Origin of the sequence: Desulfosporosinus fructosivorans (assembly GCF_004766045.1) — a bacterium.
Lineage (GTDB): Bacteria > Bacillota > Desulfitobacteriia > Desulfitobacteriales > Desulfitobacteriaceae > Desulfosporosinus > Desulfosporosinus fructosivorans.
In genome coordinates this window covers 1-41,992 of sequence record NZ_SPQQ01000022.1, presented here as the reverse complement: position 1 = coordinate 41,992, position 41,992 = coordinate 1, and the positions used below count along the sequence as shown (strand labels likewise).

Sequence of the window (41,992 nt, the reverse complement as noted above, 5' to 3'; positions counted from 1 at the left end):
CGAACACGGAAGTTAAGACCTCCAGGGCCGATGATACTTGGGGCGCAAGCCCCTGGGAAAGTAGGTCATCGCCAGGTAAACAAAGCAAAAGCCATCCTCAAGGATGGCTTTTGCTTTTCTAAGTTCACTAAAAACTAAATCTTGAAGCGTTACAAACTAGATGATCCCAACTGATCGGAGTGTTTCTCTTTTTCATGCTTACTAGCGTCATATGAGAAGAGGAACCTTTGGTTACAATAGGAACAATGCACAAACTTACCATCTTTACCCGGTACTGGCATTATAAACCACCTCCTTGGTCTCGAGTATTTCCAGTTAATTAGGTATTTATACTTTTTAAATGACAAAGGGTGTGTGTTCTTCTTTAACTCCCTCATAGACTATATATGAGGTGATTAAGATGTGGAGAAGATGGATTAGAAATCTGAGTATAGAACTACATTGGATGAGGCGTAATATAATGCGTCGTTGGCGATTGGATACTCCGACTGTAGTTATGGGCATAATAACTATAATTTCAGGCTGCTTACTGTTTATTGTAATTGGAAACGGAATATCACAAATCTTTCGCTCATTTGTTCCATGGGTATCTGGATCACGTGTCGGAGAAGTTTATTGGCAGTCAATTGGATTTGGAATTAAAACAAGCTTTATCTTTCTTTGTTTTAGTTGCTCGCTCATAGTCTACATTTTACTTAAATTATCTAGACGACACTGACGATAACCGTGTTTCTAGTTCTAATTCGATAGATATTAAATATATGTAAATTATGGACAATCTGTATGTGAGAACAATTCAATTCTTGCATAGGTGTAATTCTTGTGTTAAAATTTGTTGGTTGAAGGAGGTTGGATCCGTGGATTTTTTAACTGGTATTACGGGTGCGCAACTATTTAATTTATTTATGCTTCCAATTCAATTTATTATTATCTTCCTTACCTTTTATTATTTTGTACTTTCGATATTTGGTCTGTATCGGAAACAAGAGATAAAGGTACTTGAGCCAGAGAAAAGTTTTGCTATTGTTGTTGCTGCGCATAATGAAGAAACTGTCATTGGACCATTACTAGAGAATCTTTTATTACTAGAATATCCAAAGAAACTTTTCGATATTTTTGTTGTTGCTGATAACTGTACCGACAAAACTGCTTTAATTGCCCGAAATGCTGGAGCCATCGTCCATCGGCGATTTAATACTGAAAAGCGAGGCAAAGGTTATGCCCTAGAGTGGATGTTCCAACGTCTCTTTAAAATGGAACGTCAATACGATGCGATAGCAATTTTTGACGCAGATAACCTTGTGAAAGAGAACTTTCTTTTTGAAATGAATAGTAAGCTTTGCCAAGGCCACAAGATAGTTCAGTGTTACTTAGATTCTAAGAACCCCTTTGATACGTGGGTGACAAATACTTTTTCTATTGCATTCTGGGTAACGAATCGTTTACTGCAGCTTGCAAGGTACAACACAGGCCGTCTCTCGAACCTTCTGGGTGGAACAGGTATGTGTATTTCAACAGACGTTTTAAAAGAATTTGGTTGGGGAGCTACTTCCTTGACTGAAGACCTTGAGTTCAGCATGAAAGCCTTATCTCATGGAATTAAAACGACATGGGCTCATGATGCAGTGGTATATGATGAAAAACCCTTGACGTTTATGCAATCTTGGTATCAACGAAAACGCTGGGCACAGGGACAAGTTGACGTAGCGGGACGTTATTTCTTCCCTCTCATTATTAAGGGAATACGGGAACGAAAAATAATGTATTTTGATGCTGCTATCCATCTTTTTCAACCTGCTCTAGTAATGATCGCCACTTTCTTTATGTTGACAAACTTTATAGGTGTATTACAAAATAGTTACACACCTATATTTACGCTAGTGATGCCATGGACAGGTTGGCAGATATTATCCACAATTCAATACATTTACCCTGTTGCTGCCCTAGCACTCGATCGCCTGCCTTGGAGGGCCTATCTTGGGCTCATACTATATCCCATCTTTATTTATAGTTGGATTCCAATTGTCTTCTTAGGATTTATTAATCGCAAGGATAAGCAATGGTCACATACTAAGCACACCCGCTCAATTTGTATTGAAGATGTGGTAAAGCAAAAAAAAGTATCCACAAACTAAACTAATGAGATGCTTTTAACTTAGGTTGAACGATTGACTTAACCCTTTCTGAACATATTATTGAACAGAGATTGCTCAGGATACTTATGATTATTAGATAAATATTCATAGTAAAAAAAAACCTTTGACACAGTGCGTATTTTTGTGTATACTGATAATCGTCAGTCCTCGGGTGATTAGCTCAGCTGGTAGAGCGCCTGCCTTACAAGCAGGATGTCGGCGGTTCGAACCCGTCATCGCCCACCAAGCTGAAACCAGAGGCTGAGCGTAAGACATAGATGCTGAAGGAAAAGTTGCTCATAGGTCAAAGTACCTAGTCATCTTACCTTGGACATCGAGCACATGGCCCCATAGCTTAGCGGCTTAAAGCGCCTGCCTGTCACGCAGGAGATCGTCGGTTCGAATCCGATTGGGGTCGCCATATTATTTGCCTCGGTAGCTCAGTCGGTAGAGCAGAGGACTGAAAATCCTCGTGTCGGCGGTTCGATTCCGTCCTGAGGCACCATGCGGGTGTAACTCAGTGGTAGAGTGTCACCTTGCCAAGGTGAAAGTCGCGAGTCCGAATCTCGTCACCCGCTCCACTATCATTTCCCTGGCGGCATAGCCAAGTGGTAAGGCAGAGGTCTGCAAAACCTCTATTCCTCAGTTCAAATCTGAGTGCCGCCTCCAAACAATTCATGCCGATGTGGCGGAACTGGCAGACGCACGGGACTTAAAATCCCGCGGGCTTAACAGCCCGTACCGGTTCAATTCCGGTCATCGGCACCATATGGGTTTGTAGCTCAGCTGGTTAGAGTACCGCGTTGACATCGCGGGGGTCGGAGGTTCGAGTCCTCTCAAACCCACCATCTGGAAACATAAAAGCTTCTCTTCGGAGGAGCTTTTTTTATACCCAGAAACCCTGGGTACAGGCGGGTTACAGGGCACTTTGTTAGACATACTGATTATTGAGGTATTTGCACAAAAATCGTAAGCTTGCTCGAAGGAGCCCCAAGAAACCCTAAGTTACGATAAGAAGTCTGCCAAACGTCTGCCAGCAATGGTCTGCATAATGCTTACGTAGTTCATTGAGTCACTTCTTGTCTGCACAGACATGATATCGAAAGATGGTCTGTAGAGGCGCTCAAGAGCTCCCTGAGCCTTTATAGAGGACTTACGTTAAAAAAGGTACCCAGCTGACAAAATAGACTCTTAAGATAGCCGTACTATATCCCACTGGGAAGAAATGACTCTCTGCGTCCTCCACAGGGGTCTTATGTAAAAGAATGCCTGTATAACTGAAGAGAGCTCCTTAAGGCAGTATGAGATTGCTGATAATAGAGGATTAGTGATAATGCTTATTTGCGGGGTTCTTGGAGAGTCAATTTTATTGATATTTTTCGGATTGTCTAATATACTTATTATGTTATTTTTTTGAGATGTGCCTAAGAGGAATGATCACGGCTAGGAGATCATTGAAAGATAAAGTGACACGAATGTCAAATGATTATGTTTTATTGAAAGGGGTGCTTTTTATGCATTCACTTAGGCAAGACAAGGCACCTATTTATGAAGCCCTTGAAAAGTACAAATCTATGCGTGTGGTACCGTTTGACGTGCCAGGACATAAGCAAGGCAGAGGGAACCCCCAGCTCACAGAATTTTTAGGCCAGAAATGCCTTTCGGTGGATGTTAATTCTATGAAGCCACTCGATAATCTTATTCACCCCGTCTCCGTAATCAAAGAGGCAGAGGAACTTGCCGCAGAGGCCTTCGGTGCAGAACACGCGTTTTTCATGGTTAACGGCACCACAGCAGCTGTTCAAGCCATGATTATGAGTGTGTGTAAACAGGGCGATAAAATCATCATGCCTCGCAATGTCCACAGAAGTGCTATTAACGCCCTAATTATCAGTGGAGCAATTCCTGTTTATGTTAATCCTGGCGTAAATAAACTCTTGGGCATACCCTTAGGCATGTCCGTAGCTGATGTGGAAAAAGCCATAGAGGAAAATCCAGAGGCCAAAGCAATTTTTGTTAATAATCCTACGTATTATGGTATTTGTTCCGACCTAAGGTCCATTACTGAGCTAGCCCATCGTCATAATATGGCTGTCCTTGCGGACGAGGCACATGGTACGCACTTCTACTTTGGAGACAATATGCCTGTCAGTGCGATGGCAGCAGGAGCAGATATGTCGGCAGTCAGCATGCATAAAACAGGCGGTTCACTGACCCAAAGTTCATTCTTGTTGAAAAATGGTCGTCTCAGCACAGGTCACGTGCGGCAAACTATTAACCTGACCCAAACTACAAGCGGCTCCTATTTATTATTGTCATCTTTAGACATCTCCAGACGTAACCTAGCCATAGATGGTAAAGCCATCTTCAAGAAAGTTTCTTCTCTTGCCAATTATGCCCGGGAAGAGATTAACAAAATCGGGGGATACTATGCTTTTTCCAAAGAACTTATCAACGGAGATTCGGTGTTTGATTTTGACCATACCAAACTTTCTGTCTATACTAGAGAAATAGGGTTGGCAGGAATAGAGGTTTATGACATTCTTCGTGATGATTATGGAATTCAGATCGAGTTAGGTGATATAGGCAATATCCTGGCAATTATCTCCGTTGGGGATCGAGAACTGGCCTTGGAACGGCTTGTCTCGTCTCTGTCTGAAATAAAAAGGCTTTATATGAAGGATAAAGCAGGGATGCTTGATCATGAATATATTAATCCCGATGTGGTGATGGCGCCTCAGAAAGCCTTCTACTCCGATCAACACTCTGTTGCTATTGCAGAAAGCACTGGATATATATGTGGAGAATTTGTCATGTCTTACCCACCCGGTATTCCTATTTTGGCACCGGGAGAGCGGATAACTGAGGAAATCATTGATTATATTACTTATTCTAAGGCCAAGGGCTGTTTATTGACTGGAACGGAGGATATCTCCGTTGAGAACATTAAAATAGTGGAGGAATAAACAATGGAATTATGGTATACAGAACAACACACTGCCAATGTCCGTTTTTCTATCAAAGTTGATAAGCCACTTTATACGGGGCAGAGCGAATTTCAAAGAATTGACGTTTTTAACTCTCATGAATTCGGCAATTTCTTTACGCTAGACGGCTTAATGATGGTCACTGAAAAGGACGAATTTATTTACCATGACATGATTGTTCATGTACCGATGGCAACCAACCCGAAAATTAAGAATGTCTTAGTTATCGGTGCAGGAGACGGTGGAACAGTAAGGGAACTGACTCGTTACAGCACCCTTGAACATATTGACATGGTAGAAATAGATAAAATGGTTGTGGATGTATGCCGAGAATATTTGCCACAGACCGCCTGCAAGCTAGATGACCCGAGAGTAAAAATTTATTTTGAGGACGGATTGAAATTTGTCCGCTCCAAAGAAAATGTCTATGATCTGATTATTGTCGATTCCACTGACCCCTTCGGACCAGGAGAGGGGCTATTTACAAGGGAGTTTTACGGTAATTGCTTTAAGGCACTGAAAGAAGACGGAATCCTCGTTAATCAGCATGAAAGTCCCTATTATGGGGAGTATGCCAAATCTATGCAAAGAGCACATAAGAGAATTCGAGAATTCTTCCCAGTATGCAGGGTGTATCAGGCGCACATTCCTACCTATCCGTCCGGTCACTGGCTGTTTGGTTTCGCGTCAAAAAAATTCGATCCTCTGACTGACATAGATGAACAAGCTTGGAACAGTCTAGGCTTGAAAACAAAGTATTACAACACTGAAATTCATAAAGGGTGCTTTGCTCTGCCTAGCTACGTCAAGGACCTCTTATTAAATGCAGAGGATTAATTCTTAATTTTACTTAGAAGGCAAAGTTATCAAATCAATAGACTACTGACAAAAATCCCCCGAAAGGGGGATTTTTTACGTTCAGCAAGAAGGTCTGCCCAGTGTACAGTTAACACTTTGAGGAATTAACATTCACCTATATTGAAGAAGGTAATCCAATTATGCAGGTATCATTTATTGAGAAGAATCCATTTATAGGAATGGAAAGCCAAATTTATGGAAATATTAAGGGGTGTCCGTTTCTTTTTGGAAATAATATTGAAAGAAACTAAGCTTAGAGATTGACCTAACCGAAATATGACTCAACCTAGCTCATATACTCTAGTATGGAGGGATGCCAGTGGAACATTCCGTACAATTATCAACGCAAGAATACCATGATAGTATCTGTGAATGCTTACGCGAACTGCGTGACCAAGAGCAACTTCCTTTGCAAATTGTTGAACTACGTCAGGGAAATCGCTGGCTTATTGAGTGCAAATTTCATGATCCTTTGTCTGAGGAGACAAAAGATGGGAATGTGATTCAAAAAATCCACCGTTATTACTTAGCTAATGCCTTGGCAGAGACAATTTTGTTGCATTGGGAGAAAGTGCATGTACGTGAGATAATCAAAAAGAAACAACATTTAGAAGAAGAAAATTGGCAAATGGTGATTAACCAGGCTTTGGAATATCTAAATAAAGGGCTAGGGCAAGTTCAAGAGTATAGCGTAAATCGCAAGACAAGCCTTGTTACCCAGATACTAGGGTGCTTAGATCATAGTGATGTTTTTGACATAGAGGGTTTTTTGCGCTTTCGGGCCCACGAGTATAAAAACGATGTAAATAGAGCTGTGGAGTATGCCCTTGAGGAATATGTGATTGAAAAAGAATATCTGGACTTTATCTTGCTCTTAAAACAGTTTGTGGATAGTCAAAAACCATGCTTAGAGTGGTTACATGTTGGAATGACTCCCCAGGGAAAATTCCATCTGTATAACAATGAAGGAGTCAAGGTGACTCATCAATTTCTAGAGGATTACCAACTCGACAACGTTCACGAGTTAGGGTATGAAGATTTATTGGTCAGTGCTTTGATCGCTGTTGCTCCCCGCCAAATTACGTTACATATTCGTTATGAGGGTTACAAAGATACGTTAAATACCATTCGAAGTGTCTTTGGGGATAGAGTGAGCGATTGTCAAGGGTGCCCTTTATGTGAAAAATTTTGACAAGCGAATAATTATTGATATAATAAAACTAACCAGATCCTACTGAATACTTTGTAAGTAAGAAATGCTTATCATAAGCTAGACTAAAATGTAAAAATGTAAAAATCGTTGAAAGGGAGAGTATCCTGAACTGTCGCGCAAGAGATGAGATGCCATGGCTGAAAGCATTTTTCACGAACGTACAGGAGAAAACCACCCTTGAGTGCTGGGCTGAAAATTTGTAAGCTTAGCCGTACCCCGCGTTAAGGGATATCGAGTGAAAGGTAATGCATATGACCTTTTAATTGGGTGGAACCACGGGAGTGAACTCTCGTCCCTAGTAGGGACGGGAGTTTTTATTTATTAATAGGTAAGGAGTGATTTTTATGATTCAGGTCACCTTAAAAGACGGTTCAATTCGCGAGGTTGAGCCAGGAACGACAATAGCAGGACTTGCAGCGAGTATCTCTCGGGGCTTGGCGAAGGTAGCGGTTGCAGGGAAAGTCAATGATAAGATGAAGGATTTATGCTATCCTCTCACAGAAAATACGGCTGTAGAGATCGTAACGATAGATAGCGAGGAAGGGTTAGACGTATTAAGACACTCTACCGCACACTTAATGGCTCAAGCTGTAGGCAATCTATTTCCAGGGACGAAATTCGGAATTGGTCCGTCAATTGCTAAAGGTTATTATTATGACTTTGACTCCGAACATGTCTTTACTCCAGAGGACTTGACGAGCATAGAGAAAGAAATGAACCGCCTTGTGAAGGAAAAGCATTCTTTCGAGCGGAGAGAAGTCTCACGGGCAGAGGCCCTTACTCATTTCAATGAATTGGGTGAAAAATATAAGGTAGAACTTATCGAAGGTCTTCCAGAAGACGTCACAATTTCGATGTACACTCAAGGAAATTTTACAGACCTTTGTTCCGGACCACATCTCCCTTCGACCGCTAATATTAAAGCCTTCAAGCTCATGAGTTTAGCGGGTGCCTACTGGCGGGGGAGCGAGAAAAATAAAATGCTCCAGCGTATCTACGGAACAGTATTTGCAAAACCCGCGGATTTGCAAGATCACCTGTTTAAGCTGGAAGAAGCTAAGCGACGTGACCATCGTAAACTCGGCTTAGAACTTGATCTCTTTAGCTTACACGAGGAGGGACCTGGGTTTCCTTTCTTTCATCCTAAAGGCATGATCTTACGTAATGCCCTTGAGGATTTCTGGAGACAGGAACACCGCAGACGCGGATATCAGGAGATCAAAACCCCGATAATCCTCAATCGTTCGATGTGGGAACAATCTGGGCATTGGGATCACTACAAAGAAAACATGTATTTCACGGAGATTGATGACCAAGATTATTGTGTGAAACCCATGAACTGTCCGGGTGGGATGATCATGTATAAGACTAAAATGCGTAGTTACCGTGACCTGCCACTTCGAGTGGGTGAACTTGGACTTGTGCACCGCCATGAACTTTCGGGTGCGCTCCATGGGTTACTACGTGTTCGGAACTTTACTCAAGATGATGCGCACATCTTCATGCTCCCATCTCAAATTAAGGAAGAACTCATTGGGGTTATTGAACTAGTTGATTACTTCTATAAAGTATTTGGCTTTGAGTATAATGTTGAATTGTCAACGCGCCCTGAAGGGTCCATGGGATCCGACGAGGATTGGGAAACGGCAACAAGGGCACTTGAAGAAGCCTTAGAGGAAAAGGGTATCAATTATAAAATTAATCCGGGTGATGGAGCGTTCTATGGTCCTAAGATTGATTTCCATGTCAAGGATTGCCTCGATCGGACTTGGCAGTGTGGAACGATTCAACTTGATTTCCAAATGCCTGAGAAATTTGACTTAAATTATATTGGGGAAGACGGTCAAAAACATCGTCCAGTTATGATTCATCGAGTCGTGTATGGAAGTATCGAACGGTTCATTGCACTTCTGACAGAACACTATGCAGGGGCTTTTCCTGTTTGGCTGGCCCCGATTCAAGTCCGTATCCTGCCGATTAGTGAAAAACATCATGAATATGCTCAAAGCCTCGTCTCCCGTCTCAATGAACTCGATGTCCGAGCAGAATCAGATGAACGCAAAGAAAAGATTGGCTATAAGATTAGAGAGTCTCAAACAGAGAAGATCCCCTTTACCTTAGTTGTTGGGGATCAGGAAGCTGAATCAGACATGGTAGCAGTCCGACGGTACGGTCAAGGGGATGCTGGAGAAAAGATGACTGTTGAGGCATTTATTGAACTTCTCCAGGGAGAGATTAAAAGTAAAGTAATTCATAAAGTTGATACCAAAGAAGCCTAAGAGGAATATCCTGAATGAATAGGCTCAAGAACATTGGATACTGTGTCAAGATGAGGTATTGACAAAGGTCACTTATTGATATAAGATGTTTGATGTCAAGCAGAAGCCATCCGCTTCTCACCTTACGGCGTTTGTCGATAAGGTATCTTCTGGTCCTGAGCTTAGTGTGTGCTCGCGATTGTTTAGAAGACGGGTGGTAATTCATCCGTCTTTTTTGTGTTGAGCGGATATTTTAAGTGGAGGTGGTTTCTTATTAGCAAGGACTTAAGACTAAATGACGAAATCCGGGTTCGGGATGTTCGTCTCGTCGGTGAAGAGGGAGAACAACTTGGAATCATGGCGACTCGAGATGCCTTGAACATTGCAGTGGAGAAATCCTTAGATCTCGTAGAGATCGCACCGACGGCAAAACCGCCGGTCTGCAAACTAATGGACTATGGTAAGTACAAGTACGAGCAAGCCAAGCGAGACAAAGAGGCTCGTAAAAAGCAAAAGAATACAGAAATTAAAGAAGTTAAACTGCGTCCAAATATTGAGGATCATGACTTCGAAACTAAAGCCCGCAATGCCCAACGCTTTTTACTCGATGGAGATAAAGTTAAGGTGACGATTATGTTCCGCGGACGGGAAGTTACCCACCCAGAGCTTGGAAAGGCTTTATGCGTGAGACTCGCAGAATTTTGCAAAGCAGAGTGTACTGTCGAAAGAGAAGCCAAGCTTGAGGGACGAAACATGATCATGATCTTAGCTACGCTTAAACACGATTAATACCATAAGGGGGATTACGTAAATGCCTAAAATGAAAACTCACAGAGGCGCAGCAAAGCGCTTTAAGAAAACAGGAACTGGCAAAATCATCCGTATGCACGGATACACAAGCCATATGTTGGAGAAGAAGTCACCGAAAAGCAAACGTCACTTGCGCTCATCAACTGTGATGGACAAGTCTGATGTGAAACGCATTAAGAGTTTAATTGCTTATCTATAATATTATTTGATCTAATAAGGAGGTCTTCGTCATGGCCCGTGTCAAAAAAGGCGTAACCAAACATGCACGCCACAAAAAGATATTAAAATTAGCTAAAGGATACCGTGGGGCGAAAAGTAAACTCTACCGTCCAGCTAATGAGCAAGTCCTAAAATCCTTAGCTTATTCTTATGCTCATAGAAAAGATAACAAAGGTAACTTCCGTAAACTCTGGATCGCCAGAATCAATGCAGCTGCTCGTATGAACGGTATGTCCTACAGCCGCATGATGAACGGTTTGAAGAAAGCTGGAGTTACTGTCAATCGAAAGATGCTGGCAGAACTCGCGATCAGCGATGCTGCGGCGTTTACAGAAATCGTAAATGTTGCCAAAGTACAAGTCAACGGATAAAACAAAGAGGGTGCATTTGCACCCTCTTTTTGGCATTTAGTCAGAAGGTATGAATTGGCTGGTACCAGTCAGTTCATACTTTCTGGACATAGTAAACTAGGGCTATCGGCGGTGCCTGATGGGTCCCTTCTCGCCATCCTTGGCTACAAGGACACTCTGTCATCCATGGCCAGTGCTTGGTGCTAGCCTTAGCTTCCTTTACATTAGGTAGGGGTAATTTATGAATTGCCCGTACAATTTTTCTATACTTGCCCCTGGAGGTGGTATTGAATGATTGAGTCCTTGCAGAATGAGCAAGTAAAATATGTGGTTTCTTTGCAGCGGCGTAAAGCCCGCGAGGAAGCCCGATTGTTTGTGGTTGAAGGCTGGAGATTTGTGGAGGAGGCAGTGTGCAGAAATGCTCCTATCAAGAAGGTTTTTGTTTGCCTAGAACGTGAGACGATAGAGTGGCATCCCCTTCAGCAAAAGCTACGTGAACGAGGCATCCCTTTTGAGGAAGTGGATGAGCGCGTTCTTCGTAAAATGAGTGCAACGGAAGAACCGCAGGGAATTTTGGCGGTTGTACGCCAAACAACCTATACCTGGAAAGATCTACATATTGATCAGAATTCTGTCTTGCTCATTGTGGATGGCATACAAGATCCTGGGAATTTAGGAACTATTTTGCGTACTGCCTTGGCTTCAGGCGTACGGTATGTTTGTTTGACACCGGGAACTGTTGATTTATATAATCCGAAAGTGTTGAGAAGTACGATGGGGGCTATTTTCTCCCTAGTCCTCCTGCCTGGACATCAGCCAAAGGATATTTTGGACTTTTGCCGGGACCAGGGATTGAGTGTTTTCATGGGCGATATCCAGGGCAGCTCGGTTTATCATACCCGGCTACCAGATGGCCCCCTTGCACTTGTCGTAGGAAATGAAGGAAATGGACCATCTCCGGCTTTTCGAAATGTAAATGTCCAGTGTGTAACGATTCCTATGTCCCACGAAGTTGAGTCACTTAATGTGGCGATAGCTACAGGTATATTGCTCTATGAAATCGTTCGCCAAAGGGATTTGTTGTAAAACATAGAAGAGCTATGCTATAATTTTCTCTGAACAAGTGATGATGTGAATTGACAACTAACGCGATGATCAGGTTAAAAGAGTGTTTTCTTTTCAGGGAGGTATGGCCAAAGACTGTGAGCCAGCTAAGAAGATACCCACCTCTTATGGAGGTTAAATTTCGCCTAGGAGTGGTCTGCTGATTAGGTAGGCCCGGTTTCCACCGTTAAAGGGAGCTTAAGTGTGGCATATTAGCCAAACTAGGGTGGTACCGCGAGAGTAGACTCTCGTCCCTTTGAACAAGGGGCGGGCGTCTTTTTTTATAGGTAAGTCTATCTGGTACGGGAATTCATTTAATTGCCGTACGGCTGTGATGTATATCGGAAAGGGTGGTTAACTTGAAGGATGAAATACGACGTGTTGGAGAAGAAGCATTAAGAGAACTGAAGGAGCTAGATGGGTTAGAAGCGCTCCAAGAGCTTAAAGTGAAAGTTCTCGGAAAAAAAGGAACGTTCACAGCATTGTTGCGCCAAATGGGGGGCTTAAGTCCCGAGGAGCGCCCCATCATGGGGCAAATTGTCAATGAGGTACGTAGCCGTCTGGAACAAGCTTGGGAAGAACGCGGTGTTGAGTTAGACAGAATGGCCCTAGAGAAGCGGTTGGCAACCGAACGCATTGACATCACGTTGCCAGGACTTCGTGTTCCGCGTGGACATATTCACCCTCTTACACAAATCGTTGAAGAGATTGAAGATATCTTTTTGGGAATGGGATTTCAAATTGCCGAAGGACCAGAAATTGAGACGGATTATTATAACTTTGAAGCTCTTAATCTCCCAAAGGATCATCCAGCTCGCGAAATGCAAGATTCCTTCTATATTACAGAAGAGATTCTGCTGCGCACGCACACTTCTCCTGTCCAGATTCGAACGATGGAGAAACTCTGTCCAGCACTCCCCGTGAAAATTATTGCTCCGGGGACAGTTTATCGTAATGATGACGATGCAACTCATTCTCCGATGTTTCACCAGGTAGAGGGACTTGTTGTGGACCGTGGGATTCGTTTGTCAGATCTCAAGGGGATTCTGTTAAATTTTTCGCGTCAAATGTTTGGTGAATCTAGAGAAATCCGTCTAAGGCCGAGCTTTTTTCCGTTTACTGAGCCCAGCGCAGAAGTGGACATTTCCTGTATGCTTTGTGGAGGAGCAGGCTGTCGTCTTTGCAAAGGGACTGGATGGATAGAAGTGTTAGGGTCGGGAATGGTTCATCCCAAGGTCATAGAAATGGGTGGATACAATCCGAAAGAGCTCACAGGATTTGCCTTCGGTATGGGAGTCGAGCGAATCGCCATGCTAAAATACGGAATTGAAGATATGAGACTCTTGTTCGATAATGATTTGCGCTTTTTACAGCAGTTTTAAGGGGGGAAGGTCATGAAAGTCAGTTTAGAATGGTTGCGCGAACTCGTTGATGTCGATCAGAGCGCAGAAGAGTTAGCGGAAACGCTAACCCGTGGCGGGATTGAAGTTGAGGATGTTGCGAATCTGAATAAAGGATTCGAAAAAGTAGTGATTGGTGGGTTAGTTAGTTTAACTAAACATCCGGACGCAGATCGACTCTTGGTTTGTGCTGTGAATGTCGGTCTAGAGGAGATTGTTATTGTCACTGGCGCACAGAATTTATTGGTTGGAGACCGGGTTCCTGTTGCCATGGTAGGAGCGACCCTTCCCAATGATCTTACAATTCGAAAGTCCAAACTTAGAGGGGTTGTTTCTCTAGGTATGCTGTGTTCGCGTGAAGAACTTCTTCTTGATGCGACGGTAGGTTTGGAGCGCAGTGCGGACGGGATCCTAATTTTATTACCCGATGCCCCAATCGGAGAGAACTTCGGCAAATATTTAGGACGTGAAGACAGTGTTTTAGACTTGGAACTCTATCCGAATCGGCCAGATTGTTTGGCAATGGTAAATGTTGCGCGTGAAGTCGCGTCTCTAACCCGGAAAAAGCCTCATTTACCAAAATGGGCGGAACCAAATCAAGTGATGACCCTGCCAACGGCTTCGGATTTGCGGATTATCATCGAAGAAGGGGAGTTATGTTGGCGCTATGCCGGCTTAGTAGTTGAGGATGTTCAGATCGCTCCTTCTCCGGAGTGGATGCAGCGACGGCTTAAAGCTGCTGGAGTTCGCCCCATTAGTAATATTGTGGATATTACTAACTACTGTATGTTGGAAATGGGACAACCTTTACATGCCTTTGACCGGGATAAGATCAGTGGGGATGTTCACGTTCGCGCTGGCTATCCTAATGAAATCATTGTATCTCTAGATGGAGTTGAACGTTTTCTACAAGCGGATACACTAGTTATCGCAGACGATCACCAAGCATTGGCCGTCGCTGGGGTAATGGGTGGGTTAAATAGCGAAGTGACGCAGGATACGAAGAGGTTACTAATTGAATCTGCCCATTTTTCGGCGGTCAGTATTCGCCGAACAAGTCGTCGTTTAGGACTCCGATCGGAGGCTTCGAATCGCTATGAAAAGGGAATTAACCCCTATGGTTGCGTAGCTACCCTAGGGCGAGTAAGGGATCTAATCCTAGAATTAGGGGTAGGTCGCCCGGTAGCCCTGATAGATGAAGTGAAGCACCTTCCGCCTACCCGCCGAGTGAGTCTTTCAGTCCAACATACTACAACCGTGCTTGGCGTCGACCTCAAAACGGCGGAGATTCGCCAGGTCCTAGAGGATTTAAATTTCGAGTATCAGGAACAAGGTGATATATTCGACGTTGAGATTCCATCCTATCGTTCAGATATCGAAATCGAACAAGATCTTATGGAAGAAGTTGCCCGTCTGATCGGGTATGACAGAATTCCAACAACTCTACCTCAAGGGGATCAGACCCAAGGAAGTAGAACAGCGGAACAGGAGTTTCGCCGTCGACTGCGTAGGGCATTAGCCCAATCTGGAATGGATGAGGTAATTACCTATTCGTTCACTCGCGCGGAGGCAGATGCGCAGTGGGGGAGCGCAAAGCATTCAATCCCCCTATTCAATCCCTTACGAGATGAACTTGGTGTGATGCGTACCACTCTAGTTCCTGGGCTCCTAGATGTGGCTGCTCGGAATCTTGCACGACGAAACACGGATGTGAGCATTTTCGAGATCGGGAATACTTATTGGGGAGAGGAGCGCCCTTTGCAGAATCTTCCTCGAGAAGAATTGAGAGTGTCTGGACTTGCTGTAGGAAAGAGTGGAAGGCATTGGCTAAACCAATCGGTTAACTATGATTTCTATTACCTTAAGGGAATTTTAGAAGGGCTAGCTCAGGAATTTGGGCTTGAATTGGAATACCGTATCGCCAAGAATCAGTCCTTACTACACCCAGGGCGTTCCGCTGACGTTTATCTCCAGAACCAGTGCATTGGATTCCTGGGGGAGATGCATCCTTCTCTGGAAAAAGAGTGGGAGCTAGAACGGGTGGTATTATTCGAATTAGAGTTTAACCCATTGTTTGCCCGGATGCGCCAAACCGTTCGTGCCCACTCCATCCCACGTTTCCCTGCCATACAAAGGGATTTGGCAGTCGTCGTGGCCGTGGAGACTCAAGCGGATGCAGTTATGTCTAAGATGAAAAAGCTTGGTGGACAATTACTACAACAAGTTGAAATATTCGATGTCTATACGGGTAAACCCATACCAGACGATCGTAAAAGTCTAGCGTTCATGCTGCGTTATCAGTCCTTAGAAAGGACGTTAACCGATGAGGAAGTAAATATTCTGAATTCACGCATTTTAGAAGGGATTCAGCAGGAATTCGCCGCGGAATGGCGAAAATAGTAGGTGTAATAGTGAATTGTGCCGAATTTAGCTCCTGTCTGTAGAAATGGGAGACTTCTTCTGAAACTTTGGGTCAAAATCAGAATGGTATGAAGAGAGCGAGGGGGAAATTGTGTCACATGAACAAGTCAAAATCACCGTTGAGATTTTTGGAGAGAAGCATGTGGTCCGCGGTGATGGGACAGCACTGTATATCCAAGGGTTGGCGCACGAAATTGATAAGAAGATGCGTCTAATCGCTCAACGGCTACCTCGCTTGAGTGTTCACCAGATGGCTATTTTAACAGCCCTAAATTTAGCAGATGAACTGGCAAAATTACGAGAAGAACAAGAAACATTAATGCAGTTACTTGGAGAAAAAACAGAGTAGCATGGAGTGCCGAAAAATGAGATTTACGATTGGGAAAAATTTAAATACTGTTCGAAAAAATCGACGGCTAAGTTTAGACAAGGTTGCTGAATTAACAAGCGTTAGTAAAGCAATGCTAGGACAGATCGAACGTGGGGAGTCTATTCCCACAGTAAACGTCCTTTGGAAAATCGCAACAGGGCTAAAAGTGTCGTTTTCATCGTTATTAGCGAATGGGGAAGAAGACAAAGAGACCCTTTTAATACGCCACTCAGAGACGAACCCAATCATTGAAGAAAATGGGCAAATGAGAATATATCCACAGTTCATTTTTGATAGTAATAGGGGCTTTGAAGTGTTCACCATAGAGCTTGAAGCAGGGTGTAGCCATAGATCCCCTCCACATGACGAGGGGGTTGAAGAATATATTAGCCTCATTGAAGGAGCCCTTGAAATCTGCATTGATGAAAATATCTATGTGTTAAATAAAGGGGACGCTATTCGTTATCTGGCCAATAAAGAACACATCTATCGCAATATCTCTGATCAGCGCACCAGTTTCCATCATTTAATTTACTATTTTTCTTAAAGAGAATAGGGCTATGGATTGTAATGAAGCACACACGACGAGCAACTGGCATAGTCGTGTGTGCTTTTTGCGGATCCACTTCCTTTTTCAGGAGCATTAAGCTGACGATTTGGATGACATAAATTTCATTTAGAGCGGATTAAGACTATTTGGCACCTAAAGTTGGAGGAAGTTGAAATCCATAGTTCTAACCGCAACAGCTTGACGCCATTAATTAATTCCATCATTCATACGTCGACTAGGATGAGCAGGTGAAAAAATAGTTTCAAAAACTATTGAGCGTTATAGCGCACACGTGATATACTTTACAGAATGTGTGCGTTATAGCGCTCAATAGTAGACATGTAGGAAGGAAGGCCTAAAATGGATAGCTTTATATTATTATTGAAAAGAATAAGGAGTGATTCGTCGATCTCCGCCATTGTCGCCGGTTTAATTGCAGTTACTGTTGGGTTTGCAGGACCAGTATTGCTGATTTTTCAAGCGGCCAAGGTCATAAACTTAAGTAATGCAAACTTATCATCCTGGATATGGGCCATTTCTATCGCTAGTGGACTGACGTCAATTATTCTAAGTATTCGATTCAAGGCCCCTGTGATAACGGCCTGGTCAACACCGGGGGCGGTCATGTTAATCTCGGGGTGGAGCGCTTATGCCTATTCAGACTCGATTGGGGCCTTTATCTTTGCGGGGATACTTATTACTGTCCTTGGATTCACCGGTCTTTTTTCTTCCTTTATGAAACGAATTCCTTACGCAATCATCACAGCGATGCTGGCGGGAATACTACTAAAGTTTGGTGTGGATGTCTTTGTTTCCTCAAAACAGCTGCCTATGTTAGCGCTCCCGATGATCTTGAGTTATCTGGTGTCCAAGCGCTGGTTCCCACGCTATGCAGTGGTTACAAGTTTGTTTCTGGGTCTCTTGATTTCTTACAGTCTAAACATAGTTAACTTTGAAGGGGTTAGCGTTTTTCTCGTTGACCCAATCTTTACTAAGCCTACATTTTCATTGAGTTCGTTAATAGGTTTAGGCATACCCCTTTGTATTGTCACTATGGCTTCACAAAATGCTACGGGCATTGGGGTGTTAAGGGCTGATGGATACAATACTCCGGTGAATCCACTCATTATTACTACAGGGATTGCCTCTATCCTATTCGCTCCATTTGGCGCTCATGGCATTAATATGTCAGCCCTTATAGCTGCGATCTGTACAGGAAAGGAAGCCCATCTCGATCCGGACAAACGCTATATTGCTGGAATTTCAGCAGGTATCTTTTATCTTATTTTTGGCATTTTTGGGGCAACTATTGTTTCTGTTTTTGCGATTTTTCCGAGCGAATTGATCGTGGTAATAACAGGATTAGCCTTATTTGGATCGATAGGTTCAAGCCTTACATCCGCGATGCAGGAAGAGGCAAAAAAGGAAGCTGCGTTGATCACCTTTTTAGTTACATTATCCGGAATCTCAATTGCCGGAGTGGGATCACCTTTTTGGGGATTAATCGCCGGTATAGTTACGGATTTTATGCTATCGGGAGATCTATCAAAACTGTTCTCAGCGAAGACTAATATACATTTGCGAGAAAAGAACCGGAGAGTAGGCTGAGGAAATGGGGCTGAGGGCTAGTTCCACTACTTAAATATGATATAATTCATAATGGGTGATAGTAATGATTATTTTCAAAAATGACTGGCAAAGCTTATTAGAGGATGAGTTTAATAAGGAGTATTATCAAAAATTAAGGCAGTTTTTGATAACGGAATTCAGGACAAAGGTAATTTACCCTAATATGCATGATCTGTTTAATGCCCTTCATTATACTGCTTATCAGGATATTAAGGTTGTAATACTAGGTCAAGACCCGTATCATGGGCCCAAGCAGGCACATGGCCTTAGTTTTTCTGTTCAGCCGGGAATAGCTCCTCCCCCGTCCTTGGTTAATATTTTTAAGGAACTTCAGAGTGACTTAGATTGCTATCTTCCAAATAATGGCTATCTGAAAAAATGGGCGGACCAAGGAGTACTTTTATTAAATACCGCACTGACAGTGGTTGCTGGTCAGGCAAACTCTCACAGGAATCGAGGCTGGGAAACATTCACTGATAAAGTGATTACTTTATTAAACGAGCGGAGGGATCCCATTGTGTTCATCCTATGGGGGAGCAACGCACATTCAAAATCCAATCTGATCACTAATCCGAATCACTATGTCATAAAATCCCCACATCCGAGCCCACTCTCTGCCTTTCGGGGATTTTTTGGCAGTAGACCCTTTTCTAGAACGAATCAGTTTTTAGCTTCCATCGGAAAAACTCCAATCGACTGGCAAATTGAAAACTTATGAAAAACGTGAAGAAAAGAAGCAGTGTACAAAAGTTAGGTGCACTGCTTCTTTTCACTTATTCGAATATGTCGGACAAGTTAATGATCAAGTCCTCAAATATACCATCTTTGACCGTTTCGTCTTTCCCGTACACTTGAGGTTCGGTAAATACGTTATCAGAGAGTTTATAAACTTCCACAATCTGATTAAACGGGTCAACTATCCAGTATTCACGGACCCCTGACAACCTGTAACGTTTTAACTTAACCCGTTTGTCCTTTAAGGCCGTCGATGGGCTTAGGACCTCAACCACAAGGTCAGGAACACCAACGCATCCTTTTTTGTGAATCTTTGCTGGGTCACAGACCAGAGTTATGTCAGGTTCAACATAGATATCATTGGCATCATCCAACCAGACCCCAAACGGTGCAGGAAAGGCTTTGCACTGCTTACCCTTCAGATATGTATAAAACTCACCGTATAAATTTCCTACAATAGCTTGATGTTGGGAGGATGGTGGTGGTGTCATATCGTAAATTACACCATCAATTCGTTCCCACCGTTCAAACTCGGATTCCAATGGTGTTTTCCCCACCGACAACACCCCTTTAGGCTATTCTAGCGTTTAGGTTCCGATCTTTGTCTTTGTAAGATTATACCATGCTTCAATAGGTTTTCAAACACTGCAAAGGGCCTGTTGGAAAGCAATGCTTTTTTTCTTTGACAAGAATTTATTTATTTATTGTGTATACCGGAGGTGATGTGTCTATAGCATGTTCAATCTTAAGGCGCAAGCACTGCAATTATATAAACATCAAGAAGAAATAAGAAAATTCTAAAAATGAATTATAACTTGAAGGAATTAGGCAAAAAGTGTCAAATACTATCTTTAGTTAATTAAAGAGAGGGTGGGTTATTAATGAGTTATGAAAGTATTGCGGAACTGGTCCACAATCTGGTCAAAGATCCAAAAAGTATATTGAAACTAGAAAACAGGCTACCTTCAGGAGAATTTGACATTAAAGAATTAACTATCGTACAAAATGTCTTTTCCAAGTATGAAGTATCTGGAGATGCCCTAGCGATTGAAGCATTGCCTTTGGATTTGTGGGGATAAAAAGTGATGAATCTTCAGCTTGATCAGGATATTTCAAAAGGAATCGGAGAAATCCTGACGAGAATCCAACTTAGTTCGGAAATGATAAGCCTGATTCAATCCTCGCTTAATGCTGACAGCAAGACAGGCGAACTGTATAAGTGGGCACACTTAACTTTATTGAGTTGTGAGTGTGTAAGCGAGGTAACTGAAGTTGCGCTGCCGGGAGCAATAGCGATGGAACTATTTGCCTTGGCAGCCGATATTTTCGATGATATTCAGGATCAGGACAATAATGATTTAGCCTGGCGTAAACTCACTAATGCGAACGCAATAAACTTAGCCATTTGCCTACTTATGCTGAGCTATGAGGCCGTATCAAAGATACCAGATAATAGACTCTTTAGAGAGGTCAGTACAATCTTAAACCGAACTGGAATATGCGCTAGTAATGCTCAATTCCAAGAGTTTCTTTATAATAGTTGTGAGCGAGTTACGCTTGAACAGTATTTTGACCTAATCAAGAGTAAGGCGGGGAGTTTAGCTGCTTGTGCCTGTAAAATTGGTGCCACATTAGGTGGCGCATCAGAATCATTGGTTTCTCAATTAGATCAGTATGGGACAAACCTTGGGATAATGAGCCAAATCAGAAACGACTTAAACGATTTTTTAGATTTCGAAAGGAAAAAGGATTTTGAAAATAATACAAAAACCCTACCGTATGTCTATCTTTCAAGTACTTTACAAGGGGATACGGCCGACCAATTCAAAAAACTAACGCAGTTAGAGAGTAAAGGGTTGCGCAGATTTGGAAACGAAGAACGAGACTATTTAAAGAAAATTGCCTTCAATGAAGGAGCGGTACATTACTGCACAGTAATGTTTGAAATTTATCGTCAAAAGGCTATGGACATTGTTCAGGCAATTCCAGTTCTGGAAAAACGCAAAGAGAAGTTGATAAAACTTGTTGAAGAACATGTTTAGGCGGCAAGCATACTACATTGCGAGTGCCGCCTTTGTTTTATTGTGGATCGTTTATTTTATAGCTAGTATTCATCAACCCTTCGTTGGTCTTGGGCTTGAAATGGTCGGTGAACAATGGATGGTGACGTCCAGTAATCCTAATGGCGAAGGGTACCACGCTGGGATCCGAGTGGGAGATCTGATTCTAAAAATCAATGATCAAGATTCAGGGAAGTACAGATTTGTTCAAAAATGGGGTGAGGCTGAAGGGGCCTCAACTATTGAAGTCCAAAAGTCGGATCAACCAACAAATAGCATCATGAAAATACCTGAAAGTACTGTTTTATTGAGGTCATTTAGTGAAATTCCAATGGTTGTCTTGGGGTTCTCTTTCTGGATTTTGGGTTTTATTACTTGGTATAAGCGCTCTTTTTTGCTTCAAGCACGAACTTTATTTTGGTTGAACTGGTTGATCGGTTTGGCGATCATCTTAGCTCCAGCTTCAAGTCGCGATTTGCTGTTTGCCAGAGAATTGGAGTACATAATTTTGTCGTTGGTTCCTATGTTTCTTATCGAGTTTGTCTCAGCTTTGCCGAGCGGAAATAAAAATCAAGTAAATCAGTTCGTTCGCCTACTATTAGCCTTCATATTTGTAATAATATTAAGCTTAACCATTCTACAATCTGCCGGTATTGCTCACTGTATAAGTTTATTAAGAAAACTAGTTTTATCAAATATGATCTTAGGAATTCTTTTAGCACTATGGAAGCTAGGGGAGCTTATAAGGTTTCCCAGAGATAAACCGGAAAGAAACCAGGCAAGTATAGTTTTGTTGGGCATGGCGATTGGTTTTTTGCCCATCGTATTATTAACCGCAGTCCCGGTTATAGTTGGTTTTCAACCGCTAGTGTACACTCAGGTTAGTTATTTATTTGTTTCTATTGTTCCAGTTACTTGGTATTATGTGATCGTCAATAAATATTTGCCGGATAGTCGTCGGCTCTTAGAAGCTATAATTTCATTTTTCGCTGAGGGAATAATTCTTAGTGTTGTTGTCTCGTGTGTGCTCTTTATTTCAAAAGTAGTAAAGGCGTTAAATCTTGAGGTGTATCTTGCTGCGCTATCTTTAACCATGCTGTTCATGGTTTGTTTGAGCGTTATTAGAGTTGTAAAAAGAAAAATCTTAGAGAAATGTTCTTTTTTCAAAGGACAGAAAGATTTTAGAAAGAGAGTTCTTAGGTTGAACGAAAGCCTAACTTCAATTAATGATGAGGACAGGATATTAGAAGAGGTGGTGAAGAGTCTATCAATTGAGGGAGCTTTTATCATCGTAGAAGACGGCAAAGGAGGATACTTAAAGAAGGCTCTCGGAAGGCTTTTGGAAAAGCCAAGCCAACAAGCCGAACTGGAAGAATTTTTTCAAGCGGATCAAAGGATTAATTTAAAAGCAAAGATACTTCCTGAAAGTTTTTCGGCTGAAATCTATATTCCCGTTGTTTCTGATGATTTCTCTTGCGGAATATTTTTAGGTCACCGTTATTCCCACGTCAAATTTGAACTCGATGAACTGCCTTTAATTACGTTGATCTCAAGTCAATTGGCCCAACGTTTAATAACGACGTTTGTCATCCAGGAATTATCGAAAGAAATTAAATTCATGGTTCAAAAATCTCAGGAAACACAACGAAGAAATCTGGGGCTACAAGGAATAACGACTGCTTTGTTTAGAGGTCTTGAGAAAGAGCGGAAACTAGTGGCCTTCGAGATCCATGATGGCCCCCTGCAATTGGGACTGGATTTGAATCGATACCTGAAATACCTTATTGAAGAATGCCTAACTAATAATGATAACAAAACAGTCAAGGCGATTTCTCATATGCGAAAGCTAGTTGAGAACTTGAATCTTGAACTTCGTTTAATATCAAATGATCTACGACCGCCATCCTTAACTGATTTAGGCTTACTTACTGCCGTTGAATTTATGTGCGAAGAAATAATGCTCAAAGAGCTGTTACTAATTTCCTTAGAGACTGTAGGTATCAGTCGAGATGAACACTTTAAGGAAGAAGTAGAATTAACTGCATACCGATTCTTACAGGAAGGGATTACTAATGCAGTGAAGCACTCCGATTCTAATAAATTGAAGATTCACATTGAGAGGAACGAATCTAACCTTGAACTGATGGTAAGTGACTTGGGTAAAGGTTTTGATACTAGCAAGATAGAAGATTGGGCGTTGACAGGTGCTCATTTTGGATTAGTCGGAATGAAAGAAAGAATAGAAAGCTTAGGTGGGGAGCTTCAGATCAGTTCGGAAATTCAGCGAGGCACAATGCTCAAAGCTACTATCCCTGTAGAATAAATAGAGAAAGATAAAAAGCACGGAGTCATCATGGAGGCTAATAAGTCAAAGGAGTCTAAAAAGAAAGAGGAGGGGGATAGACGTGGTTATTAAATCTGAGAAATCAGAAAGAGTGAAAGTCTTAGTAGTTGATGACCATACGCTTTTTGCGGAAGGAACAGTCTCCTTGCTATCCTTCGAACCCCGTATTTTGGTCGTTGGAATAGCCAAGAATGGGATAGAATGTATGGACCTTGTTAGTAAAACTGATGCTGACGTCGTTCTGTTAGATATAAAGCTCCCGGATACCAGTGGGACTGATTTAATAGACAAAATAATAAAGATTAAACCGGATGTAAAAATTATTATGATGACCGGACATAGTCCAAAAGGTTACGTTACTAAGTCTATCAGTAAAGGTGCTAATGGTTTTCTACTTAAAGACTGTTCCGTAAAGGAAATGATTCAGGGAATATTGAAAGTTTATGACGGTGGAGTCTATTTATCCCAAGGGTTAGAGGATTTTCTTCCCGTAAATAACTGTGATAACGTACAGATTCCAGTTGAATCTAAAGTACTTAGTGAACTATTGACCCCTAAAGAAATAGAAATAATTGAATTAGTATCAAGAGGTTTACACAATAAAGAGATTGCATCAGCTTTAGGTATTAACGTTCGGACTGTGGAATCTCATGTGAGTAATATCCTTCCTAAATTAGGGGTAAGCACACGTTTTGAAGCTGTCTTACATGGGAAAATCTTGATTAAGAAGATATTAAATAGATAGGCTAATAAGAGATTTAAAAGGTTGTGGAAGAAAATATGAGTCCACAACCTTTTTTCTAGTGTTAAGGATTGGAATAATTCAAGGAATTAACTTTAATCAAATTTACACAAATGAAGGACTTGGCAAACTGTTAAGTCCTTCATTTGTATATCAAGTAACTAAAGTGTCGAAGTATGTGATAGTTTGTCGTGAATTACGCAGGGTATATTAGCAGAATTACGGAGGACAAAGTTCTAAATTTGCGATAATCTATTCTTAACAGCTACCTTAGATAAAACGTAGACCATGTGGCTGGCTAAAGAGTACCGAAAGTGTAATACGGTCAAATCGCTGGAGGTGAAGCTTGCTAAACCTTGCTAAACCTTGCTAAATACTGCAAATAAGTGATCAGTAGGGAAAGTTCTTTGAAAATATATTTCCGTTAAAATGTTGGAGAGACCTCTACAAGATAAAATCAAGGCTGTTGAAGAACTTCGTGCAAATGGTATGACGCAGTGCGAGATTGCTAAAGAACTATAAATTGGACAACTGCACCGAAAGTAGTAACTAGGTATTAACAGCGTTAAGGATGTAGGACGTGTTTCGGTTAGGGACAGACAAAGAAAACTTGGAATAGACGATATAGTAGAACGACCTAAACGCAAGAAGAACGAACTTCGAGGGTAAAATCAAAAACACACTTTTTGGGGACTAAAATTAAAAACATCCAAACCTCGCTCAGAGGCCTATTTGACGGACCCAAATTAAAATGGAAAATGGAAAATTTGTCGTAAAACCATTAATGGTAATAAATTGATCAGAGTGGTATTTTTGGGCTGGCGATACTCTATTATAGAAAGGGGAACACAAATGTTTAAAAATTCTAGAATTATTTTTTTAGCTTTTGTTATGGGGATCTTTCTTTCACTTTCAGCCATGGCCATGGCTGAAAGTGTGGCAAGTGATACCACTAATTTAGGAACTGTTGGTGGATATAGTTACGGTGCTAATGGATTAATTTTCAATGATTCCGGTGCTAGGGGATATTCTGTTATAACACGTTCAGGCGGGACTGTACCAACTGGTTATATGGGGATTAGTATTTATGTGTATAATTCAGCTGGCGCATGTGTAACGTACTCTCCTTGGTCATACAACACTAGTAGTATTCAATCAATAGGATCTTTTACAAGTTGGTACACTGGTTCACATGATTATTATCGAAGTAAAGGTTCTTGCAAGATGTATAATGGCAGCAATTATACTGAGAAACCATCAAATTATACCCCGTATTTGTATTATTAAGGGAGGTAAAAAGATGAGATTTATAAAGTTACACGGAGTAAAATTAATAATCCCATTAGCTCTTATTGCTGGCTTTGTAGCAGGGTCATTTAGTTATGGGGCCATTCCCGCAACAGCCAATACTACTCCTAACCAGTCCATCCAAGATATTAAGCCAACACCAAAATTTCCGGTCAACAAAAACGGAGAGACATACGGTTCAAATAGTGAAGTTACTGTTGCCGGGCAGGAACCAGATTTAATTCTGGCGAAAGGTGTAGATGGGACTGATGGGTATATAAAATTAAAAGACTTAAACAAAGATCAACCAAATAACCCTGAAGAAGCTGTAGCGTACATGGAAAAAATGGAAAATAGCCCTCCAGAAAACATCCCACTATATAATGTTGATGGAAAAACTGTTATAGGAAAATTCAAAATTGATAAGCCAGAAAAGTCTGAAATAACAAAAGGAACTCTGAATGTATTTTATCACTAAGTTGAATTTGGAAGAGGTATCACTAACAAAACCGATAGAATCCATGTTAAGTGGCCTCTCTAGACTTATGTTAAAAAAATTCCAACTGCAAAGCCGGTCTGCCTTAGGAAAATGAGGGGTAGAAATAATTAACTGACCCTGTGAATGCCAGAGTAATATTAAGCGACAACCCCCTGGCTTTAATTAAACAAGGGGTTGTCGCTTTACGTAACCCTAGTTATCGGACGCAACTTTAAAAATACGATTTGCTTTCCCAAGAGGAATACTTCACAGGAGCCACAGCCCTCGACCCATCTAAGCATCCGACGTAGGGTCCCATGTCAAGTCTACCCCAGAGTGGCTGTTCTGCCGGTGTAGAATCCCAAGCAGTTAATTGTTGCTTCCTTGATTTGATTGTTCGGCTCTGTAAGGATGGTCAGAGTTCATGTTTAATACATGGGATTTGAACGTCAAACGGTCAATCAAGGCTGTTACCATGGTCGTGTTTTCAAACATGGTAACCCAATCTGAGAACTTGAGGTTTGTAGATACAATAACGCTTCGTCGTTCAGCTCTATCTGCTATGACCTTGAAGAGTAATTCTGATTGATGACGATTAAAGGTGAGATAGCTCAGCTCATCGATCACTAATAAATCAATTTTGGAAAGCTGTTTCTCTATCTTCATGAGTTCCTTGTATTCCTGGGCTTCAATTAATTCATTGGAAAGGTTAGCTGCTGTGTAGAATTTCACGTTCATACCTTGCATACAAGCTTTTACACCCAGAGCAATACTGAGATGAGTCTTACCTGTGCCAGGGTTTCCAATCATCACAACGTTTTGGCGTTTGCTTACAAAGTCACAACTAGCCAGTTCGTAAATAAAGGCCTCTGAAAGGTGCTCAAATCGGCTACAATCAAGTTCGTCCATAGTCTTTATGTATGGAAAGTTCGAGGACTTAATTTTGCGTTTCTGGCTGCTTTCCATGCGAGAGTCAAGTTCCATCTTCATCAACGCCAGTAGAAATTCTTCAAAGAGGAATACTGCTCTGTGGTGGAACAGTTCTTTCGGCTTTAAGCTTTCTAACGGCTGTACGTACCGTGGAATAAGAACCGTTGAAATCTCTTTCAGAGATTAGCCGATCATAAATTCTCTTAGCTGTGTGCTTTTTCTTTTTTAGATTTTCTTGTTCATCTTCTTTAAAGCAGCTCAGAATGAACGATTTGATGGCATCAGTGATTACATCGGGTTGTCGCTGATAAACTTTTCGAACGTCTGGATGAGTGGATCCTTCACAATACTTTGTAACGGTTGGTCTTGAAATATTCAAGCTTTTTGCTATAGATCGTATGGATTCTCCATCAATAAAGCGGGTGCGAATTGCTGAATACATGTCCACTTCAATGATCACACCTTTCATTCCTCCCCATAGAATATTTGATATTATTCTACAGGTTTTTATGACAGGTGGTAAACTAATTCACTGTCAAAAGGTGCTGAAGTGGTACAATTTTACATTATCATTCACAATCTAGGTGACTTAAAGTGTCGAAGTATATGATAGTTTGTCGTGAATTACGCAGGGTATATTAGCAGAATTACGGAGGACAAAGTTAAAAATTTGCGATAATCTGTTCTTACAGCTACCTTAGATGAAACGAAGACCATGTAGCTGCCTGAAGAGTACCGAAAGTGTAATACGGTTAAACCTCTGGAGGTGAAGCTTGCTAAGCACTGCAAGGAAGTATTCAGTAGGGAAAATTCTGAAAATATATTTCCGTTAAAATGTTGGCGAGACCTCTGCAAGATAAAATCAAGGCTGTTGAAGAACTTCGTTCAAGTGGTATGACGCAGTGCGAGATTGCTAAAGAACTACAAATTGGACAACTGCACCGAAAGTAGTAACTAGGTATTAACATCGTTAAGGATGTAGGATGTGTTTCGGTTAGGGACAGACAAAGAAAACTTGGAATAGACGATATAGTAGAACGACCTAAACGCAAGAAGAACGAACTTCGAGGGTCAAATCAAAAACACACTTTTTGGGGACTAAAATTAAAAACATCCAAACCTCGCTCAGAGGCCTATTTGACCGAATATGGGGAAAAGGTAGTTTCGCTCTTTACGTAATGCTCATTATAGGACCAAAGAAAGACACTTTGTCAAAAATAGTCGCAAAACCGTTAATATCACCATAAGATGGTGGGTATCTGGTTGGAAAAAGACCTAGGAGATGAACTTCTGATTTAATACACATTGCATTCGTAGTTAAATATTTAAAAAAGGGGGATTAACGTATGAGCATACTAACGTCTAAAATGAATGTTAAAAAAAATTTAGCAATTGTTATCTTAAGTTTAATGACAGTTGCTACTGTAGCGACTCCAGCATCAGCCCTTGTTAAACCAAATAGTTTTTATGATGCAGTAGCTTGGACTTGGGAATACAACGCACCAGCCACAAGCACATATAATTGCCTTGCCTATGCATTAGGATATACTGATCGTTGGATGTGGGCATGGGGAGCTTCCAATCCAACATCTTCTCAGGTGAATTATTATATGGATTTGGTAGGAGGCTATAGAAATGTAGGGTATGGTACCCCAATTAACAACCCCTTGATTATTTCTTATGGTTCTTCTTCCGCAGTTGTCCATTTTAGTAAAGTGACTGGTTCTGGGATTACGACTGCAAAATGGGGTGAGCTTGAACGTATGAAAAGTTATAGTTTGAATCCTTATAATCCTGGAGGTGGTTATGGTCCGGCAGTTACAACATATTATTAATAAAGGGGAGGAATAACTTTGAAGAAGTTTATCATACTGTTATCTGTTGTGTGTTTAATCGTTGTAACTATGCTGACATCCACACTTTCACAAGTAAATGCATCAGTTGCTTCTAAAATTGATCAAAATATGTTAAGTATTATGGATGATGTCAGTAAATTAGCAACCCAAGATTCTCAAAAATTAAGTTCAAATCCATATGACTATATCAATAATGCAAACTATAAGAGTATTGTTAATTTGGGTTCAGAGGCTCTACCTATTATTGTTGACCGAATAGATCAAAGTAAGGAAGAGGGCTTAAGGGAATACATTTTATCAATTGCTGCTGAAGAAATTGCAAAAGTAGACCTAAAGAAGGATAAGAGTGAATGGTCCTCGGCTAAAGGTTTTACAAAGGTATGGAAAACGCATTTAAAACAAATTCCTACCAATGTAAATAATATTGTAGTGTCAAATGAGTCCAACGATAAGAAGGTCCAAGAACTAGTATTGCTGGGGACTCCAGCAATACCGTTTATTATGGACAAAATAGAACAAGGAAACGCTGAATTATTCCCATCTATAGATCAGTTACTTCGAGGAAATCCTAATTTTAACATGAGTCAAGCAATTCCAGATAAATTAGATTGGGTGAAGAAAAATAAATCCCAATTTAATAATCTGCGTGAGCTTGTAGGTACGGAAAGTTAACTATAACCAAATGATGAAAAAATCACGCTCAAGTTATATAGCTAAGACGCTTTTACTGTAAATAATTCACGCCCCGGTATATACCGGGGCGTTTCTTCGTCAAGGAGGTCAGAGAAAAAGCCCCCCAATGATCCGAATAGGATGGGTATCGGACCCGGATTATTTTAGGAAACTTTTCCTAGACGGTTTTTTCTTCATGTTCTGCCGAATCGCTTTGTTAAGAATAGACATTATGGTCTGCTTTGCAGCCCAAATATTAAGTCAAAGCTTTTTAAATGCATGAGACATACCGGAAAGAAATCCTTAACTCTAACTTTTAGAGTCCAGAAAGACGCTAAAACCTGCTGTTTCTGTGGAAGTGCTCATCTTATTACGTTTCTGGTTCCTCATTCTTCGACTACGGCTTTAAGTCCATGATCGCTGTATAACTTAATAGTTTCGGAAAACTACCTATCTTGGGGAGGGGAAAGTCTATCCATTTTAAGGATTTACTTGGTATTTTTATTGTGTAGGTGAAAATATCCTTTGTAACAGTCCTTACCCAGAAAGTTTATACTCGAATAGAAAAGATTGAATCCCCATATAGATCTAGTGCGATCAGCAGGCGGTTCAGTACAACCTGAGATTCATGAGGTTCAATAATCTACACTGAATTATTGCTTTCCTTTTAGCTATTGACGTTGATCAATGGCTTTTTCTCTATTTACTCACCCCATAAATCTCTAAATGTTACGAAGCACCAGCATTCAATCTTCAGGATGCTGGTGCTACTATACAATTCAACTCTAAAATTTTATTGTTTTACGTAATTATTATACCATTCTCTACCCGTAGACCAGTTTTTAGAAGTAGGATCTTCTTTTAGTATCTCCGAACAGGCAATTGCCATAATATATTCCTCTAATCCATCATTATTACTATTAGCAAATTTATTGAGCATGTAGTTTAAAGATTTTTCTTTTTGTGAAACAATATATTTGTAATCTGCATTACTATCTACCCCTTTAATACAGTCATAGGGGTTGGAAGATAACGATACTTTACTATCTTTAGACTTCGTTATATTAATAAGCTTTGAATCTATTGATTCCTCAAAGGTTTCATTTGCTTTAACCTTCATTGATGATGCAGGGTCAGATGTCTCCTTTGAAGCTACTGAGGTTCCGCATCCTAGCAACGTAAACATAAGTCCAATAGATAATAAGTACGCGATTCTTTTCATTTTCTAAAACCTCTTTCTTAATATTTATTGCTACGTACACCACTAAAATAAGAGGCGTGAGAGCCGTATCTAACAAGCTTTTGGAACGAAAGTCAAGAATTCTATCTCTATCTATGGCGCTGAAGAAAAATACCTTTGCAATTCTTCATTCCCGCCAATATCGCTTAAATTTGCGTTACTATCCAAGAGTTTCTTTAAGAGAATTTCAACATTGTTTTTTCTAAAAGTAGTGTAAGTTTGAAACGTTGTACTTAACAACTGAAGCCCTACACCTATGCTTGACGATAGTAATACTAACTGTCCACTATCCATTTTTTCCTCCGTATGTTCCGAAATATTGGTTTATTATTTAAAAAGGATTTCTCTATCACAATAGTAAAATCCTGCCTGGGGAAACGGCATTATTAATAACCGGATACGTCCTGGTGCTTTACGTAACCTTATTTATCGGAATGAACACTGTGTGACGGTTACAAAGTTGCACGGTGTCGCAGTTAAACGATTATATAGTTAAACAGTTAAACTGGTTATACTGTCCACGGTTATAACTTACTTACAATCATAGGAATACATCGCCGTTCTCGTCAAGTTGTTTCAGTTTCGGCCATTTTTTAGAATGGCTAACCTGTTTGATGATTTCCTTTGTAGTACCCACTAAGACCGGGTCTTTACAGCGTTTCGTCCATTTGGTTTCTTTATCCACCACAGGCACACAGGCAACGTGCAAGTGGTAATGGAACACATCACGCCCAAGCTGTTCGGAAAGGGCGCGGTTGCGCTCGTCTGCGTGCATGACCGCCGACAAAATGTACTGTTCGCCGCCGGCTTCCTGAACTGCCAAGCGGTAGGCTTCCGCGAAAAATTCTTTGGTGTATTCATAGCCGCCGTTGCGGTCAAAGTAGGCGGTATTCACATCAAAAACAAGCTCGTCAATGACCTCTGCGTCCGCTTGCAGGCCGCGCGTGCTGATGGTTCCGGCTTAATCATTTTGTCAAAGGCTTCTACATAACTGCCCTCGCAGGTTTTGAAATGTACGTTGAGGTGGGAACGGTTTTTCACAATGTCGGAATTGCTGTAACCCTGGTTTTTCCGCTCGTTGTGCCGCTTCAAAATTTCTATGTGGAACAGAATGCGTGTTCAATACGTCTTACAATATAAGGAGAGTGACTAACAATGAAGAAACTGTTCATTATACTTACAATTTTGTTTTTGATAGGAAGCATGGCGGCTTGTAGCAAAAAAAACCTTTTTGGGTCTAATTCTTTAGCCGACATAAAAGCAATAGAATTGCGAAATGGAAATACCGGCGAGGTTGTATCAGTGACTGATGCTGACACAATTGATGCTCTTACAGATTATTTTACATCTATTTTAATTAATTTTTAAAAGGGCCTTATGATTTAAATGTAGATGAGCTTGATGATGTTGCATCAATTGTACAAATTAAAGGTAAACAATTATAATAAAGTTATTGTCCAGAGCCAACGCAATACGTTGGTCTAATCAGCCGGTAGAATGACCGGAATGGGAGCGTAACAATTAAATGAATGAACTAGAAACTAAGAATACCCGTCCACTGGAACTTTTAGCTCCTGCAGGGAGCTACGAGGCCTTCAAAGCGGCGGTAGAAAATGGCGCCGATGCAGTTTACCTCGGAGGGAAAAGCTTTAGTGCCAGGGCAAGTGCTGCCAATTTTGATTCAGAAGAGTTAAAAAAGGCGCTTTGTTATGCCCATGAACGACATGTTAAGGTGTATGTGACTGTCAATATCTTGGTTGCAGACCAAGAGTTTCAGGAATTGTTGGATTATCTCTTTGCCTTGCATGAAATTGGTGTTGATGCCGTGATCTTGCAAGATGTGGGGGTCTCAGACTTAATTCATACGATTCTTCCGGAACTGGAAACCCATGCGAGCACCCAAATGACGGTCAATACCAGTTGGGGTGTTCAGCATTTGGAAAAGCTAGGCTTTTGTCGAGCAGTGTTGGCCAGGGAGACCTCTGCTGCTGAAATGAAAATGATTGCGGATCAGACCCCGCTAGAACTGGAAGTCTTTGTACATGGCGCACTTTGTATAGGCTATTCCGGGCAATGCCTAATGTCGAGCTTTATCGGGGGGCGGAGCGGAAACCGTGGCACGTGTGCCCAACCTTGTCGGATGACGTATCAGCTCGTGAATGAAGAGAAAGAGAACCTTCTAACCCAGAAAAAACCGGGAGATCACTTGTTGAGCCCCCGGGACTTAAACTTAGCTGAGGAATTGGCTGAGCTAAAGAAGATAGGCATTCGTTCCCTTAAAGTTGAGGGCAGAATGAAGCGGCCAGAGTACGTGGCAACAGTCATTCGCCTCTACAGGCAAGCTTTAAGTCGGATTGAAGATCAAACGGAAGGTAGTCCCTTACTTACCAAGGAAGAACATCAAGAGTTATTACAGGTTTTTAACCGAGATTTTACAAGTGGGTATTTCAGGGACAATCTCGGTGCAGAACTTATGAGCTATAGCCGACCGAACAACCGAGGAACTCGTCTCGGACGGGTGGCACGATTAGACTCTGGGAGATTATCTCTCAAGTTGGAAGCCGCTTTACACCCTGGCGACGGAATTGAGTTTTGGACAGGTCGTGGACGAGAAGGGGTCACAATAGGCAAGATCTGGAGTGGAGAAACAGAGGTTACAGAAGGACTACACGGAGAAACTGTGCAGATCGAGTTTTTTGGGATGGCTCAGCCAGGAGACAGAGTCTTTAAAACCAATGATGCCTTGTTGATGGAAAAGGCCCGTGTAAGTTTCCAAGAGGGACGGGAGCAACGCAAACGCCCCCTGAGCATTCGTCTAGCGGGCCATGTCGGGGAAAAATTACGAATGGATGTCCTGGAAAGCGAGCGCAGAGTCACTGTTTATTCAGTGGGTGTAGCACAAATCGCTTTGAAGCGACCTCTGACCTGGGATTATGCCTTCCAACAGTTAGGTCGCTTAGGGACAACCCCTTTTTGGTTAGATAAGCTGGAGCTGGATGTTGATGAGGGCATCATGCTGCCGGTTAGTGAGCTCAATGAAATGCGTCGCCTAGCAGTAGAAGAATTACTCCTTGTGACGCCTAGGCCAAAGGTTGAGCGGCACGAATATGGGCAGAGAATAGAGCGTTGGAAACAGCGTCAGGCCGAAGAGCGGGCAGGCCAACAAACTATCAGGAGTGCGAATCCCCAGATCTCGGTGGCTGTGAGTGATCCAGAAACACTGCAAGCTGCCATTCAAGCGGGCGCCAAACGAGTCCTCATTGGTGGAGAACATTGGCGTTCGCGGCGAGGGTTTTCGCTGGAAGAGATTCGCACCAGTTTCGAAAGTTGCAGAAAGCTCGGAATCGATTGTGCTTGGCGCTTACCTCGCATCTTAAATCAGGATCAGAGCGCAAGCCTTTTGTCAGATCTTAAGAAGGCCGCGAGATGGGCAAAGAAACCGAAATTGATGGTTTCCAATCTTGGGGAGTTAGAAATCATGAGAGCTGTTGATGCGGATTGGCCGTTCGAAGTGGATTACTCCTTAAATATTTTTAATGAGGCCAGCCTTGCTTACTTTTTGCGTCAGGGTGCCAAAGGAGTGACGCTTTCTCCCGAACTGCACCACGAACAACTCGCCCATTTAGCAAAATGGCCGGGAGTGGAGCTCTTGGCATTTGGCGATTTGGAAATGATGGTGAGCGAATACTGTCCGGTAGGGGCAACGCTAGGTGGGAAAAAGGGGCAACACTGTGCCGGTACGTGTGTGCAAGAACCGCATTTCCTGCGCGATCGGATGCGCTATGATTTTCCAGTGGAGACAGATCAGGAGTGCAGGATGCATCTATTTAATGTGAAGATCCTCAACTTATACGAAGAGCTTGGCCAAATCAAGCGCATGGGTATTTCAACAATACGTTTACAATTGACTCGACAAACTCCTGGACAAGTACAGCGGATTGTTCGTTTGTTTGTTGAGGCTTGGGATAGCTTAAATGAAGGCAAGCGGGCCTCATGGACCTCGGAGGAAGGGATGGCTGACTTAGCTTCTCTTTTCCCTGACGGATTTACGAAAGGGCATTTCTTCCGCGGTGTGTTATAGGTTTATATGGACAATTGGTCATCTATGACCAGCGAAAACTAACCTCGAACAGCCTGTTCGAGTCATTTCCGCAGAGGAGGAACTATGGGTATTGAAGATAAAGTCCTAAATAAACTGGATTTTTCGAAAGTATTATCACGTTTGGCAGATTATTGTATCCTGCCACGCGCCAGGGAACTCGCCGTTGGCTTAAAACCATTTATTGATTTTGAATCGGTACGTTTGGCATTGCAAGAAACGGAAGAGGGAAAGAATTTCTTGCGGGGAAACCCCCTATTTTCAGTTCGTGGAGCCAAAGAAATTCGCCCCTATATTGAGCGCTGTTTGCGCGGAGGGGTAATTCTTGGGGAGGAACTACTAGAAGTTCGAGATACGCTGCGAGTTGGGCGAAGAATAAAACAACTCCTCCAGGAATCTAAAGAGGAGTTTCCTAGATTAGGGGAGATTGTGTTACCAATCGAACCACAGAAAGATCTAGAGGATGAAATCTCCCGCTGCATTTCGGAAGATGGAAAGGTTGCAGACAATGCCTCCCCAATCCTGTCAGACCTAAGGCGTTCTCTGGATCGCCTGCAACATCGCATTCGAGAAAGTTTAGAGGGGACCTTGAGGAATTCTTCGTATCAAAAGATGCTCCAAGATTCCATTATTACGCAACGTTCGGATCGCTATGTGCTCCCTATTAAGCAGGAATATCGCACAGCTTTTCCCGGGATTGTCCACGACCAATCGGCGAGCGGTGCTACGCTGTTTATTGAACCCATGGCCGTAGTGCATCTGGGCAACGAACTCCGTGAAGTGATTCTGAAGGAGCAGCGTGAAGTTCAGAGAATCCTCCAAATGCTCTCCGCCCAAATTGAAGTGCGTGGCGATGCTGTGGCAGAACTTCATGAGGCCTTGGGCAAAGTAGACCTGGTGGTTGCCAAAGCCCATTTGAGTGAAGCAATGAACGCAGGTTCACCAGAATTGGTCATAGGGCAACACGTGAAGCTTGTTCAGGCCCGGCATCCTCTGATTACAGGGGGTGTGGTCCCCCTTTCTATAGAACTAGGGATAGATTTTGATACGTTAGTGATTACTGGACCTAATACTGGAGGGAAAACGGTAGCGCTGAAAGTAGTCGGGCTCATGGCTGCCATGACTCAATCTGGTCTACACATTCCGGCGGAAAGCGACTCGCGTATGGGAGTTTTTACCCAGATCTTCGCGGACATTGGGGATGAACAGAGTCTCGAGCAATCCTTAAGCACCTTCTCCGGGCACATGAAAAATATCGTAGAAATTATCAACCATTCAGACGGACGATCTTTAGTCTTGCTCGATGAGCTTGGAGCTGGAACAGATCCGACTGAAGGGGCTGCGCTCGCGATGGGCGTTTTGGCTGAATTACATGAACGAGGTTGTCGAACGGTCTCGACAACTCACTATGGTGCCTTAAAGACGTTTGCTTATGAAACCCCACGTGTTAAAAACGCTTCCGTGGAATTCGACCTAGAGACCTTACGTCCGACTTACAGATTGTTGATTGGGATTCCCGGTAAGAGTAATGCCTTTACCATTGCCGGAAGACTGGGTTTAAGTGAGCGAGTCCTTCAAAAGGCCAACACCTTTGTCACCGAACGAGAAATGCAAGTGGCGGATCTGATCGAAAACTTGGGAGAAACCCACCGAGAGATTGAATTAGAAAAGCAAATGGCCAAAACAGGGCGGCAAGCGGTCGAAAAGGAAAGTAAGGCTCTGGAAGAAAAGACGTTACGCTTAGACGAGGAATTTGAAATACTACTAGCTCTAGCAAAGGAAGAGGCCAGCGAGCTTATTCGAAAGGCCAAACGTGAAGCTGATGAGCTAATCGAGGAATTAAAAGAGGCCCTGAAAAAGGAAAACAAACAACAACAAGATATAGAAAAGGCCCGTCAGGGATTTCGGCGTATCTCATCGAAGCTTGATAATGGTCGGAAAGTAAAGCGTTCTGGCAATGAATTATCGGCAAATCAAATTAAGCTTGGGCAGACGGTCCATTTGACGAAAATAAGGCAGAAAGGACAAGTTTTAAAACTCCCAAATTCCAACGGAGAAGTATTGGTACAAGTTGGTATTATGAAAGTCATGGTTCCGTTGGCCGAATTAAAGTTAGCCCAGGAGGAAAAGAAAATCCCGCCGAAATATTCCAGAGAAGCGAGCGTTGGTCTTCAAAAGGCTGAGGGAATCCGCACCGAGATTGATTTAAGAGGTATGCTCGTCGAGGAGGGGACATACACTTTAGACAAATATCTAGATGATGCGATTCTTAGTGGAATCGGTCTGGTTTACGTTATTCACGGCAAAGGGACAGGGGCCATGCGCACCGGGATACAGGATTTCCTAAGGGGGCACCCGCATGTTCGAAGCTTTAGAATCGGAGAATATGGAGAAGGGGATTCTGGAGTCACGGTTGTTGAGTTAAAGTGAGAAAAACTCTGTGAGTCGAACGAATATACGGACTCAAAAGAGGAGGGCGAATGCCCTCCTCTTTTAGTTGAAATTATATGCTATTAATCGGTTATTGTTAGTTTAACACTTCCAGAAGGTGGCCCGACCCCCGACCCGTTTCGGTTTTGAAAAGCGGCAGTAAAGACATAAATACCAGGATTAGGAGGTTGGCCGTTTTCAGCAAGTGAAATGGAAATGGAGGTTGATGCTGAGTTCGAAGCCTTAATGGGCATTTCAAGAACGGTCTTGTCTGGTCGGCGCATATAAAAAACAACAGAATCACCTTTGTTTTCTAACGGAACAGACATGGGGATAACCGCCTTAAAAGTTTGTTTATTATAGGAGACTTCCCCAAGTGTGGGTGAGGGGAGGCTGGGATCCACGTTTGCGGGTGGTGTTGTTGGATCGGCATCGGGATCATCGGGATCGGGAACATCTACTTTATCAGGAGCCGTCGCTGTTGGTGGTCTGTAGGGGGCCTCGTCAGATGGCCACGGCCATGACGAATCACGGTTGGGTAAATTCAAGAATGTTTTAGTTAAAGGGTCTTTGGAATTTGGAGAGGCTAACATGTTCGGATTTTCTGCGTCTACGTTTTTTTGAAACCAGACATCACTGACCCGATTGGGGAGATCTCCTTTGGCTGCTATTTCCGTCCCAACAAATTTTGAGGGGGTTAAGCTGCTAGGGAGGAGCCCCGACTTTGTATCGAATTTGCCACTAACAATCCCTGAGGGTTCTTCAAACTTAGATACCACAGGAAGATCTTGAAGAGCAGCAGTCATGACTTTCTTCCAGATTTGGGCGGGGAAACTGCCGCCATAGACGTTTCGTAAATAATGCTGTCTGTCGTCGTCTTTATCGTAGCCCATCCAAACTACCCCAGAGTAGTTCGGGGTATAACCAGCAAACCAGGCATCAGGGTTACCAGACTTATTGCCATAGTATTGAGGATCCAATGAAGTGGTACCAGTTTTACCAGCAATAGCCCAATTTCCGATTTGGGCACTAGTGCCTGTTCCGTCGGTCACAACGCTTCGCAGCATATCGTTGATAATATAGGCTGTGGTTTCCTTCATTACACGGTTTTTTGTGATCTTCGCTGGTACGGTATTCCCCTTAGCGTCAACGACCTTTACAATAGCATGGTTAGTGACACTAACGCCGTTGTTGGCATAAATCCCGTAAGCAGAGGCCATCTCCAGCGTGGAGACCTTTGGCGTGCCGAGCGCTAAGGTTAAGTTGCGATCGCCCTGTTCTAAAGGAAGTCCAAGATTTTCTTTACCAAACTTCCAGCCGTAATCGACTCCGATTAGGTTAAGCAATTTGACTGCATAGACATTGACAGAGTCTTCAAGGGCAGAACGCATGGTAATAAGGCCTTTCCAGCCTTTAGTTATCGTATCAAAGTCTGTAGGTGCCCAGGTTCCGTAATGCACCGGCATATCGTCAAGTACTGTGCCTGGGAAATAGCCGCCCTTCTCAATGGCCGGACCGTAGACTACCAACGGCTTGATCGTTGAGCCAGGCTGTCGTTTGGCTTGCCAAGCCCGGTTCAGTCCACGGGTCGTATAGTCCCGCCCGCCGACCATTGCCTGAATTGATCCAGTCGAAGGTTCGATGACAGTCATAGCTCCTTGAACTTTTACACTATCGATTCCTTTGGGGAAATTGGCTGCGTCAGCAAACGCAGCTTCAGCGGCAACCTGAATCTTAGGATTGACGGTCGTATAAATTTGATAACCACCGCTGAAGATTTGATCAGGAGTTAAATTATAGGTGTTTTCTAGTTCCTCAATAACGTAATCCACAAAATAGGGATATTTATAACTTGCATCGCTAAGTGTTGTTTTTTGAGCTCCGCCGATGGTTTTTTTCATGGTATCAACATAAGTGAACGGGGTATCGTTAAACGTGCTGTACTCTTGGGCGGTAATTATTTCCGCATCTCGCATGACACCGAGGACGATGGTCCGTCTATTTTTAGCTGCTTCGGGGTGGAAATAAGGATTGTATTGACTTGGAGCTTGTGGTAAACCAGCCAACAGAGCAACTTCATCAGGTTTCAAATCCTTGAGATCTGCGCCGAAGTATGTTTTGGCTGCAGCTTGGATCCCAAATGATGATTCACCAAGAAAAATTCTATTGAGATAAAACGTGAGAATTTCATCCTTTGTGTATTCATGCTCAAGCTGAATAGCAAGAATTGCTTCCTGAATCTTACGAGTAAATGTTTTGGCCGTGGGATCTGCGATAAAAGCGTTGCGGGCAAGTTGAATACTAATGGTACTTGCTCCTTCTTTGGCACTTCTAGAGCGAATGTCGTTGATCGCTGAACCAATGATTCGTATGGGATCTACTCCAAAATGCTGGTAAAAGCGTTTGTCCTCAACAGCGACAAATGTTTTCTTAACAAGGTCGGGAATGTCGGAAGAATTAATAGGTTGGCTATTTTCGACCCCCCGCAATTGAGTGAATTTGACTTCGTCTTTGTCGTATACAGAGGAGTTCTGTTTCTGGTCGAGAAGACCAGAAGGGCTCCATTTTGGGGTGCCGGCCGCAGCAATGCCTACAAATATTGCTACCCCTATCATCACAAGGGCAATTACACTCCCTATGGATATAAGGACAATTCGTAGTTTTGAAGAGCGTTTTCGGCGCTGTGGACGCGTTGGTTTCCGGGATGATGGCATAATTTATACCTCCTAAATAGTGCAAAAATGAGGCGCGTAGAAATTTCGAATTTCTTGAATTATATCATACTTCTTCAATTGTAAGGAAATCCTTGCATAAATGAGGGAAGGGAAATATCAGATTAGTTGCTAGCTCGACGTAGACAGGATATAATATCCTAGTGAAGTATATGTACATATCGCGAATGGTATGATTGAGAAGAAACTTGGCGGAAAGTAGCAGAGAGTCGGTGTAGGGTGAGAACCGACCTAGAAACCAAGAGGTACACCTCATGACTAGAGTTAACAACTCTCGGATAAGCCCGTTACTGCTGATTAAGCTGGATGTCTGTTTTGTAACCTGGGCATCAATGTGGGTGGTACCGCGGAAGTGTTTTCGTCCCTCAACCTTGAGTTGGGGGATTTTGTCATTTCCAATGTTAAAATTCTGGGTGATAGTAACACTATAAAGGAGAGAAATATATGGACATTTTTAAGGAATTACAGGAACGGGGACTCATTTATCAGCATACCAATGAGGAAGCACTGCGCAAAAGATTAGATTCGGGACCGATGACGTTATATTGTGGATTTGATCCTACTGCAGACAGCCTGCATATTGGAAGTTTACTGCCCATTTTGGTCTTGAAGCGCTTCCAACTAGCGGGACATATACCGATCGCACTGGTAGGTGGAGGCACGGGCTTAATTGGTGATCCTAGCGGTAAAGCGGCTGAACGGATACTAAATCCTCAAGAAGTCGTGGAGCAGTGGGCGAGCAAGATCAAAGACCAGCTTGGACATTTCTTGGATTTTGAAACCAAAGAAAGCCCAGCAATTATTGCGAATAACTATGATTGGCTAGGTTCTCTACAAGTTATTGAATTTCTGCGGGACATAGGTAAGAATTTCCCATTAGGGGCCATGTTAGCCAAAGACGCTGTAGAAGCGCGGATGAGTAAAGGAATATCCTATACTGAATTCAGCTATATGATATTACAATCTTACGATTATCTGAAACTCAATGAAGTGTACGGTTGTGAGATGCAGGTGGGTGGAAGTGATCAGTGGGGAAATATAACAGCAGGAATTGATTTAATTCGACGCACTTCGGGTGATCAAGTTAAGGAAATGTACGGACTGACGATGCCACTCGTCACGAAAAGCGACGGAGTAAAATTCGGGAAAACAGAATCGGGAACAGTTTGGCTAAATGCTGAGAAGACATCTCCCTATAAATTCTATCAATTTTGGATGAATACCGATGACCAGGATGTAATAAGATTCCTTAAATATTTTACATTCTTATCGTTAGATGAGATTGCTGTCCTAGCAGAAGGCGTAGAAAAGGAGCCTGAAAAGAGAAAGGCTCAACGGACATTAGCGGTAGAAGTGACGAAGTTAGTACATGGGCAAGAGGCTCTTGAACGGGCAGAAAAAATATCGAGTGCTCTTTTCGGAGGAGGCCTTACGAATCTGACGTCAGCAGAACTTGAAGAGGGCTTTAGTGATGTGCCATCAGCTACTATTGAAAGCCCAGAGATCGGGTTGGTCGATTTGTTGATTAAAGGAGAGGTAGTCACTTCGAAACGACTCGCCAGAGAGGCGATTGAGAATGGAGCAATCTATATTAATGATATTCGATATACGGATGTAGAAACATCTGTTTCTCAACTTGAGCGTTTAGATGGGAAGTATCTTGTTATACGTCGTGGTAAGAAAAACTACTATCTTATTAAATTTAAATAGTATTATTTAAAGAGAACAGAGTGTGCGACAGTTGATTGATCATCGTTAGGTCTGCACTCTGTTCGTTCGCGATTAACTTCTCTCCTGAATACTTAAGAATATACATTTTAAAGTAGTTGACAAGAGAGTAAGCAAATGTTAATATATCCAAGTGCCCGCAAAACATAATACTATTGTTAGTAAATATGCGGTGAGCCGTAAAAGGAATAAAATAGATTAGCTATTGACAACGCAAGTTGAAAATGCTAAGATATGATTCCGGCCCAAACGGGTGCAGGGGATACAAACTTATAAAACATGGACTTTAATGGTCTTTGAAAACTAAACAACAAGGACAGCCAATGAGAGAAACTCTAAGGAGTTTCAAAAAAAC

The 41,992-nt window shown here is 42.3% G+C and carries 35 protein-coding genes, 7 tRNA genes, 1 rRNA gene, 1 pseudogene and 1 other annotated feature; of the genes and pseudogenes, 36 read left to right on the top strand and 8 right to left on the bottom strand.

The window, feature by feature from the left end; all coding sequences use genetic code 11:
- From rrf to E4K67_RS27625, 23 genes are all read left to right on the top strand, one after another.
- Nucleotides 1–77, top strand: a 5S ribosomal RNA gene (rrf, locus tag E4K67_RS27740); the annotation flags it as partial.
- A gap of 780 nt (nt 78–857) precedes the next feature.
- Entirely contained in the window at nt 858–2,135 is a 1,278-nt protein-coding gene (locus E4K67_RS27730) for a glycosyltransferase family 2 protein (RefSeq protein WP_135552715.1), read from the top strand.
- Nucleotides 2,136–2,305: 170 nt separating this feature from the next.
- Nucleotides 2,306–2,381: transfer RNA gene (locus tag E4K67_RS27725), tRNA-Val, on the top strand.
- Nucleotides 2,382–2,479: 98 nt separating this feature from the next.
- Nucleotides 2,480–2,556 (top strand) — tRNA-Asp (locus E4K67_RS27720).
- Nucleotides 2,557–2,564: 8 nt separating this feature from the next.
- Nucleotides 2,565–2,640 (top strand) — tRNA-Phe (locus E4K67_RS27715).
- A 1-nt stretch (nt 2,641) separates the two neighbouring features.
- Nucleotides 2,642–2,716, top strand: a tRNA-Gly gene (locus E4K67_RS27710).
- A gap of 13 nt (nt 2,717–2,729) precedes the next feature.
- Nucleotides 2,730–2,804, top strand: a tRNA-Cys gene (locus E4K67_RS27705).
- 10 nt (nt 2,805–2,814) lie between these two features.
- A tRNA-Leu gene (locus tag E4K67_RS27700) sits at nt 2,815–2,903 on the top strand.
- Between the two features lie 3 nt (nt 2,904–2,906).
- Nucleotides 2,907–2,983: transfer RNA gene (locus E4K67_RS27695), tRNA-Val, on the top strand.
- Nucleotides 2,984–3,649: 666 nt separating this feature from the next.
- A complete protein-coding gene (locus E4K67_RS27690; RefSeq protein WP_135552714.1) occupies nt 3,650–5,101 on the top strand; it encodes an aminotransferase class I/II-fold pyridoxal phosphate-dependent enzyme in 1,452 nt (483 codons plus the stop codon).
- 3 nt (nt 5,102–5,104) lie between these two features.
- Nucleotides 5,105–5,959, top strand: a complete 855-nt coding sequence (gene speE / locus E4K67_RS27685; RefSeq protein WP_135552712.1) for a polyamine aminopropyltransferase — start codon at nt 5,105–5,107, stop codon at nt 5,957–5,959.
- 340 nt (nt 5,960–6,299) lie between these two features.
- Nucleotides 6,300–7,172 carry a putative sporulation protein YtxC gene (ytxC, locus tag E4K67_RS27680; protein WP_135552710.1) on the top strand — a complete coding sequence of 291 codons (873 nt, stop codon included), beginning with the start codon at nt 6,300–6,302 and terminating at the stop codon, nt 7,170–7,172.
- A 99-nt stretch (nt 7,173–7,271) separates the two neighbouring features.
- Nucleotides 7,272–7,493 (top strand) — a binding site (T-box leader).
- A gap of 44 nt (nt 7,494–7,537) precedes the next feature.
- Complete coding sequence (thrS, locus tag E4K67_RS27675) at nt 7,538–9,472, top strand: threonine--tRNA ligase (protein ID WP_135552708.1); 1,935 nt, start codon at nt 7,538–7,540, stop codon at nt 9,470–9,472.
- Nucleotides 9,473–9,724: 252 nt separating this feature from the next.
- Nucleotides 9,725–10,240, top strand: a complete 516-nt coding sequence (gene infC, locus E4K67_RS27670; protein ID WP_135552723.1) for a translation initiation factor IF-3 — start codon at nt 9,725–9,727, stop codon at nt 10,238–10,240.
- 22 nt (nt 10,241–10,262) lie between these two features.
- The gene (gene rpmI, locus E4K67_RS27665; protein ID WP_135552706.1) at nt 10,263–10,460 is read left to right on the top strand and encodes a 50S ribosomal protein L35; all 198 of its coding nucleotides are present in this window, start codon (nt 10,263–10,265) and stop codon (nt 10,458–10,460) included.
- Nucleotides 10,461–10,491: 31 nt separating this feature from the next.
- The gene (gene rplT / locus E4K67_RS27660) at nt 10,492–10,851 is read left to right on the top strand and encodes a 50S ribosomal protein L20 (RefSeq protein WP_135552704.1); all 360 of its coding nucleotides are present in this window, start codon (nt 10,492–10,494) and stop codon (nt 10,849–10,851) included.
- Nucleotides 10,852–11,121: 270 nt separating this feature from the next.
- Nucleotides 11,122–11,916 carry a TrmH family RNA methyltransferase gene (locus E4K67_RS27655; protein WP_135552702.1) on the top strand — a complete coding sequence of 265 codons (795 nt, stop codon included), beginning with the start codon at nt 11,122–11,124 and terminating at the stop codon, nt 11,914–11,916.
- A 377-nt stretch (nt 11,917–12,293) separates the two neighbouring features.
- Nucleotides 12,294–13,316, top strand: coding sequence for a phenylalanine--tRNA ligase subunit alpha (gene pheS / locus E4K67_RS27650; protein ID WP_135552700.1), 1,023 nt, complete (start codon nt 12,294–12,296; stop codon nt 13,314–13,316).
- Nucleotides 13,317–13,328: 12 nt separating this feature from the next.
- On the top strand, nt 13,329–15,734 hold the full coding sequence (gene pheT, locus E4K67_RS27645; protein WP_135552698.1) for a phenylalanine--tRNA ligase subunit beta: 2,406 nt from the start codon (nt 13,329–13,331) through the stop codon (nt 15,732–15,734).
- Between the two features lie 112 nt (nt 15,735–15,846).
- Nucleotides 15,847–16,104, top strand: coding sequence for a cell division protein ZapA (locus E4K67_RS27640; protein WP_135552696.1), 258 nt, complete (start codon nt 15,847–15,849; stop codon nt 16,102–16,104).
- 16 nt (nt 16,105–16,120) lie between these two features.
- Nucleotides 16,121–16,672, top strand: coding sequence for a helix-turn-helix domain-containing protein (locus tag E4K67_RS27635; RefSeq protein WP_135552694.1), 552 nt, complete (start codon nt 16,121–16,123; stop codon nt 16,670–16,672).
- Nucleotides 16,673–17,035: 363 nt separating this feature from the next.
- Entirely contained in the window at nt 17,036–18,283 is a 1,248-nt protein-coding gene (locus tag E4K67_RS27630; protein WP_135552692.1) for a benzoate/H(+) symporter BenE family transporter, read from the top strand.
- A 64-nt stretch (nt 18,284–18,347) separates the two neighbouring features.
- On the top strand, nt 18,348–19,022 hold the full coding sequence (locus E4K67_RS27625) for a uracil-DNA glycosylase (protein ID WP_135552690.1): 675 nt from the start codon (nt 18,348–18,350) through the stop codon (nt 19,020–19,022).
- Nucleotides 19,023–19,077: 55 nt separating this feature from the next.
- On the opposite strand, the gene E4K67_RS27620 is transcribed toward E4K67_RS27625, so the two are convergent.
- Nucleotides 19,078–19,596, bottom strand: a complete 519-nt coding sequence (locus E4K67_RS27620) for a Uma2 family endonuclease (protein ID WP_243454664.1) — start codon at nt 19,594–19,596, stop codon at nt 19,078–19,080.
- Nucleotides 19,597–19,920: 324 nt separating this feature from the next.
- On the opposite strand from E4K67_RS27620, the gene E4K67_RS27615 reads away from it, so the two are divergent.
- From E4K67_RS27615 to E4K67_RS27590, 6 genes are all read left to right on the top strand, one after another.
- Nucleotides 19,921–20,118, top strand: a complete 198-nt coding sequence (locus E4K67_RS27615) for a hypothetical protein (protein ID WP_135552688.1) — start codon at nt 19,921–19,923, stop codon at nt 20,116–20,118.
- Between the two features lie 6 nt (nt 20,119–20,124).
- A complete protein-coding gene (locus E4K67_RS27610) occupies nt 20,125–21,081 on the top strand; it encodes a polyprenyl synthetase family protein (protein WP_135552686.1) in 957 nt (318 codons plus the stop codon).
- Nucleotides 21,062–23,422 (top strand): sensor histidine kinase, encoded by a 2,361-nt coding sequence (locus E4K67_RS27605; protein WP_135552684.1) that lies wholly within the window; start codon nt 21,062–21,064, stop codon nt 23,420–23,422. Before E4K67_RS27610 ends, E4K67_RS27605 begins: the two co-directional genes overlap by 20 nt.
- Nucleotides 23,423–23,504: 82 nt before the next feature.
- Nucleotides 23,505–24,188: a response regulator gene (locus E4K67_RS27600; protein WP_135552683.1), complete on the top strand. Its 684-nt coding sequence runs from the start codon at nt 23,505–23,507 to the stop codon at nt 24,186–24,188.
- Between the two features lie 849 nt (nt 24,189–25,037).
- The gene (locus E4K67_RS27595; protein ID WP_135552681.1) at nt 25,038–25,472 is read left to right on the top strand and encodes a hypothetical protein; all 435 of its coding nucleotides are present in this window, start codon (nt 25,038–25,040) and stop codon (nt 25,470–25,472) included.
- A 13-nt stretch (nt 25,473–25,485) separates the two neighbouring features.
- Nucleotides 25,486–25,950: a peptidase M56 BlaR1 gene (locus tag E4K67_RS27590; RefSeq protein WP_135552680.1), complete on the top strand. Its 465-nt coding sequence runs from the start codon at nt 25,486–25,488 to the stop codon at nt 25,948–25,950.
- Nucleotides 25,951–26,319: 369 nt separating this feature from the next.
- Here the strand turns inward: E4K67_RS27590 and istB are convergent, their stop codons facing one another.
- Together istB and E4K67_RS27580 are read right to left on the bottom strand one after the other, a co-directional pair.
- Nucleotides 26,320–26,934, bottom strand: coding sequence for an IS21-like element helper ATPase IstB (gene istB / locus E4K67_RS27585; protein WP_206752232.1), 615 nt, complete (start codon nt 26,932–26,934; stop codon nt 26,320–26,322).
- A 25-nt stretch (nt 26,935–26,959) separates the two neighbouring features.
- Nucleotides 26,960–27,340, bottom strand: coding sequence for an NUMOD1 domain-containing DNA-binding protein (locus E4K67_RS27580; protein WP_158408596.1), 381 nt, complete (start codon nt 27,338–27,340; stop codon nt 26,960–26,962).
- Nucleotides 27,341–28,226: 886 nt separating this feature from the next.
- On the opposite strand from E4K67_RS27580, the gene E4K67_RS27575 reads away from it, so the two are divergent.
- The 3 genes and pseudogenes from E4K67_RS27575 to E4K67_RS31700 form a co-directional block, all read left to right on the top strand.
- Nucleotides 28,227–28,715 (top strand): DUF7689 domain-containing protein, encoded by a 489-nt coding sequence (locus tag E4K67_RS27575; protein WP_243454663.1) that lies wholly within the window; start codon nt 28,227–28,229, stop codon nt 28,713–28,715.
- Between the two features lie 18 nt (nt 28,716–28,733).
- A complete protein-coding gene (locus E4K67_RS27570) occupies nt 28,734–29,408 on the top strand; it encodes a hypothetical protein (protein ID WP_135552674.1) in 675 nt (224 codons plus the stop codon).
- A 183-nt stretch (nt 29,409–29,591) separates the two neighbouring features.
- Nucleotides 29,592–29,825 (top strand): annotated as a pseudogene (locus E4K67_RS31700) (hypothetical protein); the annotation flags it as partial.
- 376 nt (nt 29,826–30,201) lie between these two features.
- Here the strand turns inward: E4K67_RS31700 and E4K67_RS27560 are convergent.
- From E4K67_RS27560 to E4K67_RS31690, 4 genes are all read right to left on the bottom strand, one after another.
- Entirely contained in the window at nt 30,202–30,630 is a 429-nt protein-coding gene (locus tag E4K67_RS27560) for a hypothetical protein (RefSeq protein WP_135552672.1), read from the bottom strand.
- Between the two features lie 111 nt (nt 30,631–30,741).
- On the bottom strand, nt 30,742–30,942 hold the full coding sequence (locus E4K67_RS27555; protein WP_135552670.1) for a hypothetical protein: 201 nt from the start codon (nt 30,940–30,942) through the stop codon (nt 30,742–30,744).
- Nucleotides 30,943–31,189: 247 nt separating this feature from the next.
- On the bottom strand, nt 31,190–31,543 hold the full coding sequence (locus E4K67_RS31695; protein ID WP_420841596.1) for a plasmid recombination protein: 354 nt from the start codon (nt 31,541–31,543) through the stop codon (nt 31,190–31,192).
- Nucleotides 31,540–31,740 carry a plasmid recombination protein gene (locus E4K67_RS31690; RefSeq protein ID WP_420841595.1) on the bottom strand — a complete coding sequence of 67 codons (201 nt, stop codon included), beginning with the start codon at nt 31,738–31,740 and terminating at the stop codon, nt 31,540–31,542. The genes E4K67_RS31695 and E4K67_RS31690 overlap by 4 nt, the downstream gene beginning before the upstream one ends.
- A gap of 63 nt (nt 31,741–31,803) precedes the next feature.
- Here E4K67_RS31690 and E4K67_RS27545 point away from each other — a divergent pair, with 63 nt between their 5' ends.
- From E4K67_RS27545 to E4K67_RS27535, 3 genes are all read left to right on the top strand, one after another.
- Complete coding sequence (locus E4K67_RS27545; RefSeq protein ID WP_135552668.1) at nt 31,804–32,016, top strand: hypothetical protein; 213 nt, start codon at nt 31,804–31,806, stop codon at nt 32,014–32,016.
- Nucleotides 32,017–32,173: 157 nt separating this feature from the next.
- Nucleotides 32,174–34,729 carry a U32 family peptidase gene (locus tag E4K67_RS27540; RefSeq protein WP_135552666.1) on the top strand — a complete coding sequence of 852 codons (2,556 nt, stop codon included), beginning with the start codon at nt 32,174–32,176 and terminating at the stop codon, nt 34,727–34,729.
- An 84-nt stretch (nt 34,730–34,813) separates the two neighbouring features.
- On the top strand, nt 34,814–37,177 hold the full coding sequence (locus E4K67_RS27535) for an endonuclease MutS2 (protein WP_135552664.1): 2,364 nt from the start codon (nt 34,814–34,816) through the stop codon (nt 37,175–37,177).
- An 83-nt stretch (nt 37,178–37,260) separates the two neighbouring features.
- On the opposite strand, the gene E4K67_RS27530 is transcribed toward E4K67_RS27535, so the two are convergent.
- A complete protein-coding gene (locus tag E4K67_RS27530; protein WP_135552662.1) occupies nt 37,261–39,891 on the bottom strand; it encodes a transglycosylase domain-containing protein in 2,631 nt (876 codons plus the stop codon).
- A gap of 462 nt (nt 39,892–40,353) precedes the next feature.
- Here E4K67_RS27530 and tyrS point away from each other — a divergent pair, with 462 nt between their 5' ends.
- Nucleotides 40,354–41,619 carry a tyrosine--tRNA ligase gene (gene tyrS, locus E4K67_RS27525; protein WP_135552660.1) on the top strand — a complete coding sequence of 422 codons (1,266 nt, stop codon included), beginning with the start codon at nt 40,354–40,356 and terminating at the stop codon, nt 41,617–41,619.
- Nucleotides 41,620–41,992: the final 373 nt, after the last annotated feature.

Bases quoted from the DNA above. Each gene is read 5' to 3' on its own strand.
- E4K67_RS27690 (WP_135552714.1), top strand. From the start codon at position 3,650: ATGCATTCACTTAGGCAAGACAAGGCACCTATTTATGAAGCCCTTGAA.
- speE (WP_135552712.1), top strand. From the start codon at position 5,105: ATGGAATTATGGTATACAGAACAACACACTGCCAATGTCCGTTTTTCT.
- thrS (WP_135552708.1), top strand. From the start codon at position 7,538: ATGATTCAGGTCACCTTAAAAGACGGTTCAATTCGCGAGGTTGAGCCA.
- rpmI (WP_135552706.1), top strand. From the start codon at position 10,263: ATGCCTAAAATGAAAACTCACAGAGGCGCAGCAAAGCGCTTTAAGAAA.
- rplT (WP_135552704.1), top strand. From the start codon at position 10,492: ATGGCCCGTGTCAAAAAAGGCGTAACCAAACATGCACGCCACAAAAAG.
- E4K67_RS27655 (WP_135552702.1), top strand. From the start codon at position 11,122: ATGATTGAGTCCTTGCAGAATGAGCAAGTAAAATATGTGGTTTCTTTG.
- pheT (WP_135552698.1), top strand. From the start codon at position 13,329: ATGAAAGTCAGTTTAGAATGGTTGCGCGAACTCGTTGATGTCGATCAG.
- E4K67_RS27635 (WP_135552694.1), top strand. From the start codon at position 16,121: ATGAGATTTACGATTGGGAAAAATTTAAATACTGTTCGAAAAAATCGA.
- E4K67_RS27630 (WP_135552692.1), top strand. From the start codon at position 17,036: ATGGATAGCTTTATATTATTATTGAAAAGAATAAGGAGTGATTCGTCG.
- E4K67_RS27625 (WP_135552690.1), top strand. From the start codon at position 18,348: ATGATTATTTTCAAAAATGACTGGCAAAGCTTATTAGAGGATGAGTTT.
- E4K67_RS27615 (WP_135552688.1), top strand. From the start codon at position 19,921: ATGAGTTATGAAAGTATTGCGGAACTGGTCCACAATCTGGTCAAAGAT.
- E4K67_RS27610 (WP_135552686.1), top strand. From the start codon at position 20,125: ATGAATCTTCAGCTTGATCAGGATATTTCAAAAGGAATCGGAGAAATC.
- E4K67_RS27595 (WP_135552681.1), top strand. From the start codon at position 25,038: ATGTTTAAAAATTCTAGAATTATTTTTTTAGCTTTTGTTATGGGGATC.
- E4K67_RS27590 (WP_135552680.1), top strand. From the start codon at position 25,486: ATGAGATTTATAAAGTTACACGGAGTAAAATTAATAATCCCATTAGCT.
- istB (WP_206752232.1), bottom strand. From the start codon at position 26,934: ATGGAACTTGACTCTCGCATGGAAAGCAGCCAGAAACGCAAAATTAAG.
- E4K67_RS27575 (WP_243454663.1), top strand. From the start codon at position 28,227: ATGAGCATACTAACGTCTAAAATGAATGTTAAAAAAAATTTAGCAATT.
- E4K67_RS27560 (WP_135552672.1), bottom strand. From the start codon at position 30,630: ATGAAAAGAATCGCGTACTTATTATCTATTGGACTTATGTTTACGTTG.
- E4K67_RS27555 (WP_135552670.1), bottom strand. From the start codon at position 30,942: ATGGATAGTGGACAGTTAGTATTACTATCGTCAAGCATAGGTGTAGGG.
- E4K67_RS27545 (WP_135552668.1), top strand. From the start codon at position 31,804: ATGAAGAAACTGTTCATTATACTTACAATTTTGTTTTTGATAGGAAGC.
- E4K67_RS27540 (WP_135552666.1), top strand. From the start codon at position 32,174: ATGAATGAACTAGAAACTAAGAATACCCGTCCACTGGAACTTTTAGCT.
- E4K67_RS27535 (WP_135552664.1), top strand. From the start codon at position 34,814: ATGGGTATTGAAGATAAAGTCCTAAATAAACTGGATTTTTCGAAAGTA.
- E4K67_RS27530 (WP_135552662.1), bottom strand. From the start codon at position 39,891: ATGCCATCATCCCGGAAACCAACGCGTCCACAGCGCCGAAAACGCTCT.
- tyrS (WP_135552660.1), top strand. From the start codon at position 40,354: ATGGACATTTTTAAGGAATTACAGGAACGGGGACTCATTTATCAGCAT.